The 53812-nt window shown below is 67.0% G+C and carries 55 protein-coding genes and 2 pseudogenes (2 of these 57 running past the window's edge); 27 read left to right on the plus strand and 30 right to left on the minus strand.

All coding sequences use genetic code 11. The features are described from left to right. The 4 genes in view from AC3WRR_RS09320 to AC3WRR_RS09335 are tightly spaced (at most 38 nt apart) and all read right to left on the minus strand, a layout consistent with a single transcriptional unit that may run on beyond the window. Positions 1-1217: the 5' portion of an ABC transporter permease subunit gene (locus AC3WRR_RS09320; RefSeq protein WP_011617497.1), read on the minus strand. It extends 553 nt beyond the left edge of the window; 1217 of the gene's 1770 nt are visible here — the first part of the coding sequence; the start codon lies at positions 1215-1217; its stop codon lies off the left edge, out of view. Continuing rightward, positions 1214-2305: an ABC transporter ATP-binding protein gene (locus AC3WRR_RS09325; RefSeq protein WP_011617496.1), complete on the minus strand. Its 1092-nt coding sequence runs from the start codon at positions 2303-2305 to the stop codon at positions 1214-1216. The genes AC3WRR_RS09320 and AC3WRR_RS09325 overlap by 4 nt, the downstream gene beginning before the upstream one ends. A 38-nt stretch (positions 2306-2343) precedes the next feature. Further along, complete coding sequence (locus AC3WRR_RS09330) at positions 2344-3429, minus strand: ABC transporter substrate-binding protein (protein ID WP_011617495.1); 1086 nt, start codon at positions 3427-3429, stop codon at positions 2344-2346. A 19-nt stretch (positions 3430-3448) separates the two neighbouring features. After that, positions 3449-4882, minus strand: coding sequence for an FAD-binding oxidoreductase (locus AC3WRR_RS09335; protein ID WP_011617494.1), 1434 nt, complete (start codon positions 4880-4882; stop codon positions 3449-3451). A 227-nt stretch (positions 4883-5109) separates the two neighbouring features. On the opposite strand from AC3WRR_RS09335, the gene AC3WRR_RS09340 reads away from it, so the two are divergent. Both AC3WRR_RS09340 and AC3WRR_RS09345 read left to right on the plus strand, forming a co-directional pair. Further along, positions 5110-6303: an acyl-CoA dehydrogenase family protein gene (locus AC3WRR_RS09340; protein ID WP_010810303.1), complete on the plus strand. Its 1194-nt coding sequence runs from the start codon at positions 5110-5112 to the stop codon at positions 6301-6303. Between the two features lie 41 nt (positions 6304-6344). Beyond that, on the plus strand, positions 6345-7163 hold the full coding sequence (locus AC3WRR_RS09345; protein ID WP_492296761.1) for an IclR family transcriptional regulator: 819 nt from the start codon (positions 6345-6347) through the stop codon (positions 7161-7163). 17 nt (positions 7164-7180) lie between these two features. On the opposite strand, the gene AC3WRR_RS09350 is transcribed toward AC3WRR_RS09345, so the two are convergent. From AC3WRR_RS09350 to AC3WRR_RS09360, 3 genes are read right to left on the minus strand one after another with little or no spacing between them, the layout of a single operon-like run. Next, a complete protein-coding gene (locus AC3WRR_RS09350) occupies positions 7181-7531 on the minus strand; it encodes an AtuA-related protein (RefSeq protein ID WP_010810301.1) in 351 nt (116 codons plus the stop codon). Between the two features lie 9 nt (positions 7532-7540). Next, positions 7541-8896, minus strand: a complete 1356-nt coding sequence (locus AC3WRR_RS09355) for an acyclic terpene utilization AtuA family protein (protein WP_010810300.1) — start codon at positions 8894-8896, stop codon at positions 7541-7543. Positions 8897-8934: 38 nt separating this feature from the next. Further along, entirely contained in the window at positions 8935-9930 is a 996-nt protein-coding gene (locus tag AC3WRR_RS09360; RefSeq protein WP_492296763.1) for a Bug family tripartite tricarboxylate transporter substrate binding protein, read from the minus strand. Positions 9931-10117: 187 nt separating this feature from the next. On the opposite strand from AC3WRR_RS09360, the gene AC3WRR_RS09365 reads away from it, so the two are divergent. The 3 genes and pseudogenes from AC3WRR_RS09365 to AC3WRR_RS09375 form a co-directional block, all read left to right on the plus strand. Then, positions 10118-10360: a hypothetical protein gene (locus tag AC3WRR_RS09365; protein ID WP_492296764.1), complete on the plus strand. Its 243-nt coding sequence runs from the start codon at positions 10118-10120 to the stop codon at positions 10358-10360. A 52-nt stretch (positions 10361-10412) separates the two neighbouring features. Then, complete coding sequence (locus AC3WRR_RS09370; protein WP_492296766.1) at positions 10413-11417, plus strand: tripartite tricarboxylate transporter substrate-binding protein; 1005 nt, start codon at positions 10413-10415, stop codon at positions 11415-11417. 456 nt (positions 11418-11873) lie between these two features. Beyond that, a pseudogene (locus AC3WRR_RS09375) lies at positions 11874-12383 on the plus strand (acyl-CoA dehydrogenase family protein); the annotation flags it as partial. 147 nt (positions 12384-12530) lie between these two features. Here AC3WRR_RS09375 and AC3WRR_RS09380 read toward each other — a convergent pair. The 4 genes from AC3WRR_RS09380 to AC3WRR_RS09395 all read right to left on the minus strand — a co-directional run bounded on the left by AC3WRR_RS09380 (position 12531) and on the right by AC3WRR_RS09395 (position 16537). Next, the gene (locus AC3WRR_RS09380) at positions 12531-13535 is read right to left on the minus strand and encodes a tripartite tricarboxylate transporter substrate binding protein (RefSeq protein WP_010810296.1); all 1005 of its coding nucleotides are present in this window, start codon (positions 13533-13535) and stop codon (positions 12531-12533) included. A gap of 70 nt (positions 13536-13605) precedes the next feature. Beyond that, positions 13606-14688: a hydroxyacid dehydrogenase gene (locus tag AC3WRR_RS09385; protein ID WP_492296768.1), complete on the minus strand. Its 1083-nt coding sequence runs from the start codon at positions 14686-14688 to the stop codon at positions 13606-13608. Beyond that, the gene (locus tag AC3WRR_RS09390; protein ID WP_058696494.1) at positions 14685-15365 is read right to left on the minus strand and encodes an RraA family protein; all 681 of its coding nucleotides are present in this window, start codon (positions 15363-15365) and stop codon (positions 14685-14687) included. The genes AC3WRR_RS09385 and AC3WRR_RS09390 overlap by 4 nt, the downstream gene beginning before the upstream one ends. Further along, on the minus strand, positions 15362-16537 hold the full coding sequence (locus AC3WRR_RS09395; RefSeq protein ID WP_143010637.1) for an alpha-hydroxy acid oxidase: 1176 nt from the start codon (positions 16535-16537) through the stop codon (positions 15362-15364). The genes AC3WRR_RS09390 and AC3WRR_RS09395 overlap by 4 nt, the downstream gene beginning before the upstream one ends. A gap of 257 nt (positions 16538-16794) precedes the next feature. Here AC3WRR_RS09395 and AC3WRR_RS09400 point away from each other — a divergent pair, with 257 nt between their 5' ends. Further along, the gene (locus AC3WRR_RS09400; protein ID WP_454749667.1) at positions 16795-17697 is read left to right on the plus strand and encodes a LysR family transcriptional regulator; all 903 of its coding nucleotides are present in this window, start codon (positions 16795-16797) and stop codon (positions 17695-17697) included. Positions 17698-17921: 224 nt separating this feature from the next. Beyond that, positions 17922-18422: a DUF6496 domain-containing protein gene (locus AC3WRR_RS09405; RefSeq protein ID WP_013953401.1), complete on the plus strand. Its 501-nt coding sequence runs from the start codon at positions 17922-17924 to the stop codon at positions 18420-18422. 163 nt (positions 18423-18585) lie between these two features. Here AC3WRR_RS09405 and AC3WRR_RS09410 read toward each other — a convergent pair. After that, positions 18586-18771: pseudogene (locus AC3WRR_RS09410) on the minus strand (biotin carboxylase N-terminal domain-containing protein); the annotation flags it as partial. Between the two features lie 77 nt (positions 18772-18848). Here AC3WRR_RS09410 and AC3WRR_RS09415 point away from each other — a divergent pair. Further along, on the plus strand, positions 18849-19811 hold the full coding sequence (locus AC3WRR_RS09415; RefSeq protein ID WP_011617487.1) for a Bug family tripartite tricarboxylate transporter substrate binding protein: 963 nt from the start codon (positions 18849-18851) through the stop codon (positions 19809-19811). 15 nt (positions 19812-19826) lie between these two features. On the opposite strand, the gene AC3WRR_RS09420 is transcribed toward AC3WRR_RS09415, so the two are convergent. From AC3WRR_RS09420 to AC3WRR_RS09460, 9 genes are all read right to left on the minus strand, one after another. Then, positions 19827-20816, minus strand: a complete 990-nt coding sequence (locus tag AC3WRR_RS09420; RefSeq protein WP_492296771.1) for a 2-hydroxyacid dehydrogenase — start codon at positions 20814-20816, stop codon at positions 19827-19829. Between the two features lie 20 nt (positions 20817-20836). Further along, positions 20837-21781, minus strand: coding sequence for a sugar kinase (locus tag AC3WRR_RS09425; protein ID WP_010810288.1), 945 nt, complete (start codon positions 21779-21781; stop codon positions 20837-20839). Continuing rightward, positions 21778-22566, minus strand: a complete 789-nt coding sequence (locus tag AC3WRR_RS09430) for a sugar phosphate isomerase/epimerase family protein (RefSeq protein ID WP_492296772.1) — start codon at positions 22564-22566, stop codon at positions 21778-21780. Before AC3WRR_RS09430 ends, AC3WRR_RS09425 begins: the two co-directional genes overlap by 4 nt. Further along, on the minus strand, positions 22563-23297 hold the full coding sequence (locus AC3WRR_RS09435; protein WP_010810286.1) for an amino acid ABC transporter ATP-binding protein: 735 nt from the start codon (positions 23295-23297) through the stop codon (positions 22563-22565). The genes AC3WRR_RS09430 and AC3WRR_RS09435 overlap by 4 nt, the downstream gene beginning before the upstream one ends. Next, positions 23284-23934: an amino acid ABC transporter permease gene (locus tag AC3WRR_RS09440; protein ID WP_010810285.1), complete on the minus strand. Its 651-nt coding sequence runs from the start codon at positions 23932-23934 to the stop codon at positions 23284-23286. Before AC3WRR_RS09440 ends, AC3WRR_RS09435 begins: the two co-directional genes overlap by 14 nt. Further along, the gene (locus AC3WRR_RS09445) at positions 23931-24689 is read right to left on the minus strand and encodes an amino acid ABC transporter permease (RefSeq protein ID WP_439671974.1); all 759 of its coding nucleotides are present in this window, start codon (positions 24687-24689) and stop codon (positions 23931-23933) included. Before AC3WRR_RS09445 ends, AC3WRR_RS09440 begins: the two co-directional genes overlap by 4 nt. Before the next feature lie 54 nt (positions 24690-24743). Then, positions 24744-25547: a transporter substrate-binding domain-containing protein gene (locus AC3WRR_RS09450; RefSeq protein ID WP_439670025.1), complete on the minus strand. Its 804-nt coding sequence runs from the start codon at positions 25545-25547 to the stop codon at positions 24744-24746. Between the two features lie 245 nt (positions 25548-25792). Next, positions 25793-26848 carry a LacI family DNA-binding transcriptional regulator gene (locus tag AC3WRR_RS09455; RefSeq protein ID WP_492296774.1) on the minus strand — a complete coding sequence of 352 codons (1056 nt, stop codon included), beginning with the start codon at positions 26846-26848 and terminating at the stop codon, positions 25793-25795. A gap of 129 nt (positions 26849-26977) precedes the next feature. Then, positions 26978-27721 (minus strand): SDR family oxidoreductase, encoded by a 744-nt coding sequence (locus tag AC3WRR_RS09460; RefSeq protein ID WP_010810281.1) that lies wholly within the window; start codon positions 27719-27721, stop codon positions 26978-26980. 98 nt (positions 27722-27819) lie between these two features. Here AC3WRR_RS09460 and AC3WRR_RS09465 point away from each other — a divergent pair, with 98 nt between their 5' ends. Together AC3WRR_RS09465 and AC3WRR_RS09470 are read left to right on the plus strand one after the other, a co-directional pair. Continuing rightward, the gene (locus AC3WRR_RS09465) at positions 27820-28716 is read left to right on the plus strand and encodes an AraC family transcriptional regulator (RefSeq protein ID WP_174549449.1); all 897 of its coding nucleotides are present in this window, start codon (positions 27820-27822) and stop codon (positions 28714-28716) included. A gap of 138 nt (positions 28717-28854) precedes the next feature. Next, positions 28855-29223, plus strand: a complete 369-nt coding sequence (locus tag AC3WRR_RS09470; RefSeq protein ID WP_255266277.1) for an AraC family transcriptional regulator — start codon at positions 28855-28857, stop codon at positions 29221-29223. A 78-nt stretch (positions 29224-29301) separates the two neighbouring features. On the opposite strand, the gene AC3WRR_RS09475 is transcribed toward AC3WRR_RS09470, so the two are convergent. From AC3WRR_RS09475 to AC3WRR_RS09485, 3 genes are read right to left on the minus strand one after another with little or no spacing between them, the layout of a single operon-like run. Further along, positions 29302-29817: a DUF1097 domain-containing protein gene (locus AC3WRR_RS09475; RefSeq protein WP_010810278.1), complete on the minus strand. Its 516-nt coding sequence runs from the start codon at positions 29815-29817 to the stop codon at positions 29302-29304. 59 nt (positions 29818-29876) lie between these two features. Next, positions 29877-30296: an organic hydroperoxide resistance protein gene (locus AC3WRR_RS09480; RefSeq protein WP_010810277.1), complete on the minus strand. Its 420-nt coding sequence runs from the start codon at positions 30294-30296 to the stop codon at positions 29877-29879. A gap of 33 nt (positions 30297-30329) precedes the next feature. Then, the gene (locus AC3WRR_RS09485) at positions 30330-30641 is read right to left on the minus strand and encodes a hypothetical protein (protein ID WP_010810276.1); all 312 of its coding nucleotides are present in this window, start codon (positions 30639-30641) and stop codon (positions 30330-30332) included. Positions 30642-31055: 414 nt separating this feature from the next. On the opposite strand from AC3WRR_RS09485, the gene AC3WRR_RS09490 reads away from it, so the two are divergent. The 8 genes from AC3WRR_RS09490 (at position 31056) to AC3WRR_RS09525 (ending at position 38464) form a co-directional block, all read left to right on the plus strand. Further along, on the plus strand, positions 31056-31991 hold the full coding sequence (locus AC3WRR_RS09490) for a dioxygenase family protein (RefSeq protein ID WP_010810275.1): 936 nt from the start codon (positions 31056-31058) through the stop codon (positions 31989-31991). Between the two features lie 42 nt (positions 31992-32033). Then, positions 32034-32783 carry an SDR family NAD(P)-dependent oxidoreductase gene (locus AC3WRR_RS09495; RefSeq protein ID WP_037023341.1) on the plus strand — a complete coding sequence of 250 codons (750 nt, stop codon included), beginning with the start codon at positions 32034-32036 and terminating at the stop codon, positions 32781-32783. A gap of 51 nt (positions 32784-32834) precedes the next feature. Next, a complete protein-coding gene (locus tag AC3WRR_RS09500; protein WP_010810273.1) occupies positions 32835-33719 on the plus strand; it encodes a beta-keto acid cleavage family enzyme in 885 nt (294 codons plus the stop codon). A gap of 41 nt (positions 33720-33760) precedes the next feature. Beyond that, the gene (locus AC3WRR_RS09505; RefSeq protein WP_492296777.1) at positions 33761-34738 is read left to right on the plus strand and encodes a quinone oxidoreductase family protein; all 978 of its coding nucleotides are present in this window, start codon (positions 33761-33763) and stop codon (positions 34736-34738) included. Further along, positions 34735-35076, plus strand: a complete 342-nt coding sequence (locus AC3WRR_RS09510; protein ID WP_010810271.1) for a cupin domain-containing protein — start codon at positions 34735-34737, stop codon at positions 35074-35076. The genes AC3WRR_RS09505 and AC3WRR_RS09510 overlap by 4 nt, the downstream gene beginning before the upstream one ends. An 86-nt stretch (positions 35077-35162) precedes the next feature. Next, the gene (locus tag AC3WRR_RS09515; RefSeq protein ID WP_010810270.1) at positions 35163-36266 is read left to right on the plus strand and encodes a porin; all 1104 of its coding nucleotides are present in this window, start codon (positions 35163-35165) and stop codon (positions 36264-36266) included. A gap of 87 nt (positions 36267-36353) precedes the next feature. Further along, positions 36354-37337 (plus strand): tripartite tricarboxylate transporter substrate binding protein, encoded by a 984-nt coding sequence (locus AC3WRR_RS09520; RefSeq protein WP_010810269.1) that lies wholly within the window; start codon positions 36354-36356, stop codon positions 37335-37337. A gap of 92 nt (positions 37338-37429) precedes the next feature. Then, positions 37430-38464, plus strand: coding sequence for a LacI family DNA-binding transcriptional regulator (locus AC3WRR_RS09525; protein ID WP_010810268.1), 1035 nt, complete (start codon positions 37430-37432; stop codon positions 38462-38464). Positions 38465-38485: 21 nt separating this feature from the next. Here the strand turns inward: AC3WRR_RS09525 and AC3WRR_RS09530 are convergent, their stop codons facing one another. Then, positions 38486-38797 carry a hydroxyquinol 1,2-dioxygenase gene (locus tag AC3WRR_RS09530; RefSeq protein WP_439671965.1) on the minus strand — a complete coding sequence of 104 codons (312 nt, stop codon included), beginning with the start codon at positions 38795-38797 and terminating at the stop codon, positions 38486-38488. Between the two features lie 303 nt (positions 38798-39100). After that, positions 39101-39904 carry an SDR family NAD(P)-dependent oxidoreductase gene (locus AC3WRR_RS09535; RefSeq protein WP_010810266.1) on the minus strand — a complete coding sequence of 268 codons (804 nt, stop codon included), beginning with the start codon at positions 39902-39904 and terminating at the stop codon, positions 39101-39103. 171 nt (positions 39905-40075) lie between these two features. Between AC3WRR_RS09535 and AC3WRR_RS09540 the strand changes: the two genes are divergently transcribed. Both AC3WRR_RS09540 and AC3WRR_RS09545 read left to right on the plus strand, forming a co-directional pair. Continuing rightward, the gene (locus AC3WRR_RS09540) at positions 40076-41026 is read left to right on the plus strand and encodes a GlxA family transcriptional regulator (protein WP_010810265.1); all 951 of its coding nucleotides are present in this window, start codon (positions 40076-40078) and stop codon (positions 41024-41026) included. 149 nt (positions 41027-41175) lie between these two features. Further along, entirely contained in the window at positions 41176-41640 is a 465-nt protein-coding gene (locus AC3WRR_RS09545; RefSeq protein WP_492296779.1) for a RidA family protein, read from the plus strand. A 15-nt stretch (positions 41641-41655) separates the two neighbouring features. Here the strand turns inward: AC3WRR_RS09545 and AC3WRR_RS09550 are convergent, their stop codons facing one another. Then, on the minus strand, positions 41656-42567 hold the full coding sequence (locus tag AC3WRR_RS09550; protein WP_010810263.1) for a LysR family transcriptional regulator: 912 nt from the start codon (positions 42565-42567) through the stop codon (positions 41656-41658). 289 nt (positions 42568-42856) lie between these two features. On the opposite strand from AC3WRR_RS09550, the gene AC3WRR_RS09555 reads away from it, so the two are divergent. From AC3WRR_RS09555 to AC3WRR_RS09565, 3 genes are all read left to right on the plus strand, one after another. Next, entirely contained in the window at positions 42857-43567 is a 711-nt protein-coding gene (locus AC3WRR_RS09555) for an SDR family NAD(P)-dependent oxidoreductase (RefSeq protein WP_492296781.1), read from the plus strand. Positions 43568-43714: 147 nt separating this feature from the next. After that, entirely contained in the window at positions 43715-44458 is a 744-nt protein-coding gene (locus AC3WRR_RS09560; RefSeq protein ID WP_011617473.1) for a response regulator, read from the plus strand. After that, entirely contained in the window at positions 44455-45759 is a 1305-nt protein-coding gene (locus AC3WRR_RS09565) for a sensor histidine kinase (protein ID WP_492296783.1), read from the plus strand. The genes AC3WRR_RS09560 and AC3WRR_RS09565 overlap by 4 nt, the downstream gene beginning before the upstream one ends. 16 nt (positions 45760-45775) lie before the next feature. Here AC3WRR_RS09565 and AC3WRR_RS09570 read toward each other — a convergent pair whose 3' ends face one another. After that, entirely contained in the window at positions 45776-47254 is a 1479-nt protein-coding gene (locus AC3WRR_RS09570) for an efflux transporter outer membrane subunit (RefSeq protein WP_492296785.1), read from the minus strand. A gap of 122 nt (positions 47255-47376) precedes the next feature. On the opposite strand from AC3WRR_RS09570, the gene AC3WRR_RS09575 reads away from it, so the two are divergent. From AC3WRR_RS09575 to AC3WRR_RS09590, 4 genes are all read left to right on the plus strand, one after another. After that, positions 47377-47865, plus strand: a complete 489-nt coding sequence (locus AC3WRR_RS09575; RefSeq protein ID WP_492292861.1) for a winged helix-turn-helix transcriptional regulator — start codon at positions 47377-47379, stop codon at positions 47863-47865. Positions 47866-47949: 84 nt separating this feature from the next. After that, complete coding sequence (locus AC3WRR_RS09580) at positions 47950-49056, plus strand: HlyD family secretion protein (protein ID WP_010810257.1); 1107 nt, start codon at positions 47950-47952, stop codon at positions 49054-49056. Next, positions 49056-50654, plus strand: a complete 1599-nt coding sequence (locus AC3WRR_RS09585) for a DHA2 family efflux MFS transporter permease subunit (protein ID WP_010810256.1) — start codon at positions 49056-49058, stop codon at positions 50652-50654. Before AC3WRR_RS09580 ends, AC3WRR_RS09585 begins: the two co-directional genes overlap by 1 nt. A gap of 363 nt (positions 50655-51017) precedes the next feature. Beyond that, positions 51018-52070, plus strand: coding sequence for an alpha/beta fold hydrolase (locus AC3WRR_RS09590; protein ID WP_492296787.1), 1053 nt, complete (start codon positions 51018-51020; stop codon positions 52068-52070). Between the two features lie 209 nt (positions 52071-52279). Here AC3WRR_RS09590 and AC3WRR_RS09595 read toward each other — a convergent pair whose 3' ends face one another. Together AC3WRR_RS09595 and AC3WRR_RS09600 are read right to left on the minus strand one after the other, a co-directional pair. Beyond that, positions 52280-53599 carry an epoxide hydrolase family protein gene (locus AC3WRR_RS09595; RefSeq protein WP_492296788.1) on the minus strand — a complete coding sequence of 440 codons (1320 nt, stop codon included), beginning with the start codon at positions 53597-53599 and terminating at the stop codon, positions 52280-52282. Between the two features lie 33 nt (positions 53600-53632). Then, positions 53633-53812 carry the final stretch of an alpha/beta fold hydrolase gene (locus AC3WRR_RS09600; RefSeq protein WP_011617467.1) on the minus strand. The gene runs 642 nt beyond the window's last position, so the window shows 180 of its 822 coding nt (coding positions 643-822); the start codon falls outside the window, past its right edge; its stop codon occupies positions 53633-53635.

A 53812-nucleotide genomic window follows, 5' to 3' on the forward strand; every position in this document is an offset into this window, starting at 1 on the left:
AGCGCCAGCACCGCGGCGCCAAGGCCGACCAGCAGCGAGCGCAGCCCGGCCTGCATCCACAGCGGCGAGGCGAGCATGTCCTGGTAGTGCTGCAGCGTGAAGCCGCGCGGCGGCCAGTTCAGCCCCGACTTGTCGGCGAACGACAGCGGGATCATCAGCAGCGCCGGCACGCTCAGGAACAGCAGCACCATCAGCACGATCGTGCGCAGCGGCAGCGAGTCGCCCGGCTGCGGCTCGCGCCGGCCGCGCGGCACCAGTGCCAGCAGCTTGTCGCTGACCGCTCCCAGTGCGCCCAGCACGCTGTCACCGAGCCGATGCAGCACGCCATCGTGCGCGGCCGCGGAGCGGGTGCGTTGCTCCGCTCCGCCTGCCATCGACGAGAGCCCGAGCACCTTGTCATACAGGGCGAACACCGCCAGCACGACCAGCAGCAGCAACACCGAGATCGAGCCGGCGAAACCCCAGTTCATGGTCTGCTGCACCTGGTCGATGATCAGCTGGGCGACCATGATCTCTTTGCGTCCGCCCAGCAGCGCGGGCACGATAAAGAAGCCGACGGCGGTGACGAACACCATGATGGCGCCGGCCGCCACGCCCGGCATCGAGAGCGGGAAGTAGACGCGCCAGAACGCCGTGCCAGGCCGTGCCCCAAGCGTAAGCGCCGCGCGCGGGAGGTTGCGGTCGATGTTCTCCATCACCGACAGCATGGTCAGCACCGCCAGCGGCATCAGCGCGTGCACCATCGCCACCAGCACGGCGCCGAGGCTGTACAGCAGGTTGGAAGGCGCATCCTGGATGCCGGCGGCGCTCAGCAACTGGTTGACCACGCCGTTGCGGCCCAGCATCACGATCCAGGCAAAGGCGCGCACCAGGAAGCTGGTCCAGAACGACAGCAGTACCCAGAACAGCCACTTTGCCTTCCTGTCCTTTGACAGCGAGGAGATCAGGTAGGCCACCGGATAACCGGCGACCACGGAGAGCAGCGTGGTCCAGAGCGAGATCTTCAGCGTGATCAGCATCACGTCGACGTAGACCGATGACGCAAACAGCTGGCGGTACTTGGCCAGCGTGAAGGCACCGTCGCTGTAGACGCTCAGCAGCAGCAGCTGGCCGACCGGGTAGACCAGCAGCACCACGAACAGGAGCACCAGCGGCGCGGCCAGCAAGGCGGGCCGCAGCCAGGGTAGGGGTCGGCGTTGCAGGGCGACGGCGGTCATAGCGAATCCGGGACGGCGACAGCGTCGCTGCGCTGCCAGGTAAGCGTGACTTGCTGCCCGACCGCATGCCGGGAAGCGCCCATCGAGGTGGGGTAGGACAGCACCACCGGGGCCTGGCCGGCGGCATCGGATTCCACGTACAGCTTGGTCAGGCTGCCGGTGATCATGCTGTCAAGCACTTTGCCGCTGACCGCATTGGCGGCGGTGACGCCGTTGGCCATGGCGATGTTCTGCGGCCGCACCATGACCCGCACCTTGCCCCCGGCGGCCACCGGCGCATTGGTGACCGCGTGGGCGACGGCGCCGCCCTGTGCCAGCGCCACCTCCACGTGGTCGCCGCGCACTTCCGTGACGGTGCCCTCGAACAGGTTCGATTCGCCCAGGAAGTCGGCCACGAACAGCGTGCGCGGGCGGAAGTACAGGTCCGACGGCGTGCCAAGCTGCTCGATCTTGCCGCCGTTCATCAGGCAGATGCGGTCAGACATCGTCATCGCCTCTTCCTGGTCGTGGGTGACATAGACGATGGTGGTGCCCAGCTCGCGGTGGATGCGCTTGATCTCCAGCTGCATGTGGTCGCGCAGCTTCTTGTCCAGGGCGCCCAGCGGTTCATCCATCAGGATGATCGATGGCTTGTAGACCAGGCAGCGGGCCAGCGCGATGCGCTGCTGCTGGCCGCCCGAGAGTTCCTTCGGGAAGCGCGCCGCGACGTGGGGCAGGCGGACCATTTCCAGTGCTTCCAGTGCCTGGCGCCTGGCCGTGGCCGCGTCGACCCGGCGCATCTTCAGCGGGAAGGCGATGTTCTCCGCGATCGTCATGTGCGGGAACAGCGCGTAGTTCTGGAACACCATGCCGATATCGCGCTCGTAGGGGGCGCCAAAGGTCACGTCCTTGCCATTGATCAGCAGCTGGCCGCCGTCCGGCACGGCCAGCCCGGCGATCAGGCTGAGCAGCGTGGTCTTGCCCGAGCCCGAAGGGCCCAGGAGGGTAAGGAATTCCCCCTCGGCCACTTCAAGGTCGGTCGGGGCCAGCGCGACGAAGTCGCCATAACGCTTGGTCAGCCCGGAAATCTTGAGTTTGGAATTCGGCATCGTGTCGTTGCTTGTGGTGTCTGGTGAAGAGGTTCAGATCACTTGAGGATCCAGCCGTTGAACTTCTCCATCACCGCGGCCTGGTTATCGAGCCAGTACTTGGCGTTGATCTGCACGCCCGACTTGATGTTGTCGGGGTGGGTCGGGCAGTTCTTCGCAACCTCGGGCTTGATGTACTTGAAGGCATCCGGCTGGGTCACGCCTGCCGGGAAGTACTCCACCAGCGAGGCCATGCGCTTGGGGTCGGACGCGAACTTGATGAATTCGCGGCAGGCTTGCGCATTCGGCGTGCCGGCCAGGATGGACCAGTTGTCCACGCCCCACAGGTTCTGGTTCCAGACGATGCCGACCTGGGCACCGGAGGCGGCCGCGCTCTGTGCGCGCGACACCCAGGTGGCCACCATGTCGACCTCGCCGGACTTGAGCATCTGCTCTACCTGGGCGCCGGAGTTCCACCACACGTCAACGTTGGCCTTGATCTTCTCCAGGTTGGCGATGGCCTGGTCGATATTGAGCGGATAGAGCGCGGAGGTCGCCGTGCCGGCGGCCATCAGCGACTCTTCCAGCGTGTCGAACGGGTGCTTGCGCAGGGCGCGGCGGCCGGGGAAGTCCTTGACGTTCCAGAAGTCGGCCCACGACGACGGTGCCTTGCGGCCCTTGAAGGCGTCGGTGCGATAGGCCAGGACCGTGCTGTAGACGTTGGTGCCCACGCCGTAGGGCGACATGAAATGCGCCGGAATGGTCTTGATGGTGGCGTCGCCCTCCAGGCCGTGCTTCTCCAGGTAGACCTTGCCGCCCTGCGTCAGCAGCAGGATGGCCGGCTGGCTGATCTTGGCCATGTCCCAGGTGTAGTTCCTGGTCTCGACCATGCTGCGGATCTGCGCCACCGGTTCGGCGTTGGCCTGCACGCCCACGACCTCGATGCCGGTCTTCTCGGTGAACGGCTTGTAGTACACCGCGCTGTAGGCCTTGGTGTAGATGCCGCCGTCGTCGCGCACCACGATGCGCTTGGACTGCGCGCGCGCATATTGCAGCACTGCGGGCGCGGCAAGCGTGCCAAGGCCGGCAGCGGCGACCTTGAGGGCACGCCGGCGAGAAGAGTTGATGGGGCTGTGGTCGTTCATGCGAGCTCCTTGATTGCCGTTATTGCTGGGAAGGTGGGGACGGCAGCAGCCGGCCGGGGTTGAACAGGTCGCGCGGGTCGAGCATGCGCTTGATGCCGTGCATCATGGCGATCTCGACCGCCGGCTTGAACTGCGCCATTTCCTCGGTCAGGACCTGGCCGATGCCATGTTCCGCGCTGAAGGTGCCGCCCAGTTCGTAGGCCACCTGGTCGATGGCGTGCTTGATGCGGGCGGCCACGGCATCGCGCTCTGGCAGCGCTTGCCACTGCGGGAAAGGCACCAGCGGGATGAAGTGGACGTTGCCATCGCCCAGGTGGGCCACGACGATGATCGGCAAGTCCGGCAGGACCGCATGCGCCGCCGCGGTGGCGCGCTCAATGAACTGCGGCACCGCCGAGACCGGCACGGCGCAATCGGTGTTCAGGCCCAGGCCCGCCTTCTTGTTGCCTTCGGAGACGCTATGCCGCACCTGCCACATGGCTTCGCGCTGCGCGCCGCTGGCGGCCACCACGGCATCGTCGACCAGGCCTTCGGCCACGCCTTGCTCCAGCACTTCCTGCAGCACCTGGTCGAGCAGCTCGCGCCGGCCGGTGTCGGCAAGTTCCACCAGCACGTGCCAGGGATGGCTGGCAGGCAACGGCGCACGGCGGCCGGGCACGTGATCGAGCACGATCTGCAACTGCACGTCATTGAGCATTTCAAACGCGGACAGGGTGGCGCCACAGCGCTGCTGGAAGCGTCCCAGCATCTCCAGCGCCGCCTGCGGCGTGCTCACCGCCAGCCACGCCATGGCGTGCGCGGTGGGCAGCGGGTGCAGCTTGAGCGTGGCGGCGGTGATCACGCCCAGCGTGCCTTCGGAGCCGATAAACAGGTGCTTGAGATCGAGGCCGGTGTTGTTCTTGCGCAAGCGGTACAGGCCGTTCCAGACCTGGCCGTCGGGCAGGACCACTTCAAGGCCGAGCACGTTGTCGCGGGTGTTGCCATAGCGCAGCACGCCGGTGCCGCCCGCATTGGTGGCGATATTGCCGCCGATCTGGCAGGAGCCTTCGGCGCCCAGGCTCACGGGATAGAGGCGCCCCTGTTCCGCCGCCGCCTGCTGGATCGCGGCCAGCACGCAGCCTGCCTCGACTTCCATCGAGTTGTTGGCCGCATCGATGGCGCGGATGCGCCGCATGCGTGCCAGGCTGATGACGATGGGCGGCGTGCCGTCCGGGGCCGGCACCGCGCCGCCGCACAGGCTGGTATTGCCGCCTTGCGGCAGCACGGGCACGCTGGCCTGGACCGCGGCCTGCACCACCGCGGCGACTTGCGCGGTGGAGGCCGGCAGCACCACGCACAGCGCCGGGCCCTTATAACGGCCGCGCCAGTCCTCGATGTAGGCGGCTACGTCCGCGGGTTCGGTGAGAACCGCATCGGGTCCCAACAGGTCTTTCAGCTTCAATACAAGTGACATCGCTTTGTGCCCTCGTGCTCGATTGAAGCCATACTAGTCGATTGTCATGAGCATAGGTATAGGTGAAATCCACATACTAGTAATCGAAATGCGATTACTTTGTCGCTGGACAGGCAATGGGCTGCAGACCAGATGTCGGGGGTTCCTTGTGCGAACGGCCTTCCGTGACAGCGGCCCGGCGGCGTGCCGCCCTACAATCTGATCCTGTCCTGACAACGAGGCTCACCATGTTCACCGCCTGTCCCACAGAAAGAAGCCGTGTCATTGCCGATCGCGTCGAGCGCTTTGTCCGCGACGTCGTGGTGCCCTATGAGCGCGACGTGCGCTGCGAAGCCCATGGCCCGACGGCCGGGCTGGTCGCCGAGCTTCGCGACCTGGCGCGCGCGGCCGGCGTCATGACGCCACATATCCTGCCCGACGGCTCTCACCTGACCCAGCTCGAAACCGCGGCCGTGCTCAAGCGCTCGGGCTTGTCGCCCCTCGGGCCGGTCGCGGTCAACACCATGGCCCCGGACGAGGGGAATATGTTCCTGCTGGGCAAGGTCGCCACGGAGGCACAGCAGCAGCGCTTCCTTGCACCGCTGGTCAGCGGCGAGGCCCGCTCCGCATTCTTCATGACCGAACCGGCGGAAGAAGGCGGGGCCGGTTCCGATCCGTCGATGCTCCAGACCACCGCGGTCAGGGACGGCGACGAATGGGTGATCCGCGGCCGCAAGAAGTTCATCACCGGAGCCGAAGGGGCCAGCGCCGGCATCCTGATGGCGCGCACCGGCGATGGTGAGCGCGCGCAGGCCACCATGTTCCTGGTCGACCTGCCCCATCCGGCGATCCGCATCGAACGCCTGCTTGACACCATCGACAGTTCCATGCCGGGCGGACATGCGCAGGTCCTGATCGACGGCCTGCGCGTGCCGCAGGACCAGGTGCTGGGCGAGGTGGACGAGGGCTTCCGTTATGCGCAGGTTCGCTTGTCGCCGGCGCGGCTGTCGCATTGCATGCGCTGGTTCGGGGGTGTGGCGCGTGCCGACGAGATCGCGCGCGCCTACGCCACCACGCGCAAGGCTTTCGGCAAGCTGCTGATCGACCACGAGGGCGTGGGCTTCATGCTCGCCGAGAACCTGATCGACCTGCAGCAGGCCGCACTGATGATCGACTGGTGCGCCGGGGTGCTCGACGGCGGTTCCCTGGGTACGGCCGAGAGTTCGATGGCCAAGGTGGCCGTGTCCGATGCCTTGTTCCGCGTGGCCGACCGCTGCGTGCAGATCCTCGGCGGCATGGGCGTGTCGCGCGACACCATTGTCGAACAGGTCTTCCGTGAAGTGCGTGCGTTTCGCATCTACGACGGCCCGACCGAAGTCCACAAGTGGTCGCTGGCAAAGAAGATCAAGCGCGATACCCTGGCAGCATCGCATCATGGCTGAGCGCCGCCCTGGCGCCGGGCCTGCCTGAGGGGGCCCGGCAGGTGCCATCGCGCCCATCCCCGATCCAGCGCGCCCTGGCCGTGCTGCGCGCGCTGTCCGATCCGGAAGTGCGCCGCATGAGCGACGTGGCGCGCGCCACCGGGCTCGATCCGGCCACGGCTTCGCGCATGCTCGACCTGCTGGTGCAGGAGGGGTTCGCCACGCGCGACCAGGCGCGCCGCTACGGCATCGGGCCCGAGATCTTCCAGCTGGCAGACGTGGCGCAGCGGCGCGTGGACTTGCGCAAGCTGGCGCGTCCGGCGCTGGAACGGCTGGTGGAGGCGTTCGAGGATACCGCCGTGCTGACCGAGGCCAGCCGTGGCGAGGTGGTGTGCACCGACCTGGAACCCGGCACGTATGCGATACGGGCGAACTACGTGACGGTCGGCACGCGCCGGCCGCTCGGCGTGGGCGCCGGCAGCCTGGCGGTGCTGGCATGGCTGCCCGCGCCCGAGCGCGCGCGCCGGCTGCAGCAGACCACGCGCAAGCTTGGCAAGCACCCGCGGCTCGATGCCGCGTGCATCGCCGCGGAAATCGAGGCAGCCCGGGCGCGCGGGCATGTGCTGTTTCTCGATTGGGTGGTCGACGGCATGGGCGGCATTGCGGTGCCGATTCTCGACTATGAGGGCCGGCCGATCGGTGCCTTGAGCGTGGCGGCGACGAGCGCGCGTATCCGCTCGCGCGAGGCCGCGCTGGCACGCAAGCTCAAGCAAGAGGCGCGACGCATCACCAGCGCCTGGACGCGCACCGTGATACCGCCGCGGGCCGACGCATGCACCGACGGCCGGCGTGCCAGGGGGCGCCAGTCCGGCGGTGGCTGACGCCTACCCCGGCGAGCCTATGACGCCGGCCCGCGCAGCAGGCCGGCCAGCGCGTCAGGTATCTCGACTTCGAAACGCAGCACGGCACTGGCCAGCGCCTTGCCGTAGTTGTCGATCGCGAGGCTGCGCGACACACCGCCGCCGAGCGCGCCCTCCGCGACGAAGTTGAGCACCTGCAGTCCATCCACTTCATGGCGCGTGACCGCGCCTGTGATCAGCGTGCCGTACAGCGCCTTGAACGCGGGTGCCGTCAGCTGTGCCTTGATATGCGGGTAGAACTCCGGCGCGTAGGCGATGACCGCCGTGTTCGAAGTATTGCCCTTGTCGCCGGAGCGGCTGTGTGCGAGACGTCGCAGTGGTACACGCATGGCGAATCCTCAGAGATAGTGGACCTGGGAGGTGATCAACGCGCGCGGCACCAGTGCCGACCAGACGCCGATGATCTCGCGCGTGCGCTCCTGGTGCGGCACGCGCTTGCCGGTGGAGGCCAGGCCGCAGACCGCCATGCCGTCGATCTCGCGGCCAACCTTGGCGGCTTCGTCGCGCGTGCGGGTGCGCGCGGCGACGCGGACCGCGATTTCGTTGGGCTCGCAGACAGGTTCGGGCGAGGCCGCGCCGTGCACGGCGTTGACGCCGAGGAAGTCGATGCGCACCTCATCCGCCTGCAACCTTGCCATGGCAAAGCGCGCTTCGAGGATGCGTTTGGCCAGCCTGGCCTTTTCCAGGCAACCCGGCCCCGCGTAGAAGAACATGTCTTCACCGATATGCCCTTCGGTGCAGCCCAGCGACACCTTGAGCGTATCGGTGCGCGGCTGCCCGCTCACACCGCTGATACGCACGCGGTCCGGCCCTACCTGTTCGAGCACCGCGGTCGAGAAGTCGACCACCACGTCCGGCGTGATGTAGCGGCGCGGGTCGTGGACCTCATAGAACATCTGCTCCTTGACGGTCTGCTGGTCGATGCGTCCGCCGCTGCCATCCACCTTGCCGATCACGGCGCTGCCGTCGGCCTCCACCTCGGCGATCGGGAAGGCCAGGTTCCATGGTTCCGGCACATCCTTGTAGCCGGGGTCGCCGAAATATCCCCCCGTCACCTGCGCGCCGCACTCGAGCAGATGGCCGATGGCGCTGCCGCGCGCAAGCCGAGTCACGTCGTCCGGCGACCAGCCGAAATGATGGATCATCGGCGCGAGGAACAGCGACGGGTCGGCCACGCGCCCGGTGATCACGATCTGCGCGCCCGCGCGCAATGCGGCGACGATCGGTTCGGCGCCTTCGTATGGTTCGGCGCTGATCAGGGTTTCACGCAGCGAGGAAACCGGTGCGCCGCTTTCCAGCAGGGTGAGATCCAGCTCGCAGATGCTTCCGGTCAGGTCCGTGGTGGTGACCGCGGCGATTCTGACGCCGGGCAGGCCCAGTTCCTCGCAGAGCTCGGCCACGCGCCGGGCCGCGCCGAGCGGATGAATCCAGCCCTGGTTGCTGATGATGCGCGTGCCATTGGCGATGCACGGGGGCAGCACTGCGCGCATGCGTTCGTCGAGATAGGTGTCGTAGCCGGCGAAGGCCGGGTCGCGCCGCTTGCGCACCTGCGCGGCGGATACCGTGGCCTCGGCCATGGTCTCGAAGCACAGGTAGTCGAGCTTGCCCAGGCGCGCCGAACGCTCGGCCGGCTCGACGCGGTCGCCCCACCAGCCCGATCCCGAGCCGATGCGAAGGGTGTTGGTCTTGGTCATGATTGTCCTGTGTCAGGGGTTGGCGCTGCCCAGCCGCGTCATTGCGGCTTGATGCCGGCGGTCTGGATCACGCGCGACCATTTTTCCGTATCGCTCCTGATCTGCGCCGCGAACGCAGCGGAGCCTTCGCCGCCCGGCTCGGCGCCAAGCTGTTCGATGCGCTTGCGCACGTCGGGCGTGGCCAGCACCTTGTCCACCGCCTGCTGGAGCCGGCGCACGCGCTCGGGCGGCGTGCCGGCCGGCGCGAGCAGCCCGAACCAGGAATTGACTTCATAGCCCGGCAGCCCCGACTCGCGCACGGTCGGCACGGAAGGCAGCACCGAGGCCCGCCTGGCACTGGTGACCGCCAGCGCCGTCACCTTGCCAGCCTGGATCTGTGCGAGCGCGGACGGCAGGTTGTCGAACATCAGGTTGACCTGGCCCGCGAGCAGGTCCGTCATGGCGGGGGCGGCCCCTTTGTACGGCACGTGCTGCATGCTGACGCCCGCCATCATGTTCAGCAACTCGCCTGACAGGTGGGGCGACCCGCCGGTGCTGGTCGAGGCATAGTTGATCTTGCCCGGCTCGCGCCTGGCCAGCGTCACCAGTTCGCCCACCGACCTTGCGTTCAGCGTGCTGTTGACAAGCAGCACGTTGGGGGAATTGGCGACCAGCGTCACGGGCACGAAGTCCCGGGTGCTGTCGTACGGCATGCGCGGGTAAATGAACTGGTTGGTCACCTGCGTGCCCAACGTGCCCATCAGCAGCGTATAGCCGTCAGCCGCACTGCGCGCCACGGCCTCAGCGCCGATGTTGCCGCCCGCGCCCGGACGGTTGTCGACCACGATCTGCTGGCCCAGCGCCTCGCCGGCCTTCTGCGCAACTAGGCGCGCCAGGATGTCAGTGGTGCCGCCGGGCGTGAAGGGCACCACCAGCCGGATCGGACGCGAAGGAAATGCCTCTGCCGCGCAGGCCGGTGCGGCAGAGGCGCACAAGGCAGGCAGGGTGGCGAGCGCCGCAACTATGGCACGCCGCGGGCGGGAATGACGCTGCATCGGGTTGTCTCCTGGGCGCGAGGCGGTGCGCGCGCATCTGGTTTCGTTGAGGGAAACTCTGTGCGGGAGATCTTAGGGAGGGGAGCGAACGAGCGTCAAACGAATGCCATATATTTTCATTGGTTGAAAATTTCAGGCGATTTCAAGCGGACCAGTGCCGTGGGCGCGTGGCGATGGAGAGCTGAACATGAAGCCTCGACCTGCGCCGGAAGATGCGCCATGGTGGCGGGCGGATGCCGCCATCTGCAAGAGTGACCAGCGCAGCAAGCTTGTGTCGTCCATCGCCATGCTGGTCCGGGAGACCTGCGACTTCGGGCAGAAGTTCCCGACCGGGTGGTCGGCTGGCGTGGGTTCGGCCTGGCCGTATGGCCCGTTCGATAAATCCGGATTGTCCTTCGGTGCCGCTATCCCGCACTCTAGCGCTGTTTGATAAACCGATCGGCGCGACACAGTCAGCGTGCCGGCGACATGGAGACGGTGATATGTGCGTTCAAGCGGGCAAGGCCACGCTGGCCGGTATGAAGTGGATCACGTGCGGAGCGCTTGGACTGGCGTTTTCCGCGGGGGCGCTGGCAGCGGATGCCTATCCGTCCAAGCCCATCACGCTGGTGGTGCCGTTCTCGGCCGGCGGCCCGACCGATGTGGTGTCGCGGGCCCTTGGCCAGGCCATGTCGAAGGATCTGGGGCAGAGCGTTGTCGTGGAAAACAAGCTCGGCGCCGGCGGCACGGTGGCGGCCGCATTCGTGGCGCGGGCGCAGCCCGACGGCTACACCATCCTGATCCACCACAATGGCATGGCGACGGCGCCGGCGCTGTACAAGAAGCTCTCCTACAGTCCGATGAAGGACTTCGAGTACATCGGGCAGGTGGCGGATGTGCCGATGACGCTGCTGGGCCGCAAGGACCTGCCGCCGGCCAACGCGGCGGAGCTGATCAAGTATGTCTCGCAGAACAAGGAGAAGGTCTCGCTGGCCAATGCCGGCCTTGGCGCGGTTTCGCAGCTATGCGGCCTGCTGTTCGAGGAGGCAGTCAAGGTCAAGATGACTTCCATTCCCTACCAGGGCACCGGCCCCGCGCTGACGGCCTTGCTGGGCGGGCAGGTGGACCTGCTGTGCGACCAGACCACCTCGACGCTGCCGCATATCAACGCCAACCGCGTCAAGCTGTATGGCGTGACGACGCCTAGCCGCATCAAGGCACTGCCCAATGCGCCGACGCTGCAGGAAGGCGGCCTGAAGGGCTTCTCGATGAAGGTGTGGCACGGGATCTATGCGCCCAAGGGCACGCCGCCCGAGGTCACTGCCAGGCTGACCAAGGCGCTGCAGCAGGCACTGAAGGATCCCGCCGTGGCCAAGCGGCTTGACGACCTGGGTGCGGAGGTTGTGCCGGTAGACAAGCAGACGCCGGAAGGGCTGCGCACCTGGCTCAAGGCGGAAAGCGACAAGTGGCAGCCGCTGCTGAAGACGATGAAGGTGGAGGCCGACTGACATCCTGCAGGCGGCAAGCGCGCCAGCGCTTGCGTTCCGTTGCACCCTGAATGTACGCCGCGCGACGATGGCTGCGCGGCGTACTTGCGCTTACGCGGCGCCCGCGGAGCAAGCTTCGGGTTAACACCGCAGTAGAAGCCCCAGGCATGCCGCCCCTTGATAGCAGCAGCGGAATTTTCTATTTCACCGTCGCCACGGTTGCTCGCTACCATCGCTTCAAAGGGTGTCGACGCGCAATGCGCCACCCAATCAAAACTATCTTCGTGGAAGAGACATGAAACGCTTGCTTGCTCAAGTAGGGATCGGTGCGCTCATTTCGTTCAGCGCGCACGCCTAGGCTGCTTATCCTGACCATCCCGTCCGCCTGGTCGTACGCTTCGCCGCCGGCGGCAGCACCGACGTGGTGGCGCGCATCGTGTCGAACAAGCTCGGCGCCTTGCTCGGGCAGCCAGTCGTAGCCTGGAGATTCCGGCGGAGAACCTGATCGGCGAGGAAGGCAAGGGCTTCAAGTACATCCTGGATGGCCTCAACGCCGAGCGCACCCTGATCGCCGCCGAGTGCATCGGCGACGGTTACTGGTTTATCGACAAGGTGACCAAGTACGTCAATGAGCGCATCGTCTTCGGCCGGACGATCGGCCAGAACCAGGGCGTGCAGTTCCCTATCGCCAGGGTCTTCGTCAACGTGGAAGCGGCCAACCTGATGCGGTTCAAGGCGGCCAAGCTGTTCGATGCGCACCAGCCCTGCGGCGCCGAAGCCAATATGGCGAAGCTGCTGGCCGCGGACGCATCGTGGGAAGCGACCAATGCCTGCCTGCAGTATCACGGCGGCTTTGGCTTCGCGGCGGAGTACGACGTCGAGCGCAAGTTCCGCGAGACCCGCCTCTACCAGGTGGCGCCGATCTCGACCAACCTGATTCTTTCCTACGTCGGCGAGCCCATCCTGGGGATGCCGCGGTCGTTCTGAGGCTTTGCTTCAGTGGTCTCTGCCCCTCGTGCCCCCCCACAGAGTCCGCGTTACCGATTGTGTGCTCGCTCTCCCGCTTGCGGGATAGGGTCGGGGTGAGGGCCAGGGAGGTCAACGAAGTCAACCCCCCAGCGTTTGCAGCAAAGCTCAGTTCTCCTGCCACGGCATCTCTTTCCACAGCTGACGGAAGCCCGTCTCCCCGCGCTCCAGCTCCGCGCTGTAGGCGGCCGGCGCCAGATAGTGCAACGGCGCATACATCGCTTCGGCCTGCTGGCGGAACTGCGGATCCGCGACCACGCGCGCCATCGCCTCCACCAGTTTCTTCCTGACCGGCTCAGGCAGGCCCTTGGGCGCCGCTAGGCCGCGCAGCGAAGCCAGCTCAATGTCGAAGCCCTGTTCGCGGAAGGTGGGCACGTTCGGGGCCAGCGTTGCCCGTGTTGCGCCCATTTGGCCAAGGAACTTGATCGGCGAGCCGCCTTTCTGGTACTGCAGCGCTTCGCCCACGTTAATGGCCCCGATGGTGAGCTGCTGCCCGACCAGCGCCGCACGCACGTCGCCTGCGCCCTTGTAGCCGACATGGGTGAGCTTGACGCCCGCGGCCCTCTCGAACAGCAGCATGGCGAGGTGGTCGTCCGAGCCGACGCCGGTGGTGCCGACTGACACCTCCCCCGGATGCGCCTTGGCATGGCGGATCAGCGCGGCCAGCGAGTCGATGCCGTTGCTGTTGTGCACCGTGAAGCCGCCCGGATCGTCGACCAGGTTGCCGATCAGGTCGAAGCTGCGCCAGGTGAAGGTGGTCTTGCGCTCGATGGGAATGGTCAGCAGGTTCGGCGTATTGATAAAGCCGATGGTGTAGCCGTCCGGCGCGGACCGTGCCAGTTCGGCGAAGCCGATGGCGCCGCCCGCGCCGGGCTTGTTCTGCACCACCACCGTGGCGCCGCCGAGTTGCTTCTCGAGGTGGCGGGCCAGCAACCGTGCCACCAGGTCCGTCCCGCCCCCGGGACCGTAGGCCACGATCATCTGGATAGGGCGGTTGGGATAGGGCGCCTCTGCCTGTGCGCCGGTCGCGGCGGCGAGGCCGCAGGCCAGCGCGAGCGCGCCGGCCAGGCGAAGGGGAAAGCGCCGGCGCCATTGGTCTTGGGTCGGGTGCATGGTTGGTGTCTCCTCGCCGGTCTGGTATGCCAGCGTGTTATGTGTAAAGAATAGTCTGCGGAATTGCGGGCTAAGGTGTGACCGATGACAGGGCGGCAGCCTGCATCACCGCCGCAATGCGCAGGCGCGCTCGCGGCCAGACTTCGGGATTGACCAGCCGCTCGGGCCGCTCGCCACTGGTCAGCAGCGTGACGATTTGAGTGGCGGCCAGTTCGGCGTTCCTGCGCCGTGCCTCGTGAGTAACGCCAGCGGTGTGGAAGGTGGCGACGACGTTGTCCAGCGCGAGCAAGGGGTGGGCGCGTGGTGGCGGCTCCTGGTCCCACACGTCCAGACCGGCGCCGGCAAGATGGCCGCTGGCCAGCGCCGCATGCAGCGCGCCCTCATCGTGGATGCCGCCGCGCGCGGTGCTGACGAAGATGCTGCCCGGCCGCATCGCGGCAAAGGCGGCGCCATCCATCATGCGCAGCGTGGTGGCATCGCGCGGGCAATGCAGCGAGACGATGTCGGCACTGCGCAGCAATTCCTCGAAGGACACGGCCTGTGCGCCGCGTGCGGACAGCTCCGCCGCATCCAGCGCCGGGTCGCACCCGATCACGCGCATGCCCAAGGCGCGGCCGAGTGCGGCGACGCGGCGGCCCGCGTGGCCCACGCCGACCAGGCCGAGCGTGCGGCCGCGCAGTTCGTTGCCCATCAGGTCCTCACGGCTCTCGCAGTTGTGCGCGCGCAGGCTGCGGTCGGATTCGGCGATGCGGCGCAGTACCGCGAGCATCAGGCCCAGCGTCATCTCCGCCACCGAGTCGGCGTTGCCGCCGGCCTGGTTGAGCACCGCGACGCCGGCCTCGGTGCAGGCATCGATGTCGATGGTGTCGCAGCCGGAGCCGCTGGACGACACCGCCAGCAGGTTCGGGCAGCGCGCCAGCAGCGCGGCGTCGGCGAACCAGCGGCGCGGGATCTCGTCCTTGGCGGCCGAGATCTGGTAGACATGGGCGCCGGACAGCCGGTCCCAGGCGGCCGCGTCGGCGCCTTCGCGGGCGCAGGTGTGCAGCGTCAGGCCTGGCGTGGCCGTAATGATGCGGTCAAAGGCTGCGTCCAGCCAGTGGTCGAAACGGACCACCGTGCCGGCGGCAGGCATCAGCAGGACGGGCGCGTTCATACGACCACCCCCTTTTCGCGCAGCGTGCGCTCGACCCAGCTCCGATCGGCGCGGCCTTGCGCGATCGACTCGAGCACCGCTGCTTCGGTGCGTTGTACGTTCTCCACGCGCGCGGCGATTTCCTCGGCATCCTCGGCCGCAACGACCAGCAGGCCGTCGCCATCGCCCAGCACCAGGTCGCCGGGGCGCACCACCATGCCGTCGATGCAGACGGGCACATGCAATTCGCCGGGACCGTCCTTGTAAGGACCGCGGTGCGAGACCCCGCGCGCATACACGGGCAACGTCTCCTTGCCGATCGTATCGCTGTCGCGGATCAGGCCGTCGATGACGAAGCCCGCTGCGCCGCGCGCGATCGCCAGCGCCAGCATGATCTCGCCGATGATGGCATTGGGACCGGCGCCGCCGGCATCGACGACGATCACATCGCCGGGTCCGCAGAGGTCGAGGGCCTTGTGCACCATCAGGTTGTCGCCCGGGCGCGTGCGCACGGTGAGGGCGCGGCCGGCCATGACGCCATCGCGCCGGTGATAGGGCCGCAGCCGCGTGGTGCCGACGGTGCGGCACATTGCGTCGCTGACATTGGCCACCGGGAAGCTGCGGTAGCGTTCCAGCAGCGCGTTGCTGACAGTCGGCGCCGGCTTGGGGTGGATGCGAAAGCCGTGAAGCGTGCTCATCGATAAGTCTCCGGGTGAGGGGGCATGTGGGGTAGTGAAGCGGCAGGCCGGATGCAGGCAGGGCCGATGTCTGCCAGCCGGGTCAGGCCGAGCATTGCCATATCGCGCGAGATCTCGGCCTGCAACAAGTCGATGGCGTGCGCCACGCCGGGGGTGGACCCGACCGTCGCCGCATAGGCGAACGGCCGGCCGACAAAGACGCAACGCGCGCCGAGCGCGAGCGCCTTGATTACGTCGGTGCCGCGGCATACGCCGCTGTCAAGCATCACCGGCAGGTCGGGCACGGCGTGCACGATCTCAGGCAGGACGCGCAGCGGCGCGATGGCGCCGTCGAGTTGCCGGCCGCCGTGGTTCGAAACGATGATCCCGTCCACACCGTGCCGACGCGCCAGCAAGGCGTCTTCCGCGGTCAGGATGCCCTTGACCACCAGCGTGCCTTGCCAGCGCCGGCGGATGGCTTCAAGGTGCGTCCAGGTGAAATGCGCGCGGTCGGAGAAGTCGCGCAGCACGCGCGATGACAGGATAGGCGCGCCGCGGTGCGCATAGGCGTTCTCGAAGTGCGGCATGCCGTGCCGCAGCAGCGTGCGCGCAAAAGTGCCGAGCAGCCAGCGCGGATGCGTGATGCCTTGCCATGCCAAGCGCAGGCTTGGCCGCAGCGGTGTCGAGAAGCCGGCGCGCACGTTGTTCTCGCGATTGCCCGCAACGGGCGTATCGACGGTGATCACCAGCGTCGATACGCCTGCCGCCTCGACGCGCGACAACAGCCCGTCGATCTGCGCCACGTCGCCGGGGAGGTAGGCCTGGAACCAGGTGCCGGGCGCGGCTGCCATCACTTCTTCCAGCCGGATCAGCGATGAACCGCTCATGATCGCCGGCACCGCGGCCTGCTGCGCGGCCTGCGCGAGCACGATATCGCCGCGGTAAGCGAACAACGCGGCGATGCCCATGGGCGCAACGCCGAAGGGGGCGGCATAGCGCCTGCCGAACAGCTCGAAGTCCAGTTCGCGCGTGGCCACGCCGGCAAGCACGCGTGGCCGCAACGCGATCTCGGTGAAGGCGCGGCGATTCTCCGCCAGCGAGACGCTGTCCTCCACCGCACCGCTGACGTAGGCGTACAGCGGCCGGGGCAGGCGGCGGCGGGCGAGCGGTTCAAGGTCGTTCAGCGAAAGCACTTGGCGGCGCAAGGTACCTGCGCCGCTTGCGCTTGCAGTCGTCACGCGCGGCGCGGAAGCGGTGCCGACGGCATCTGTGGCGCGGTCAGCGGCGTTTTCTGCAGCAGGGGCATGAAGAGCTGACATGATCGATAGGGGGCCAAGGCGACGACGAGGCTTCAATCTAGCCACCGCAAGGAATCGATAAAAGCGAAAAATAACGAAGCTATAATTTCGCTTTTAGGAAACTAATAATCGCCGCCCGCGGCGCGGATCCCATGACCCTCAAGCAACTGGAAGCCTTCTACTGGGCCGCGACCTGCCTCAACTTCTCGGTAGCCGCCGACCGCTGCCATCTGTCCGTGTCTTCGCTGTCCAAGCGGGTGGCCGAGCTTGAAACCTCCCTCGGCGTGCAGCTGTTCGACCGAAGCGGCCGCCGCGCCGAACTGACGGCGCAGGGCGAGCAGATGCTGCCGCGCATCCGCGAATTGCTGCGGGTCGCGGCCGAGTTGCAGCAGTCAGCGGGGCAGAGCCGTGGCCTGCAAGGCCGTTGCCGCGTGGGCCTGGGCGAACTGAGCGGCCTGACCTGGCTGCCCCGGCTGGTACGGCAGACGGCCATCCGGCACCCCGAGCTTCAGCTCGAGCCCTACGTCGATATCGGTCAGGTGCTGGAGCAGCGCCTGGAAGATGGCGAACTCGACCTCGCGGTGATCGCCGGGCCGTCATCGCGCAGCAGCCTCGCGTCGGAGCGGATCGCGCAGGTCGACTTTGTCTGGGTCGCGAGCGAGTCTTTTATCGACCAGACCGGCACCGACGATCCCCGGCGGCTGATGGCGGAGCAATTGCTGCTGTCCCTGCCGGTCGGCGCGGGCGGCACCCGGGTGCTCGACCAGTGGCTGGCCACCCGTGGCATGGCGGTCAACCGTCGCCTGGTGTGCAACAGCTGGGGCGCTGTGGTCGGCATGGTGGCGGAGGGGCTGGGTTTCGCCTTCATGCCAAGGCAGTGGGCCGAAGCGCTGGAAGCGCGCGGGGTGTTGCAGATCCTGACGAAGGGCGGCGCGCTGGAACCGCTGCACTATGTCGTGCAATGGCGTCGCGACGACGCGCGCCTGCTGATCACGGAGATGCGCGATGTCATCAAGGACGTGATCGAATTCCAGGCGCCGCGTTGCCTGGTGTAGACCGCGTCTCGCAGGGTAGATTTGGCCCAAGGTGTGCAGATTTCGCACGCGGCAGTACAACCGTCGCCTCTATGAGTGGCAGTGGCGCGCCAGTTGCACGCCTGGAACGACATTTGCGAGGGATTTTTTTAACCCGCCGGCAGATGGCGGGCCCTGAACAGCGCCGCGGACATTGCATCTGCCATGGCCCGTGCCGGATGACCGCGGCCGTCATGGAGACGACCATGCCAAGGGCATCGAGCATAGCCCAAGCCAGGGCAGACAAGAGAGCAGGCAAGTCGCCGACCACCCAGGCCGGCCATTTCGTTCACGACGAGATCGAAGCCGTGCGAAAGGGTAAGCACGGCGTGCGCTCGGCCAAGCAGGCCATAGCGATCGGTTTGTCGGAGGCACGCCGCGCTGGCGTCGATGTGCCGCCAAAGAAGGGCGCGACCAAGGCGGAAACCAAGGCTGCTGCCGCCAAGGCTGCACCGCGACGGGCGAGTTCAGAAAGCACGGCCAAGCGGTCCCAGGCCGCGCTCAAGGCACTCAAGCGCGAGAGCACCGCCGGTGCTTCTCCCAAGGCGCTGTCTGCCCAGGCCAAGAGCGCGGCAAGCAAGCGCACGGCGACCGATCGCTCGGCTGCCGCGAAGAAGGCCGCCAGCACCAAGGGAGCTGCCGGTCGCTCCGAAGCGGCCCGCAAGGCCGCTAGAACGCGTGCGGCAAGGAAGGAGTCAGCCCGTTAGCGAACCAGCGTACCGCTGTCGGCAAGCTGCGCGCCTGGCACGCCGCGTTCTCCGGCGTTCACCGCACTGAACCGACACGGAGGTAAGCCACCCACTCTCTCGCCGGCTTCGACTGTGCGGTCGAGCAGCGAGTAGGTCTCTTCGGCCAGGGGGCTGGCGTAGAATCTGTCGGTGCGCCCTCGGAGCCCGGAACGCCGGGGACACCGGCTTCGATCATGGCGCGTTTGGCGCTGACCTTGTCGCCCATGCGCCGGATCGAAGCCGCGGTAGGCCCGATGCCCAACCCGTCCCTTCCAACGGCTTCGGCAAAATCCGCGCTCTCGGACAAGAACCCATATCCGGGATGCGATGGTCTTTCACGTCGTGTGTCCGAGGCTTCCCCCAACGGAAGCAACTTCTCCGACCCCCCTGAATTGAGAGCCATAGATGCGATCGCCCCGCAAGCTGTTTCACATGGCCGCCCTGCTGGCCTCACTTGCCGTCGTCGGCCAGGCGCCCGCGGCGCCCTACCCGGATCATCCTGTCGAACTCGTGGTGCCAAGCACGGCGGGCGGTGGTACCGACACGGTTGCGCGGGCCTTCAGCGAAGCCATGCGAAAGTACCTGCCGCAGCCGCTGACCGTGGTGAACAAGCCAGGTGCCAGCGGCGCCATCGGCATGACGGAAGTGGCCCGCGCCAGGCCCGATGGCTACAAGCTCGGCATCATCATCGCGGAAGCCGTGATCGTCCCGCATCTCGGGCCGACCACCCTCGACGCCGCCGAGCTGGTGCCGATCGCGCGCCTGAATGCCGATCCGTCGGCGATCACGGTCAAGGCCGACTCGCGCTGGAACACCATCGAGGCGTTCCTGGCATTCGCCGCGGCGCACCCGGGGGAGGTGCAGGTCGGGAATTCCGGCCCGGGCTCGATCTGGCACCTGGCGGCGACGGCGCTGGAGGACAAGGCGCACGTCAAATTCAATCATGTGCCGTTCTCCGGTGCGGCGCCGGCCCTGGTGGCGTTGATGGGCGGGCATATCGACGCGGTGGCCGTCAGTCCGGCCGAAGTATCGGCCTATGTGGCCGCAGGCAAGGTGAAGACGCTCGCGGTGATGGCCGGGCAGCGTGTCAGGGGCTTCGAGAACGTTCCGACGCTGCGTGAGCGCGGTATCGACCTCTCGATCGGCACATGGCGCGGACTGGCCGCGCCCAGGGGCACGCCACCTGAAGTGCTCGAAACCCTCGCGGCCGCCAGCCGCAAGGCGGTGGCGGACCCTGTCTTCGTGGCGGCGCTGGGCCGGCAGAACCTTGGGATTGCCTATGCCGACGCGGCGACCTTCAAGGCGATGATCGCGGCAGACAACGCGGTGATGAAGGTACTGGTGGCCAGGACCAACCTGCGGAAGTGAGGCAGCGTGTCCGTATCAGGCGGCTGCCCGGGCGGCAAAGGCCGCGAGGTCGAAGCGCGCGGCGGGCTGCCGCCCGGCGAGCGCGTCCAGCAGGTTGCGCGTGGCGAGTTCGGCCATGGCGCGCCGGGTCTCATGCGTGGCCGAGCCGATATGGGGCAGGGCTGTCACCCTGGGATGGCTGCGCAGCGGTGAATCCTGCGGCAGGGGCTCGGTGGCGAAGACGTCCAGCCCGGCCGCGCGCAGGTGGCCGCTGTCGAGCGCCGCGAGCAGCGCGTCTTCCTGCACGATCTGGCCGCGGGCGCCGTTGACGAAGATGGCGCCCGGCTTCATCAGCGCGAACTCGCGCCGGCCCATCAGGCCACGCGTGCTGTCGGTCAGGGGCAGCGTGACGGCGACGATATCGGCTCGCTGCAAGGCATCGTCGAGATCCGTCCGGGTGGCGCGTCCCACCAGGTCAGGCGGTTCCGCCGCGGTCTCGTTGACGTAGAGCACCTCCATGCCGAAGCCGAGCGCCGCGCGTCGCGCCACGGCCTGGCCGATGCGTCCGAAGCCCAGGATCGCCAGGGTCTTGCCGTGCACGTCCCAGCCGAACAGGCCCTCGCCGATGTTGGCGGCCCAGCGGCCTTCGCGCACATGCGCCGCAAGCTCGACCAGGCGGCGGCTCGTGGCCATGATGAGCGCGAAGACGGTGTCGGCGGTGGTCTCGGTGAGTACGCCGGGCGTGTGGCACAGGGTGATGCCGCGCCGGTGCAGGCAGGGAAGGTCGTAGTTGTCGACTCCGACCGAAATACTCGAGATCACCTCCAACTGGCCCGCTTCGGCCAGTTCCGCTGCGCCCAGCTTCACGCTGGAGCCGATCAGGCCATGGGCGTTTGCCAGCGCGGCGCGGAAGGCAGGCAGTTGTGCCGGCTGGCGCGGGTCGGCCACGATCACATCGTGCTCCGATTCGATCCTGGCGAGCAGGTCATCAGGAATCGGGCGGAACACCAGGACATTCTTGCGCATCGGTAATCCTTGCAGTGGCTTCACAAACTGGCGGCCGCCAGCTGGGCATGGGTCGGCAGGCCTTCGGTATCGCCGCGCACCTGCACCGCGCGGGCGCCGATCCAGGCGCCGCGCCGGACGGCGTCGCGCACTGGCCGGCCCTCCAGCAGCGCGCTGATCACGCCGACGGCAAAGCCATCGCCGGCGCCAACGGTATCGACAACATGCTCGACGCTGAATGCCTCGACATGGCCGGTGCCGGCCTCGCCATCGAAGTAGGCGCCGTCGGCGCCCAGCTTCACCACCACCAGCCTGGCGCCGCGCGCACGATAGAAGGCGGCAATGCGTTCCGGCTCGGCGTGGCCGGTGAGGAAGCGGCCCTCTTCGATGCCGGGCAGCACCCAGTCGCACTGCTGCGCCAGGTCGTTCAGCGTCTCCCGCATCAACTCGGGAGACGCCCACAGCGTGGGCCGCAGGTTGGGATCGAACGAGATCGTGCGGCCGGCGGCCTGCATGGTGGCGATGGCCTGGCGCGTGGCGGCCTGCGTGCCTGCGGCCAGCGCGGGGAACACGCCGGTGACGTGCAGGTGCCGCGAGCGCCGCAGCCACCTGCCGTCCAGGTGCTCCGGGTTCATGCGGCTCGCCGCCGAGCCGCGGCGGTGGTATTCGACGGGCGGATCGCTGCCGTCGTCGACCCGGCCCTTGAACTGGAAACCGGTGCGCTCACCGGGCTCGCACACCACCTGGCTGCAATCCACGCCTTCGCGCTGCATTTCGCCGAGCAGGTAGCGGGCCATCGAGTCGTCGCCCAGCCGGCTGGCCCAGCCAACCTTCAGGCCCAGGCGCGACAGGCCGATGGCCACGTTGGTCTCGGCACCGGCGGTGCGCTTGTGGAACGTCTGCGCGCCTTCGAGCGGCCCGGCTTCGCCGGCGACCAGCATCAGCATCGCCTCGCCCAGCGTGACCACGTCAAGATCGGTGCTCATGCGGGGACCTCCACCGAACGCAGCAGTTCGACATGATGGCGCGTGACCTGCACCAGGTCTTCGCCTTGCAGCGGGAATTCGATCGCACGCGCAACGTGCGTGGGCAGGCGGCGCAAGACGCTGCGCCATGGTGCCGCTGACTGATCAAGCGGGACCGCGATCCATTTGGCAGGCGTGTGCTGCACGCCTTTGCAGTGCACGTAGCCGACGCCGGCGCCGAAGACCTGCGCGGCGTCGAGCGGGTCTTCGCCGGTCCAGTGCCAGTTGCCCATGTCGAAGGTCATCGGCACGTTCTCGCCGAGCGCCGTGATACGCGCGAAGAAGTCGCGCAGCGGCGGTACGGTGCCGGCCTGGGCGGTCTGGTCGTTTTCCACGAGGAGTTCGATGCCATCGTGCCGCAGCCAGGGAAGCAGTGCTTCCAGTGCCGTGCCTTCCCGATAGCCGCCAAGCGACATCTTGACCCGGGTCGCACCGAGCGCCAGCGCGGTCGTGAAGGCACGGTCGAGCGCGGCGGCATCGAGGCTGCCGGCTTCGCTCCAGAGGCCTTCCGGGCTGGACCAGACCACGCTCAGCCCATGCTGCCGGGCGACCTCGCGCTGTTCAATGACTTCATCCTTGTGCCCGCGCTGGAGTTCGCCGCGGAATTCCACGCCGTCCGCGCCGGCTGCCGCGGCAATCCGCGCGAGTGCGGCCTGTCCGTCGCGCAGGGCGAAGTCGGCGCCATAGGCTGTCAACGAGATCAGCACCGGCGGGCGCGAAGCACCATCTGCTTGCCAATGGCTCATTTCAGTGCTCCCGCGCCGAGGAATTGCTGCAGTTCCGGTGTCCGCGGCTGCGCGAACAGCGCCTTCGATGGCCCCGCCTCGTGGACCTTGCCCTGGTGCATGAAGATGGTGGTATGCGCCATGCGGCGCGCGAACTCCATTTCATGCGTGACCAGCACCATGGTCATGCCGGAGGCAGCGAGGTTCTCCATGACCCGAAGCACTTCCGCTGTCAGCTCGGGGTCGAGCGCGGAGGTGACCTCGTCGAACAGCATCACCTTGGGCTCCATCGCCAGCGAACGGGCGATGGCCACGCGCTGTTGCTGGCCACCCGAGAGCTGCTCGGGGTAGCAGTCCTTCTTGTCGAGCAGGCCGACCTGGGTCAGCACCTGGTCGACGATGCCGTCGATCTTGCTGGCTGCCATCTTCTTCACGATGGACGGCGCCAGCGCGATGTTCTCGCCCACGGTCAGGTGCGGAAACAGGTTGTAGCTCTGGAACACCATGCCCACGTCGCGGCGCAGGTCGAGCAAGCGCTTGCGGTCGTGATCCAGCTTGTGCCCGGCGACGGTGATGTCGCCGGCGTTGATCGTCTCCAGGCCATTCAGGCAACGCAGCATGGTGCTCTTGCCGGAGCCGCTGCGGCCGATGATGGCGACCACCTGGCCCGGCTCGATCGCAAACGAAACGCCCTTCAGGACTTCGACAGCGCCATATGACTTGTGCACGCCTTGTGCTTCAACGATTGACATGGAGCCTCCTTTCCATGCGCCGCGCCGCCGCCGACAGCGGGAAGCAGAGCGCGAAGTAGATAAGTGCGACGACGACGAAGACCGCGAAGGGCTGGAAGGTCGCGTTGTTGATCAACTGGCCGGCGCGGGTCAGTTCGATGACGCCGATGATGGAAGTGATCGAGGTGTTCTTGACCAGCTGGACCGAGAATCCCACCGTGGGCGGCAAGGCCAGCCGCACGGCCTGCGGCAGCACCACGTAGCGCAGCTGCTGCCAGCGGGTGAGGGCGAGCGCTTCGCTGGCTTCCCACTGTCCTTGCGGCACGGCCTCGATGCAGCCGCGCCAGATCTCGCCAAGATAGGCGCTGGCGTAGATCGACATCGCCAGCATGGCCGCGACCATCGGCGACAGCTTGAGCCCGAGCACGGAGAGTCCGTAGTAGCTCAGGAACAGCACGATCAGCACCGGCGTGCCTTGCACGACCTGGATATAGGCCGTGCTGGCGAGGCGCAGCATCGGGCTTCTGGAGGTACGTGCCAGCGCCACCAGGAAGCCGGCCAGCGTGCCGCCGACGAAGGCGAGCAAGGTCACCCACAGCGTCCAGCGCGCTGCCAGCAGCAGGATTTCAAGATGATTCCAGGAGAACTCGGTGATCATTGCGCGCTCCCTGCAGCCGCTGCCGTCAGTTCTGCCTGCGCCATTGGCGCGATGCGGGCTGTGCGGGCCAGCTTTCGTGCGCGCGCCACCACGCGGCGCCGCTTGAACACGAGGTTGCCGATCAGGCCGAATATGGCGCGCAGCATCAGTGCCAGGCCGATATAGACGAACATGACCAGGATGTAGCTCTCGAAGGTGCGGAAGGTCTGCGAATCGACCTGGCTGGCGACCGCTGTCAACTCTTCCACCGAGATCGTCGACACCACGCTCGACGTCAGCATCATCAGCGTGAACTGGCTGGTCAGGGCCGGATAGACCTTCTCGAAAGCCGGCACCAGCGCGACGTGGCGGATCAGCTGCCAGCGTGTCATGCCCAGCGCGGCGGCGGCCTCGAGTTGCGAGCGGTGAACTGCCTGCAGGCCGGCCCGGATGATTTCCGTCGAGTAGGCGCCGAGGTTGACGGTCATGGCAATCACCGCGGCGGTGACGGCATCGATCTGCAGGCCCACGGTTGGCAAGCCGAAGAAGATGATGAAGAGCTGGATCAGGAAGGGCGTGTTGCGGATGGCTTCGACATATGCCCTGGTGGCACGCTGCAGCCAGGGGCCGCCAAAAGCGGCGGCAATCGCGCCGGCGCTGCCGACCACGGTGCCAAGCAGGATCGAGCCGAAGCTGAGCGCCAGCGTCATCGCCGCGCCTTCCGCGAAGCGGTCCAGCTGCGACAGCACCGGGTTCCATTCGAATTGGTAGTTCATGCGGGTCTCCTGGCACGCCGGCTGGCGCCGGCGCGCAACTTCAGACGGCCTGGTTCAGAACGCTTGCAGCGCAGGCAGCGCCTTGCCGGTCCACTTCTGCGCGATGGCGTCGAGTTCGCCGTTCAGCTTGATGTAGGAGATGGTGGTGTTGAGCCACTGGCGCAGCTCGAAGGCGTCGCGGCGCACGGCCATTGAATTGGGCTGCACCGAGAACGCGAACTTGGCGTCGAACTTGCCGGCACCGCGCGCCTTCATGATCTCGTTGCCGGTGGTATTGGGCAGGGCAATGGCTTCGACCTGGTTGCTGATCAGCGCCTGCGCGCAGGTGGCATCGTCCTCGAAGCGGACGATGTTCATGCCGGGCACGGCCAGCCGGGTCAGCGCGGTGTCCTGCGTGGTGCCGCGCGTCACGCCCACCTTCTTCTTCCCGAGTTCCGTCAGCCTGGCGTACTTGGCAGCGACGGGCGCGAAGATGGTCAGCTCGAACGCGCTGTAGGGTGCACTGAACATGATGGCCCGCGCCCGCTCGGGCGTCGGCGCCAGCGTGGCGACCAGGAAATCGACCTTGCCGGCCTCCAGCGCCGGAATCCGGCTGGGCGAGGTGAGCGGAACGATATCGACCGGCACGCCCAGGTACTTGCCGAGCAGGTTGGCCACGTCGACGTCATAGCCGGCGGGCTTGCCGGTGGCGTCCGTGGTGCCGAAGGGCGGGGCGCCGGTCACCACGCCGATGGTGACCCTGCCCTTCTTGACGATCTCGGCGACGGTCTGCGCCTGGGCGGTGAAAGCGGCGCTGGTCAGGACCAGCAGAGTCAGCACGGGCGCGGCTGCGCGGCGCAACAAGCGTTGGACGTTCATCATGTCTCCTGCACGTTTATGGAATGTGTCGCTGGCGTCGCAGCGTTGGGCAAGCACCGTCTTGAAACCGGTTTCAGGATTATAGGAAACCGGTTTCAGAGATCCAGCAGTGGAAACCCTTACGGTCAAAAACTGCGTTTGGCGGATGTGGAAACAGGCACGTCAGGCACCCGCTGGACGTGCGCAGCGGGTGCAGGCGTGGATCAGGCGGGCACGGCGGGCGCCGGTGGGGAAGGGCTCTGCGATCAGGCGCGGCGGGTCGATCCGCGCGTGACCAGCGTGCCGGGCAACAGCACCCGGCGCGGCGGCAGCTGCGTGCCTTGCAGGCGCTCTATCAGGCAGTTGGTGGCAACGCGCCCGATATCGTCGGTGGGCTGGGAAATGGCGCTGAGGCCGGGACCGACCAGTGCAGCCCATTCCGGATCATCGAAGCCGATCAGGCCCAGGTCGGCGCCAAGCTGCCACCCTAGTCTGGCGGCCGATGCGGCCACGCGCAGCGAGATCACGGCGTTGGCCGCCAGCACGGCAACGGGTGCCTGTCCGGCGCCACGGCGCAGCGCGCGCAGCGCTTCATCCAGGGCATCGTCGTCACCCCGCTGGGCTTCAAAAACGGTCCCTCCAACCGTGTCCACGTGTTCGGCGACAAAGGCCTGGAACGCGCGCGCCCGCTCGTTGCGCGAGCTGATGGCCTTGATCGGCTCGCTGATGAACAGCAGGCGCCGGTAGCCGGCTTCGACCAGGTGGCCGGCGGCTTCCTGGACGGCGGTCTGGTTGTCCAGGGCCACCAGGTCGACTTCGGCATCGCCGACCTTGCGGTCGACCAGGACCACTGGCTTGCCCAACTGCGCCGCATCGGCCAGGGCGCCGGCATCGTGGCCCAGCGTGTGCAGGATAAAGCCCTCGACCCGGTAAGCCGACAGCGAGCGAATGGCTTCGCGCTCCAGTTGCTCGTCATTGCCGAGGTTGAACAGCATCACCATGTAGCCGGCGTCGCGACAGGCCTTCTCAACGCCGCGCAGCACGGCCACCGAGAACGAATTGGAGACATCCGCGACCACCAGGCCGATCAGGCGCGACTTGCCGCGCTTGAGCCCCTGCGCTATCGGGCTGGGGCTATAGCCGAGCGCGCGGATGGCCGCGGCGACGCGCGCCTCCACGTCCGCGGAAAGCTGCTCGCCGCCCCGGTTCAGGTAGCGCGATACGGTTGCCTTGGACACGCCCGCATAGTCGGCAACGTCCTGGATGGTGAGTTTCTCTGCAGGTTTCTGGTCGGACACAGGTCGGATAACAGGGCGCGGCATAGGGTTCGGGTCTCGGTGAAACCAGTTTCACGATTATGCCTCGGGCGTGTGGGGATGTGCCAGCCTCCGGGGCGATTGGGCTCCGATACCTGGTGCGGCAAACCGTCGAAGGGCCAGACCCTTCGACGGTTATCCCGAATGAGCCAGCGCTACCGCATCGGCACCTGCCGGAAACCGAAGCAGCCCGGACCTGTCGTTGGCGGCACGCCAAACCGCTTCGGCCACCTCGGCCTCGGTCGTCACCGCTGCCGGTTGCGAGAGGGAAGCAAAGATGCCCTGCGCGCAAGACGCGTATGCCTCGGGGATCAGGCCCTCCATGCGCGGTCCCCCGTTGCTGGTAAAGCGCGTGGTCGGTCCGTAGCCTGGCTCGACCAGCTTCACGCTCACGTTGAACGCTTCGAGCTCGAACGCGAGCGATGCGGTGAAGCCTTCGATGGCCATCTTGCTCGCGGTGTAGACGGCTACCATCGGCATCGGCGCCAGCGTCGTGCTCGAGGTCACGTTCACCACCACGCCCGACCTGCGCGCACGGAACTGGGGCAGCACCGCCTGGGTCATCGCCATCACGCCGAACGTGTTGGTCTCGAACACCTCGCGCGTCGTGGCCATCGGAGTGGCCTCGAAGGCGCCAAACAGGCCGATGCCCGCGTTGTTGACGAGCACGTCGATGGCTCCGCTCGCTGCAAGCGTGGCGGCGATGCTGTCGGGCTTCGTCACGTCGAGCGCCAGCACGCGGATCCGGTGGGATCGGGGCAAGAGTTCTTCGTTCGGCGTTCGCATGGTGGCGATGACGTTCCAGCCCTGCGCGTGGAAGTGGCGCGCGGTTTCAAGGCCATAGCCAGAGGAGCAGCCGGTAATCAGCACGGTTTTCATGAGGGTTTCGGTGGTGGTTTGGATGCCGGCAACGATAGCGGGGATGCGACGGACTGCCTACAATGAAAAGTCCAGATTTCATTTGCAATCGTCCGGCGATGAGCGATCCCCTGTCAGAAGTCATCTCGCTGCTTCAGCCGCGTGCCGTGTTCTCGAAGTCCATCAGCGGCGCCGGCCGCTGGGGTGTTCGCTACGCTGACTTCGGCCAGCCAAGCTTCTGCGCCGTGCTCGAGGGCAGTTGTCGTCTCGCCGTCGACGGCCAGCATGCCCTCACGCTTGAGACGGGCGACTTCGTGCTCCTGCCGGCAACGCCGGGCTTCACCTTGTCGGGCTTTGAGCCGGTGGCGCCCGAGCGCATCGACCCCAAAGTCACGCCCGCGCCGATGGGCGAAGTTCGTCACGGCAGGCGCGGTGGACGCCCCGATGTGCGACTGCTCGGCGGCTACTTCGTCTTCGACTCGTCCAATGCTGCGTTGCTGGTGTCGCTGCTGCCGGCGCTGGTGCATGTGCGCGGCGCCGAGCGGCTTTCGGCAATCGTGCGGCTCGTCAGCGAGGAATCGGGTGAACGGAGGTCGGGGCGCGAGCTCGTGCTCACGCGCCTGGTGGAGGTGCTGCTGATCGAAGCGCTGCGCTCAACTTCGGGGGAGGACGCGCCCCCGGGGCTGCTGCGTGGCCTGACCGATACGCGACTCGCGTCAGCGATGCGGCAGATGCACGCCGATCCCGCGCGCTCGTGGACGGTGGCCCAACTCGCCAGGAAGGCAGCGCTGTCGCGCTCGACCTTTTTTGAGCGCTTCACGCGCGCCGTGGGAATGCCACCGATGGAATACCTGATCGCCTGGCGCATGGCCGTGGCGAAGGACCTGCTCCGTCGCCATGACATCGGGATCGCCGAAGTGGCTGAACGGGTCGGCTACGGCTCGGCAACTACCTTCAGCACCGCGTTCAGCCGGCACGTCGGCCAACCACCGAGTCTCTACGCGCGCAAACGCTAGAACGTCGTGTTCCACGCAGGGGCGAAGAAACCCTGATAGACGCAGATCGACTCACCGTCGAGCGCATCGCCAGCCTGACGGGCTTCACCGACCCGAACGCATGCGGCGGGCATTCCTGCGAATCTTCGGCGAACCCACCTGCACGAAGACCTCTCGGTTGAAAGGCTCGCAGATTCCGTGCATATGAGCCCACGCCACTTCGGCCGCGAGTTCCGGCTGAACACCGGTCAATCACCCGCACGTGCAGTCGAGCAGCTGCGCGTTGAAACGGCGCGCATCCTGGCAGCCAGGAAGATAAAGATTGCACTGCCAGAGAACGTGGCCATCGACGCCGAAGTCGACCTCGGCATGGCGGGCGATGCGTATTGCCTGCAGGCGCGCCTCAACGTGCACGTCCCAGGCGTGGAGCGCGAGACCGCGGAGGCCCTGGCGCACGAGGCGCATCAGACCTGCCCGTATTCCAAGGCCACGCGGGGCAACATCGACGTCACGATCAACGTGGTCTGAGGGGCGCGCGCGTGAAAGCGATAGGCGATCCCGCGCCGGCTCGGCTGAGCGTTGCCTGCTCGGCGCAGACAAGCCGGCTCAAACTGCGCGCGCCAGTCGCGCCTGCAGCACGTTGCTGATACCGGCGCCGATCGCGCCGAGCACACCGGCAGCGGCCAGCGCCCCTAACAACATCAGCGACGGTGGCTGGCTCGCAGCAAAGAAACTGATCAGGCCAAGGAAATAGGCAAGCGGATTGTTGATCCGTGGCAGCGCGCGCAGGCTGAGCACGAGTACCACGTCGCCGAACACCGCGAGCGGTGTAGCCAGGTCACCGAAGCGCGGCGTCAGCCATCCAATCAGCAGTCCGGTCGCAGCACCGAAGACGATGCCGAGCAGGAATGCCGCAAGGTTCGCTGCGCCTTCGCGCGCCGTCTGCGAGCCTGTGTTGAATGCGACCCAGCCAAGGAACATGGCCCAGGCGGGTAGCGCTGCGGTGAGCGTCAGGAAAGTCGTAACGGCAGCCACCACGGCCCCGATCAGGGTAATGCCATGGAACGTGCCTGGCGGGATATTCAGTGCCGCAGCCTGTACCGAAATGCCAATCTTCGGCATGGGAGCCTCCTTCCGGAAGATGACCTGCCCGGTTGGCCTCAGGCAGGTCACGGTGTGTGTCAGACCAGGTTGGTCTCGACGTGGATGTTGCCGTGCAGGGCCTTCGAGTATGGGCAGGTCCGGTGCGCGGTATCCACCAGTGCCTGGGCCACTTCACGGTCGATGCCGGGGATGTGGACATTGAGCCGGGCCTGCAGCAAATAGGCCTCGCCAGCCATGCCCAGGTCAACCTCGGCGTCGACCGAAAGCTCGGCCGGCAGCTTCACTTTCATCTTGCCGGCGGCCAGCCCGATCGCGCCGATAAAGCATGCCGACCATCCCGTGGCGAGCAATTGCTCCGGGTTCGTGCCCGGTCCTTTGGTGCCCGGCGAGGACAGTTGAAGGTTCAGCCGGCCGTCATCGCTATGGGCTTCGCCGTCGCGTCCGCCTGCGGTGATGTGGACTTTGCCGGTGTACAGCACTTTTTCGATACGGGTCATGATGCGCTCCTTGTTTGTTCAGAAAGTCGGGGTTCAGGCGTAGGCGCCGTCAAGATAGGGGTCGACACTGCGCGCCGGGTCCGCTGAAACGCCGGTGCGGTCCAGGCCGGACAGGGTGCGTGCGCCGTCGTAGTACGGATCGACGTTGCGCGCACCGTCCGTGAACGGGTCGACGGCACGCGCGCCGTCGCTGTACGGGCTGCGTGCCTCTTGCACGGAGCGGGCACCGTCGGTGAAGGGGTCTCGCGCGCCCGGCTGGGACAGTGCGGCGGCCTGCGCACCGGCAGCGGCGGCAACCAGGGCGATGGCGAAGACAAAGCGCTTGGCGATGTTGTGGGTAGTCATGATCGTCTTCCTTAAAGGTTTGGGTTCGGTATTGCGCGGCAGGGACTGGCTTTGTTGAGGTTCGCCGCCGGGCCACGGAATGCATTTAAGGCGATCGATGTATCTGGCCCGTAGCGCGTGAGGGGTGTCTCTGTCGAAACACGTATCGTTGCAGCTGCGTGATACAGACGGGTACAAATTCATGCGCGAACGGGCTGGGGAGCCGCATCGGCAGGGGACTCGGACAGGCTTATGCGCCACATTCTGCGCCTCTGCATGCACCTAGGGTTTCTCCCGAAAATCCTCCGTACGCCCTTGTTTTGATTGTGATTCTGGTTGAACGGCAGCCGTTGCTAGTCGTGGCGGTGACCAACTTCGACCTTGACCATCCGTCGAAACCGCCGATAATGCAAACGTTTGCAAAGGAGGCAAAACATGGAAACTTCCAGCGAGCGGCAGGCGCCACAAGGCGAGCGTCTGGCGCTGATCGAGGACGAACACTCGGTGACAGGCGTGGTCCAGGCGGCCATGGCCAATACCGCCAATCCCCGCCTGCGCTTCATCATGGATTCCCTGGTGCGGCACCTTCACGGGTTCCTGTCCGAGGTGCGGCTGTCCGACGAGGAATTCGAGCTTGCCCTGGGGTATATCGCCAGCCTGGGCCATGCGACCAATGCCAAACACAACGAGGTTGTGCTGGCTGCCGACGTGCTGGGGCTGTCGACGCTGGTGACCGTCATGAATAACAGCACCAGGGACGGGCGCACGCCCGGCGCGCTGCTGGGCCCGTTCTATCGCGCCAACGCGCCGCGCTATGACTGCGGTGACTGCGTGGTGCAGGACGACGCGCCTGGCTTGCCGCTGCTGGTCAGCGGCACCGTGCGGGCGACCGATGGCACGCCGCTGCCAGGCGCCCTGGTCGAGATCTGGCAGGCGTCGCCGGTGGGACTGTATGACAACCAGGATCCGGCCCAGCCCGACCGCAACCTGCGCGGCTGCTTCCATACCGATGAAAGCGGCGGCTACCACTTTCGCACGGTACGGCCTGCCGGCTATCCCGTGCCGACCCACGGCCCGGTAGGCACGCTACTGGCCGAGCAGCAGCGCCATCCGTACCGGCCGGCGCATATCCATTTCATCGTCGCGGCGCCGGGTTACCGGACGCTCGTCACCCAGGTGTTTGCCGACGCGCCGGACAAGCTGGAATCCGATGTCACGTTCGGCGTGCATCGGCAGCTGGTTGGCGATCTCCGGCTGCACCACCAAGGCCCCAGCCCGTGGGGCGATGTGCCGGCGCCGTTCTACACACTGGCGTTCGATTTCACGCTCGAGCCCGGCGAGCAGACCTTCCCGAAGCCGCCGATCGACTGATCGCCGGATCGGCTTCCCCTGACCCATTCCCACATTGAAACCATGAGTGCTACTTTTCTTTCCGGCAAGGTGGCCGTGATCCTCGGCGGCACCGGCGCGATCGGCTTTGCCGCCGGTGAAACGCTGGCGCGCCTTGGCGCAAGCGTCGTGCTGACCGGGCGCGACGCCGACAAGGCGGCCAGTGCCGCGGCGGCCTTGCCGGCCGGCAACCATCTTGCCGCTGTGGCCGAGGTTGCCGACAGCGCCTCGCTGCGCGCGCTGGCCGACGAGGTCAGCCATCACTACGGCCGCGTCGATATCCTGGTGAACACCGCAGGCTTTACGCGGGCGATCCCGCACGCCGACCTGGACGCCCTGGACGATGCGCTGATCGATGAACTGTTTGCCATCAACTGGCGCGGGCAGTTTGCTGCGATCCGTGCGTTCGCGCCGCACCTGCGCGCCAATGGCGACGGGCTGGTGGTCAATGTCGGGTCCATCGCCGGCCGTACGGGGCAGGGCAGCAACGTTGCGTACTGCGCTGCCAAGGCCGGGCTCGATGTCATGGCGATGTCGCTCGGGCGCGCGCTGGCGCCGCATATCCGCGTGCTGAACGTATCACCGGGCGTGGTCGATACCGCCTTCGTGCCGGGACGCGACAGCGGCTTCAACGAGCGCGCCGCCAAGTCGACGCCGCTCAAGCGCGTCGGCCAGGCACAGGACGTGGCCGATGCCATCGCGGCCTGCGCGACGTCGCTGCGCTTTGCCACCGGCACCACCATCGTCGTGGACGGCGGCCGCCAGCTTGGATAGGCCGGGCCCCGCTTGTTTACCCAACCGAATTTCCATCACTGACCTTCGCTCATGCACGCACGCAAGACCATCATCACCTGCGCGGTGACCGGTAATATTGTCACCCCGGAGCAGCACCCCGGCTTGCCGGTCACGCCGGCCCAGATTGCCGACGCCGCGCTGGAAGCCGCCGAGGCCGGCGCAGCCGCCGCCCACATCCACGTGCGCGACCCCGAAACGGGGCGCCCGTCGATGTCGCTCGACTACTACGCCGATGTCATCGACCGCATCCGCAAACGCAACCGCTCGCTGATCATCAACCTCACCACCGGGCCCGGTGGCCGCTTCGTGCCGAGCGAGGACGAGCCGCGCGTGGCCGCGCCGGGCACCACGCTGCTGCATCCCGCCAAGCGCGTCGAACACATCGCGGCGCTGCGCCCGGACGTCTGCTCGCTCGACCTGAACACCATGAACTCCGGCGGCGACGTGGTCATCAACACGCCCACCAACGTGCGCAAGATGGCCGGCGTGATCCGCGCGGCCGGTGTCATGCCCGAGCTGGAGATCTTCGATTCCGGCGACCTCAATATGGCGCTCGACTTCATCCGTGAAGGCGTGCTGGACGGCCCCGGCCTGTGGACCCTGGTGCTGGGCGTGAAGTACGGCTTTGCGGCCACCCCGGAAACCATTTTCTACGCGCGCAACATGCTGCCCGCCGGCGCCCACTGGTCGGCCTTCGGCATCGGCCGCGCGGAGTTCCCGATCGTGGCCCAGGCATGGCTTGCAGGCGGACACGTGCGTGTCGGCATGGAAGACAATATCTATCTGGAGAAGGGCGTGCTGGCGCCAAGCAACGCGGCGCTGGTCGCCAAGGCGCGCGACATCGTCAGGTCGCTCGGCGGCGAGATTGCGTCGTCGGCCGAGGCCCGGCGCACGCTTGGCCTGCGCGAGGCCTGATCCCGGCCATACCGAACCAAACATTTCAGGAAGGAATCACCATGAACACGATTCGAGTCAGCGAGAAAGCCGCCAATATCGACGCCCTGCAGCTGGAGCTGCTCGGCGTGCCGCGCCCGGAAGCGGCGCAGGGTCAGGTCATCATCGAAGTGGCCAGTGCCGGGGTCAACCCGAGCGACGTGAAGGCAACGCTCGGCCTGATGCCGCATGCGGTCTGGCCGCGCACGCCGGGCCGCGACTACGCAGGCCTGGTGGTCGACGGTCCCTCCGAACTGCTGGGCCAGCAGGTCTGGGGCAGCGGCGGCGAGCTCGGCATCCGCCGCGACGGCACGCATGGCAAGTATCTGCGCATCCAGGCCAGCGCCGTGCGCGCCAAACCGGCGTCGGTGTCGCTGCTGGAAGCCGGCGCCGTGGGGGTGCCGTTCATTACCGCCTATGAAGGGCTGCGCCGCGCGGGCATGCCGCAGGCTGGCAGCACCGTGCTGGTGTGTGGCGGCAATGGCAAGGTGGGGCAGGCTACGATCCAGATCGCCACCGCGCTCGGCGCGCGTGTTTTTGCGGTGGAGCGCACCGCGGAAGCCTATCGCGGCCATGCCAGCGGCGACGTGCGCATGATCGATGCCAGCAGCGAATCCATTGCCGCGGTGATGCGCGAAGAGACCGACGGACACGGTGCGGACATCGTCTACAACACGGTGGGAAGCCCCTACTTCGAACAGGCCAACCAGGCCATGGCGATCGGCGCGGCGCAGATCTTCATCTCGACCATCGAGAAGCCGGTGCCGTTCGACATCTTCGCCTTCTATCGTGGCCAGCACGCCTATGTGGGCGTCGACACCCTTGCGCTGGACAGCAACGCCTGCGCGGGCATCCTTGACCAGCTCGCACCGATGTTCGCCTCGGGTGCGCTGCGGCCGTTCCCGGTCTTCTCCGACTACACCTATTCGCTCTCCGACGCCAAGGAGGCCTACCGGGCGGTCCTGCAAGGCGCGACCGAACGCGTGGTGCTGAAGCCGTGAACACGACCCGGTTCGCGCAGGCGCCGGCCTACTTTCCGGCCAATCATGAAGGCATGCACTGCCTGCGCCTGCAAGGGCATGAAGCGGGACCGTCCGAAGCCTTGTGGATGGGGGTCTCGGTGCTGTTGCCGGGCGGCCATACGTCGATGGATGCCGCGCCCGTGGAAAAGCACTACGTCGTGCTGGAAGGCGAAGTCTGCATCGCCACGCCCGACGAGCGCGTGACGCTGGCCCAGTTCGATTCCGTGCGCGTGGCGCCGGGTGAGGCGCGGCAGGTGTTCAACCCGGGCAATCGGCCGGCGATGCTGTTGCTGGCGATGCCGTATCCCAAGAGCTGATGTTTTTTGGGCCGGACTGCAAACGATTGCAAAAGAGCGGGGCAGACGGCCCGCCCACAACAACCACGACAAACCAGGGGAGACAAATGAAGTCCATCAGAAAGCCCAGCCATCTGCTCATGCTGGCCATGGCCGCAGCCTGTGGCGGCGAGGCCAGCGCGCAGTCGGCCGTGACGCTGTACGGGCGCATCAATACGGCACTGGAGTATTCCTATGCCAACACCGCGACCGACGGCACCCGCCTTGGCGGCGTGGGGCGCCTGACCAACAACCGCTCAGTCTTCGGCATGCGCGGCGAAGAAGGCCTGGGCGGCAGCCTGAAAGCCATCTGGCAGATCGAAAGCAATTTCTCGCTCGATACCGGCCAAGGCCAGGTGGCCGGGCGCAATACGCGGGTGGGGCTGCAGGGCGATGCCGGCACGCTGTTCCTGGGGCATTGGCAGACCCCATACACCGAATCGACAACGGCCTACGATCCGTACTATCCGACCACCGCCGGCTATATGGCGCTGATCGGCAACGGCTCCACGTCCAGCTCCGACAACGTCCAGGACACCAGCTCGTTCGACCGCCGGCAGAAGAACATCATCGTCTACAAGTCGCCGTCGTTCGCCGGCTTCAGCGGCGCTGCGGCGTGGGGCGTGAATGAGGAGAAGACCACCGTACCGCGCAATCCCGGGTTGTATTCGTTCTCGGCGGCCTACGACAACGGCCCGCTCAACGTGGTGCTGGCCTATGAAGTCCACCAGCACTACCAGACCGCCGGCCGCAACGATGATGCGATGAAGGCGGGCGTCTCGTACAAGTTCCCCACCACCACCGTGGCGCTGCTCTATGAACGGCTCCACTACCGCACCGCGACCGGCGACCTGACCCGCAACGGGTACTACGCGTCGCTGGTGCAGAAGCTCGGGCCGGGCAGCGTGCGCGTCGGTTTTGGCCTTGCCAGCAATGGCGCGGGCAATGCGACCGAGACCGTGGGCTTCTTCCGCAGTGGCGCGGAAACGGGTGCCACGCAGGTCACGGTCGGCTACGACTATCCGCTGTCCAAGCGCACCGCGCTGTATGCGTACTACAGCCGCATCAACAACAAGCGCAATGCGATCTACGACTTTGCCATCAATGAACTGGGCGTGAGCGCGGGTTCAGACCCGCAGACGGTCGCGCTCGGCATGCGGCACTTCTTCTGAAGCAGGGCGGCACGCCCGGCATGGGCATGCCGCATTCATCGGCGACGCGCGGTGTTCGCGCTCGCTTCTGGAGTGAGGAGACACAGAATGATTCGATCCATCCAAGGCACCGTGCTGGCGCTGGCGTCATCGCTCATGCTGGCGGCCGCACCCGCCGCCCACGCGCAACCGCAATATCCCAGCAAGCCGATCCGGCTGGTGGTGCCGTTCTCGGCCGGCAGCGCCACCGACATCCTGGCGCGCATCATCGGCAGCAAGATGGGCGAGGGCGGCACTTACCAGGTGATCGTGGACAACCGCCCCGGCGCCGGCGGCACCCTGGGTGCCACCGGCGTGGCCAAGGCGGCGCCGGATGGCTACACGCTGATCCTGGTTTCGGTCGGGCACGCCATCAACGCCACGCTGTATCCCAAGCTCTCGTATGACACGGTGAAGGACTTCGCGCCGGTCTCGCTGGTGGCCACGGTCCCCAATGTGCTGGTGGTCAATGCCGCCAGCAAGTACAAGTCGGTGCGGGACGTCGTCAACGCCGCCAAGGCGACGCCGGGCGGGCTGAATTTCGACTCGGCGGGTTCGGGCAGCTCCACCCACCTGAGCGGCGAGATGTTCAAGATGCAGGCCGGCATTGACATCGTCCATATCCCGTACAAGGGCACGGGCGAAGCGCTGACCGACGTCATGGCTGGCCGGGGCGACATGATGTTTGCGCCCAGCGTATCGGCCATGCCGTTCGTCAGGCAGGGCAAGCTGCGGGCGCTGGCGGTCACCACGGCCAGGCGCGCCAGCGCGCTGCCGGAGATTCCCACGGTGGCGGAGTCCGGCTTCCCCGGCTACGCGTTCGACTCCTGGTTCGGCGTGCTGGCGCCCGCCGGCACCCCGAAGGAAATCGTCGATGCGCTCAATGCCGAGATCGGCAAGGCCTTGGCCGCGCCGGATGTGCGCGAGCGCCTGGCCGCCCAGGGCGCGGAGCCAAAGCGCTCGTCGCCGCAGGAGTTCGCTGCCTATATCCAGGCGGAGATCGGCAAGCTGGCGCCGGTGGTCAGGCAATCCGGCGTGAAAGCGGGGCAGTAGCGGCACCCGGCAGGCGTGCGGCGACGGCGCGGGGCTGGCTTAGAATGGTGGTTTCCAACCCTCCCCGGGCTGCCGCCCCGCCAACTGCCGTCATGCCTGAGCGCAAGCGCCTCACCCTGAAAGACCTGGCTGCCGAGATCGACGTGCATTACTCGACCATCTCGCGAGTGATGAACCCGGCCACGCGGCACCTGGTGGCTGAGGACGTGGCGGCCCGCATCCTGGAGGTTGCCGAGGCGCGCGGCTTTCGCCCCAACCGCATCGCGGCGGGGCTGCGCACCCAGCGTTCCGGACTGGTGGGCGTGGTGCTGCCCGATATTTCCAACCCGGTGTTTCCGCCCATCCTGGCCGGGATCGAATCCGTGCTGGCGCAGCAGGGCTACGTGCCGATCGTGGTCAATGCCGGTACCGACAAGAGCCGGCAGCGCTTTGTCATCGACCAGATGATCGGCCGGCAAGTCGAAGGACTGGTGCTTGCCACCGCGGAACGGGACGATCCGATCCTCGCCTACTGCCTTAAGCAGCATATCCCCGTGGTCACGGTCAACCGGGGCGATGACACGGGCCGGGTGTCCTGCGTGGTGAGCGACAACCTGCTGGCCATGCGGCAGACGGTCGACCACCTGGTCGGCCTGGGCCACCGCCGCATCGGGCATATTGCCGGGCCAGCCACGCTGTCGACCGGCTTCCTGCGTCGCGAGGGCTTTCTTCAGGCGGTCAAGCGCCACCGCCTGCGCCGCGGGGAATGGCAAGTCATGGAGGCCGCCAGCTATTCGCGCGAGGCCGGCCGGCTCGCATGCGAGCAGCTCTTCGCGGCATTTCCGCAGGTGACCGCTATCGCCGCCGGCAATGACCTGGTGGCGATGGGCTGCTACGACTACCTGCGCGAGCACGGCATGCGTTGCCCCGAGGATGTCTCGGTGGTGGGCCACAACGACATGCCTTTCGCCGACGCCCTGACGCCGCCGCTGACCACCGTGCGCATTGCCGTCCACGAAATGGGCGAGGAGGCTGCCCGCCTCCTGCTCAGGAAGATCGACAAGCCAGCCTCCGATGCCGTCACCGTGCAACTGACGCCGCAGCTGATCGTGCGGGGTTCCACTGCTGCGCCGCGCGCAGCGGAATAGCCGAGGGTCAATGCCCTGCTATCAGGCGTGGGCGCCGTCCTGGTAGGGATCGAAGCTGCGCGCCGGATCAGCGGACGGACCCGTGCGGTCCCAGCCGGCCAGGATGCGTGCACCCTTGTCGTACGGGTCGACATTGCGCGCGCCCTCGGTGTACGGGTCGCGTGCGTCCTGCACGGCGCGGGCGCCGTCGGTGAATGCGTTGCGTGCGTCCTGCACGGAACGTGCGCCTTCGCTGAACGGATCGCGCGCACCGGGACCGGCGGCCTGGGCGCCGGCGGCGGCAGCTGCCAGGGCGAGGGCGAGAACAATGCGCTTGGTGAGATCGGTAATCATGGTCGGTTTCCTTGAGGTCTGGGTTGAACTGCGCGGCCGGGGGATCGTCTTGTCGACGCATGCCGTCGGTCCACGAGATGCATTAAAGGAAACCGGTGTATCTGCGCTATAGCGTGGAGACCCTGTTTCTGTCAGGGCACGTATCGTCCCCTGTGCTTGATACATAGCGGTACAAAAGGACCATGGGAGGCGCCTGCTGGCGTAGGTGGCAGGGAGGAGGCGCGCGGCGGCCGGAGCGCTTGCCGGATACCGCGCGCCCCGGGGAAGGTGGTGTAAAGGCCGCGCGCGTCCGCGAGCCGTCAGTTACCGGGCAACGCCGTACCGGGTAGCGGGCTGGTCACGCGAAAGATTGGGGCCGAGCGCGGCGCGTGCCGCCTCGAACGTGTTCCAGTCGGCCACGTCGGGCAACGACGGCACGGTAATCACCTCGCCCTGGTCCAGCCCTGCCAGGGCCGCGTCGACCAGGTCGTCGCCGCTCATGACTATCGATTGCGGCAGGTTCTCGACCGGCTGGCCGGCGGTGTCCCAGAACTCGGTGCGGGTGGCCCCCGGCAGGACCGCCTGGATGCGCACGCCCTTGCCCGCAAGCTCATGTTGCAGCGACTGGGTAAAGGCCAGCACAAACGCCTTGGTGGCGCCGTAGACACCGTTCAGGACCTCGGGCGCGACCGCCACGATCGAGGCGATATTGATGATGGTGCCCTCGCCGCGCGCAACGAACGCCGGGGCGGCGGCGTAGGTGAGCCGGGTCAGCGCCGTGACGTTGAGCTCGATCATTGCCTGCATGGTGTCGACATCCGATTGCAGCAGCGGTGCAGCGCCGCCGAAGCCGGCGTTGTTGACCAGCGTGGTGATGCTTGCATCCGTGCGCAGGATCTCTTCGATGCGTCGTACATCGGCTGCCTGGCCAAGGTCCGCGGTCACGATCTCGACCGAGCGGCCGGTATCGTCGGTAATCCGGCGGGCCAGTGCTTCCAGCCGCGCGCGGTTACGCGCCACCAGGATCAGGTCGTGGCCCCTGCGCGCCAGGCGCTCCGCATAGATGGCGCCGATGCCGGAAGAAGCACCGGTGATGAGGGCGGTGCCGGAATGGTTGTGCGTGGTCATGTCAAAGCTCCAGATTCAGTGAGGGCGGGGATGTTGGTGGCGGTCGGCGCTGGATCGGCCGGCTGCGTGAAGCCAAGATTAGGCGCACAATGGCGTTGGCACCAATGTCATAGATGCCACCTTTTCTGCCATCCGGGAAGGACACCTTCCTGCTGCCCTCGGGAGACCGACATGCATCACGTGGCCCTTGCCCTCTATCCCGGCTTCCAGGCGCTGAACCTCGCGGTCTCGACGGTGCTGGAGTTCGCCAACCGCTCGCTCGGAGAGCCGCTGTACAAGGTCCACCTGCTGTCCGAGCATGGCGGCCCCGTGTTGAGTTCCGGTGGCTTTTCCGTCGGCACCGAGCCGTTCGGCAAGCGTCGCTTCGACACCGTGCTGGTGGTGGGAGACAACGACGTGCTGCCCACGCCGCCCGCCCTGGTGAAGTTCCTGCAGCGTGCGGCGCGGACTTCGCGGCGCATCGGCGCCACCTGCACCGGTGCCTTCAACCTGGCCGAGGCCGGGGTGCTGGACGGCCGCCGCGCCACCACGCACTGGTACTACGCGGAGCAGTTGCGGCGGCGCTTTCCGAACGTCGGCGTGGAAGAGGACCGCATCTTCATCATCGATGGCCCGGTCTGGACCTCGGCCGGGATGTCGGCCTGCATCGACCTGGCGCTGGCGCTGGTGGAGAAGGACGCGGGCGCCGCGGTTGCGCGCGATGTGGCGAAGTTGCTGGTCGTGTATCACCGGCGCGCCGGCGGCCAGTCACAGTTCTCGGCACTGCTGGACCTGGAACCGCGCTCGGACCGCATTCGTGCCGCGCTGGATTTCGCGCGGCAGAACCTGCAACAGGAACTTTCGGTGGAACAACTGGCGGATGCGGCGCACCTGAGCCCGCGGCAGTTCGCGCGCGCATTTCGTGACGAGACCGGGCAGACCCCCGCCAAGGCCGTGGAGCACCTGCGCGTGGAGGCGGCCAGGCTGATGATGGAAGGCGGCCGCCATGCCATCGATGTGGTGGCGCGGGATACCGGCTTCGGCGACCGCGAGCGCATGCGGCGTGCGTTCCTGCGGGCATTCGGCCAACCGCCGCAGGCGATCCGGCGCATGGCGCGCGGCGACGAACTGCAGACCGCGTAGGGGCGGCCGTGCCGGTACAGGGGCATGCAAGGAAGTCGGGTATCCGACTTGTTACCCCAGGTACCAATTCCTGTTCCGCGCCATGCCTTTATCCCAGGCTGGCGCGCACATAGAGTTGGTCGCGTGACCCTCACCTGATTGGAGCCAGCATGTCTGTGCAAGAACGTCTCGCAGCGCGCGGCCTGGTGCTGCCGCAGCCACCGCAGCCCCTGGGCAGCTATAGCGCGGTCAGCCAGGCCGGCGACCTCCTGTTCATTTCCGGGCAGTTGCCCTTGCAGGATGGCAAGGTGGTCTGGCAAGGCCAGGTCGGCAAGGACCTGGATGTCGGGCAGGGCAAGCGTGCCGCCGAGCTGGCGGCGCTCAACGTGCTGGCGCAGATCCATGCCTACCTGGGTGGCTTCGAGCGCCTGGACCACATCGTCCGCGTCGACGGGCACATTTCCAGCGCGCCCGGCTGGTTCGGGCAGCCGGCGGTGCTCGACGGTGCCTCGGACCTGTTTGGCGAGGTGCTGGCAGAGAAGGCCGGCCACGCGCGCACCATTTCCTCGCACTTCCAGCAGCCGGCGAATGCGGCCGTGATCCTCGTGGTCATTGCCCAGATCCGGCCTGAATAAGCGCGGCGTGAGCCGCTACGCCGAGAACTTCTCGACCAGGAAGTCGACGAACGCCCGTACCCGGCGCGAGACGTGGCGCGCGGACGGGTACAGCAGCACAAAGGGGCGCGTACTGCCGCCGTAGTCCTTCAGCACCTCCACCAGCGTGCCGTCGCGCAGGTCCTGTTCCACCACGAAGCGGTAGGTCTGGAACAGGCCCGCGCCGGCGCGCACCAGAGTGGCCCCGCCCAGGATGTCTTCTGACGCCGCATACGAGCCGGCGGTCACGATATCCGTGTCCTCGCCGTTGACCCGGAACGTCCATGGGATCCGCCGGCCGCTGCTCGGGCGCTCGAACTGGATGCACTCATGCCTGAGCAGGTCCTCCAATGACTGCGGTGTGCCGGCACGCCGCAGATAGCCAGGCGTTGCCACCACCACCAGCTCCGCGTCTTCCAGCTTGCGCGCGATCAGGTTCGAGTCATCCGGCGCACGCCCGCGCACCGACAGGTCATAGGTGTCATCGGCGAAATCCACGTTGCGGTTGCTGATGTGCACGTCGATCTCGACTTCGGGGTAGCGCTCGCGGAATGCCGGCAGCACCGGCAGCACGCGATAGTGCGCGTAAGGGGTCGGCAGGCTGATCCGCAAGCGCCCCGCGGGGGCAGCCTGCTGGCCGCTGATCTGCCGCTCCGCGTCCACCAGCTGCGCCAGTGCGCCGCGGCTCTGCTCGAAATACACCCGGCCTTCGTCGGTCAGGCGGATCTGCCGCGTGGTCCGCACGAACAGCCGCACCCCCAGGCGCTCTTCAAGCCTTTGCACAGTGCGGCTGACTGCGGGCGGTGTCACGCCCGCGGCCACTGCCGCCGCGGTAAAACTGCCCAGCTCCGCGGCCAGGCAGAACAGCTCGATGCTGCCAAGCTGAAGGTCATCGAATTGCCGTTTCATTTCTTTGCTTGCGACCGCAGGCCGCACCGGATCAAGCGATGTATCCATCATATGTGCGCCACTGGCAGAAGTCGATGTCCGGGCCGTGGCCTGCGCCGAAGTGACCATGAGGCTGCGCACGCCAGGCGCGCCGGAGGATTCGTCCCGCTCCATTTGTGCTTGTGGCGCAAGACTGTTTGTGCCGCCAGGGTCTTCGAATACGGAAGCGAATTGCCTAGATTGGAACCCATCGGAGCCGCCGGCCCGATCGGCAAACAAGCCGATTCAATCTACATCGAGGTTCAAGAAAATGAGTGCAGCACAGAAAGTCGTAGTCGTCACGGGCGCATCGCAAGGCATTGGCGCCGAACTGGTCAAGGCGTTCCGGGAGCGCGGCCATCGCGTTGTCGCCACGGCGCGCACCATCAAGCCGTCGGACGACCAGGACATCCTGGCAGTCGCCGGCGATATCGCCGATCCGTCCACGGCGCGCCGCGTCGTCGCCGAGGCCGTGGCAAGGTTCGGCCGCATCGACACCCTGGTCAACAACGCCGGCATCTTCGTCGCCAAGCCGTTCACCAGCTATACCGACGAGGACTACGCGGCCGTCACCGGCATCAACCTGACGGGCTTCTTCCATATCACGCAGCTGGCCATCGCCGAAATGGAGAAGCACCGCGGCGGCCACGTGGTCAGCATCACGACCAGCCTGGTCGACCATGCGATCAGCGGGGTGCCGTCGGTGCTGGCCTCGCTGACCAAGGGTGGCCTGAACGCCGCGACCAAGTCGCTTGCCATCGAGTACGCCAGGACCGGCATCCGCGCCAACGCGGTCGCGCCCGGCATCATCAAGTCGCCGATGCATGCGCCGGAAACCCATGAGGCGCTGGGCGCCCTGCACCCGGTGGGTCATATGGGCGAGATGCGCGATATCGTCGATGCGGTCCTGTATCTCGACAACGCGCCGTTCGTCACGGGCGAGATCCTGCATGTAGACGGCGGCCAGAGCGCAGGGCATTGAGCGGACACCCCCGCGGCGCGCGCCGGCGCACCGCGGGTGTTACCCGACGGCGCGACGGGGGAATACCCGTCGCGCCGTATTGCGTTAATCTTTCGGTGCCCGGCGCCGCGCCTGGCGGTTTTCAATCAATCTGCCAAGGTGACGCCGATGGAAGCACACACCGACCACATCCTGATCGTGGATGACGACCGCGAAATCCGTGAACTGGTCTCAACCTACCTCACCAAGAACGGCTTGCGCGTTACCGTGGTGCCTGACGGGCGGCACATGCGATCGTTCCTGGACGTCAACAGCGTCGACCTGATCGTGCTGGATGTAATGATGCCGGGCGACGATGGCCTGGTGCTGTGCCGTGAACTGCGGGCGGGCAAGCACAAGGCCACCCCGGTGCTGATGCTGACCGCGCGCAGCGACGAGACCGACCGCATCATCGGCCTGGAAATGGGCGCCGACGACTATCTTGCCAAGCCTTTCGCCGCACGCGAGCTGCTGGCCCGCATCAAGGCGGTGCTGCGGCGGACCCGGATGCTTCCGCCCAACCTGCAGATCACCGAGGCCGGGCAGCTGCTTGCATTTGGCGACTGGCAGCTCGACACCACCGCGCGCCACCTGATTGACCAGGATGGCGTCATCGTCGCGCTGAGCGGCGCGGAATACCGGCTGCTGCGCGTCTTTGTCGACCATCCGCAGCGCGTGCTCAACCGCGACCAGCTGCTCAGCCTCACGCAGGGCCGCGAAGCGGAAATGTTCGAGCGCTCGATCGACCTGCTGGTCAGCCGCTTGCGCCAGCACCTCAGGGACGACGCGCGCGAGCCCCGCTACATCAAGACCGTGCGCAGCGAGGGCTATGTCTTCTCGACGCCCGTGGAGATCCGGGAGGCACGCCAGTGAATCTCCGTGCCTTGCCCTGGCCCCGTACGATGGGCGCGCGGCTGTTCCTGATCCTGCTGGCCGGCCTCATCGTCGCCCATGGCCTGTCGTTCGGCGTACTGTTTGCCGAGCGCTACATCACCGCGCGCAAGGTCATGCTCGGCACCCTGGAGACCGACGTCTCCACCTCGATCGCCATCCTCGACCGCCTGCCCGCGGCGGAGCGCCCGCAGTGGCTGCGCCACGTGAATCGCGGCGCCTACCAATACATCCTGGGGCCGGGGCTGCCAGGCGTGCCGGAGATGTCCGCGCAGGCCACGGAAGTCGCCGACCGGATCATGGAAGCGAGCGGCGGCCGCTTCCCGGTCAGGGTCGAGTCCATCCCCGGCCAGGGCAAGCGCATGCAGGCCCACCTGACCCTCAGCGATGGCAGCCCGCTGACCATCGACGTGCATCCGAAGCCGACGCCGGTGGCGCAATGGCTGCCTTATGTGCTGCTTATCCAGTTGCTGCTGCTGATCCTGTGCTGCTGGCTTGGCGTGCGCCTGGCGATCCGCCCGCTGGTGGCGCTGGCCAATGCCGCCGACGCGCTCGACCCGAATGCCAGCACCCAGCCGCTGGGCGAGACCGGGCCCACCGAACTGGTGCGCGCCGCGCGCGCATTCAATGCCATGCGCGAACGCATTGCCCGCTTTGTCGAGGAGCGCGTGCAGATTCTGGCCGCGATTTCCCACGACCTGCAGACGCCGATCACGCGGATGAAGCTGCGCGCAGAAATGACGGAAGACTCTGAGGAAAAGAGGAAGCTGGTGCAAGACATCACCGAGATCGAAACGCTGGTGAAGGAGGGGCTGGCCTACGCGCGCGCCATGCATGGCGATGGCGAGACGCCGTCGCGGATCGACATCGGCTCGTTCGTCGAGAGCCTGGTCTACGACTACCAGGACACCGGCAAGGCCGTCACCATCCTGCAGCGTGCCGGCGGCACCCTCGACACGCGCCCGCATGCCTTGCGCCGCATCCTGACCAACCTGACCGACAACGCCCTCAAGTTCGGCGGGGCGGCGGAGCTGAGCGTGCACCGCGAGGACGGCGGCGCGGTGACCATCAGCGTGCTCGACCGCGGGCCCGGCATCCCGGCTGAGCAGCTGGAGTCCGTGCTGCAGCCGTTTGTCCGGCTTGAGGCATCGCGCAACCGGGAGACCGGCGGCACCGGCCTGGGCCTGGCGATTGCGCACCAGCTTGCGCTGGCCATCGGCGGCTCACTGACGCTGCGCAATCGCGAGGGCGGTGGCCTGGAGGCGCGGCTCAGGGTGGGTTGAGCCGCCGCCCGCTACGTTACCAGCCACCCCCCAGCGCACGGAACGTTGCCACCGCCGCGCGGGCATTGTCGGCGCCCACACGTGCCTGCTGGTCGCGCGCGGCCAGCAGCAGGCGGTCTTCCTCCAGCACTTCGAACAGGCTGACCGCGCCGCCCTTGTAGGCGTCCTCGGCGGCGCCGCGCGAGCGCGCGTGGGCAGCCACTTCCACGGTCAGCTCCTTGCCCTGCAACTCCAGCTGGGTCAGCGTGATGATCGCGTTTTCCACGTCCTCGGTGGCGCGCAGCATGGCCTTGCGGTAGGTGGCCAGGGCTTCGGCGTTGGCGCCTTTGGCCTGCGCCACTTCGGCATCGACCCGGCCGAAGTCGAACAGCCGCCAGCGCAGTCCCGCGATCGCGGCGGGCTGGAAGGCGGACCCGGTGAACAGCTTGCCGGCGGAGAGGCTCTCGAAGCCGAGCAGCGCTGACAGCGACAGCTTCGGGTAGTACTCGGCAGTGGCCACGCCGATGCGGGCACTGGATGCCGCCAGCCGGCGCTCCGCGGCAATCACGTCCGGGCGGCGTTGCAGCAGGTTGGCCGGACCTTGCGCCACGGCGATCTGCGGCACGGCGGTGCGCTCGGTCGGCGTCAGGAGTTCAGCGGCATAGGTGCCCGGATGCGCGCCCATCAATACATCGAGCCGGTTCAGCTGTGTCTCCAGTTCGATCTGCAGCGGCGGGATGGTCACGCGGGTCTGTGCCAGCTGTGCTTCCGCCTGCGCGCGTTCCCGCTCGGCGCCGATGCCATCGGCCAGCCGCAGCTGCACCAGCTCGAGCAGCTTTGCATTGGTCCGCACCTGCTGTTGCGCGATGGCGATGCGCTGCTGCGCGCCGCGCACGCGGAAGTAGGCATCGGCCGCTTCGGCGGCTACCAGCACGCGCACGCCCATGTGCTCGGCTTCCGCGGCCTGGGCCTCCGCGCTGGCGGCCTCGGCGCCGCGCCGCAGGCCGCCGGCCACGTCGATCTCCCAGCTTGCTCCCACACCAGCGCTGTACACCGTCTTGTTGCGCTCAAAGCCCGGCGCGTTCTTGCCGAGGCTGCCCAAAGGCCCTTCCAGCGACTGGCGCTGCCTGGCCACGCTGCCGGACAACGATGCCTGCGGCAGCAGTTCGGCGCCGGCGTGGCTGGCCGCGGCGCGGGCCTGGTCGACCCGCGCAATCGCCGCCGCCAGGTCGAGGTTCTGCTCCAGCGCGCGCTGGATCACGCGCGTCAGCGCGGGATCGTCAAAGCCCAGCCACCAGCTGTCCAGTGACGGCGCGGGCTGCGTGGCCTCGCGGGCGTCCAGCGCCGCTGCGTGCGGGTAGGCCACGGGCATGTCCGAGGCCGGCATGTGGTAATCGGGGCCGGCCGCGCAGGCCACCAGGGCGGCCGCGGCGCTGGCCGCAAGCAGGGTGGGCAGGAGGCGGGCGATACCGGCGCGGGTGCGCCGGAGCGGGGGACGGAATGGACTTTGGGGCATGACGGACACCTTTCAACAGCGACGAATAAAGCACAAGCCAAAAACTAACTTGCATGATGATAGTTACTACTCTAGACTAACTTTCAAATTGATAGCAACCCCAATTTCGGAGGAAGCCACTCATGCAGAGAAAGCCGCTTGCTGAGACGCCTTGCCCCATCGCTCGCACGCTGGCCTGCGTTGCCGACAGCTGGAGCGTCCTGATCCTCCGCGAAGCCTTCTATGGCGTGACGCGCTTTGATGAGTTCCAGCAGAACCTGGGCATCGCCCCCAACATGCTGACCCGCCGCCTGAACTCGCTGGTCGAGGACGGCTTGCTGGAGCGCCGCCCGTACTGCGACCGCCCGCCCCGTTCCGAGTACATCCTGACCGAGCGCGGCCATGACTTCCGCCCGGTCCTGCTGGCCATGCTGGCCTGGGCCAACAAGCATCTCGCGCCCGAGGGCCAAAGCGTGCAGCTGGCCAACCGACTCACTGGCGAGCGTGTCGAGCCGGTACTGGTCGATGCCGCCAGCGGCCGCCCCGTCACCGACCCCGATTTCCACATCGTCCCCGGGCCGGCGGCTACCGACGGCCTGCGGCGCCGGCTGGACCGCTCGGCCGAAGCCTGACCCGAACTATCCCGAACCCTACCGAACCCTCCACCCATGCCGCCTCGCAGGCGGGATAAGTCCTGAAAGCAGAAAGGAAGTGCCATGAGCAGTAATACGCTGACTGAACGGGCGGGTACCGAACCCGTTCCCGCTTCGAAATCCAAGGCCAGCCCCAGGCGGCTGCTGGCGACCGGCGCGCTGGTTGTGGCCGGATTGGCCGCAATCGGATACGGCTACCACTGGTGGACATCGGCTCGCCACCTGCAGCGTACCGACGACGCCTACGTCGGCGGCGATGTCACGGTGATCGGCGCCAAGGTCGGGGGCTACATCGCGGAAGTCGCGGTGACGGACAACCAGACGGTCCACGCGGGCGATGTGCTGGTGCGTATCGACGACCGCGACTACCGCGCCGCACTGGCCAAGGCCGAAGGCGCCGTGGCGGCGCAACAGGCACTGCTGGCAAACCTGGATGCCACCGCGCGCCTGCAGGAGGCGGTCATCGCCCAGGCCAAGGCCGGCATCGCGGCCACCAATGCCGACACCGTACGGGCGCGCGACGACCAGGTGCGCTACGCCAGCCTGGTGGCGAAGGCGGCTGTCTCCATCCAGAGCTCGCAGAAGGCTGACTCGGACTACAAGCAGGCCCAGGCCAATGGCGAGAAGGCGCGTGCGGCGCTGCTGGCCGCGCAGCGCCAGCTGGACGTGATCGGCACGCAGAAGCAGCAGGCGCAGGCGTCGCTGGCGCAGGCGACCGCCGAGCGCGACATCGCGAAGCTGAACCTTGGCTATACGGAACTGCGCGCGCCCGTGGACGGCACCGTGGGCAACCGGCGCGCCCGCGTCGGCGCCTTTGCCGGTGCCGGCAGCCAGTTGCTGTCCATCGTGCCGGCCAGCGGGCTGTGGGTGGACGCCAACTTCAAGGAAGGGCAACTGGCGCACATGCGCCCCGGCATGCCGGTCGAAATTGAAGCCGATGTGCTGCCGGGGCGGGTCTTCCATGGCCACGTCGCCAGCCTGGCGCCGGCCACCGGTGCGCAGTTCAGCGTGTTGCCGCCGGAGAATGCCACCGGCAACTTCACCAAGATCGTCCAGCGCGTTCCGGTGCGGATCCGCCTGGACGAGCAGGATGCCCGGCTTGGGGTCCTGCGCCCGGGGCTGTCGGTGATCGCCCAGGTCAACACGCAGCCAGGCAAGCAGGTGCAGTGATGACCACGGCTACCCTGACCACCCCTGCGTCCGCCGTGGCGATGCCGGACGAGATGTCCACTGCCGCCAAGGTGTTCGCCTTCAGCACGATGTGCGTGGGCATGTTCATCGCCTTGCTCGATATCCAGATCGTCTCCGCCTCGTTGCGCGATATCGGCGGCGCGCTCTCGGCCGGCGCCGATGAAACCGTGTGGGTGCAGACCAGCTACCTGATCGCCGAGATCATCGTCATTCCCTTGTCCGGCTGGCTGTCGCGCGTGATGTCGACGCGCTGGCTGTTCGCCGCCTCCGCGGCGGGCTTCACGGTGGCCAGCCTGCTGTGCGGGGTGGCGTGGGACATCAACAGCATGATCGTGTTCCGGGCGCTGCAAGGTTTCCTGGGCGGCTCGATGATCCCGATGGTGTTCACCACGGCCTTTGCCTTCTTCGTCGGCCCCCAGCGTGTCATCGCCGCCGCCACGGTCGGCGGGCTGGCCTCGCTGGCGCCGACGCTGGGGCCCACCATCGGCGGCTGGATCACCGATCACTATTCCTGGCACTGGCTGTTCTTCATCAACCTGGTGCCGGGTATCTTCGTCACCATCGCCGTGCCGCTGCTGGTCAAGATCGACCGGCCCGACTGGTCGCTGGTGCGCGGTGCCGATTACCTGGGCATGGTGCTGATGGCGCTGTTCCTGGGGTGCCTCGAATACACGCTGGAGGAAGGGCCGCGCTGGGACTGGTTCGGCGACGACGTGATCCTGGCCACCGCCTGGATCTCCGGCCTGTCGGGCGTGGGCTTCATCTGGCGCACGCTGACCTATGCCAACCCCGTGGTGGACCTGCGCGCGCTCAAGGACCGGAACTTCGCGCTCGGCTGCTTCTTCTCCTTTGTCACCGGCATCGGCATCTTTGCCACCATCTACCTGACGCCGCTGTTCCTGGGGCGCGTGCGCGGCTTCAGCGCGCTCGATATCGGGCTGGCGGTGTTTTCCACGGGCGTGTTCCAGATGGCATCGATCCCGCTCTATGCCTTCCTGGCCAACCGGGTCGACCTGCGCTGGTTGATGATGATCGGCCTGGGGCTGTTCGCGGTGTCGATGTGGTACTTCGCGCCCATCACGCACGACTGGGGCGCGGCGCAACTGCTGCTGCCGCAGGCGCTGCGCGGCATGGCCCAGCAGTTCGCGGTGGCGCCCACGGTGACACTGACCCTGGGCAGCCTGCCGCCGGAGCGGCTCAAGCTTGCGTCCGGGCTGTTCAACCTGATGCGCAACCTGGGCGGGGCCATCGGCATCGCCGCCTGCGCGACCGCGCTCAACAACCGCGGCAACCTGCACTTCCTGCGCGAGGCAGAGCACCTGAACATCCGTAATGAAGCCATGGGCAACCTGTTGCAAGGGATCAGCGACCAGTTCGTCGCGGTCGGGCACGATGCCCTCGATGCGCAGACCGCCGCCCTCAGGCAATTGTGGGGACTGGCCTGGCGCGAGGCGCAGACCCAGACCTTTGGCGACATCTTCCTGCTGATCCTGGTCTGCTTCGCGATCGCCACCGCCATGGTGCCGCTGATGCGCAAGGTTGCAGCGCCGAAGGGTCCGTCGGCAGACGCGCATTGATTGTGGAACGACCATGAAAGTCAGTCTGTGCAATCGGCTCCTGCCTGTCGCGCTGATCGTGGCGAGCGCCACGGTGGCATATGCGGGGGAGCGCCCGCGCGAAAACGGTGTGGCGTGCGCTCGTGCAGCTAATGCCTATTGCAATCTTCCAGATCAGGGCAACAGGCCAATGCCGCAAGGCGTGCCGCAGGGAGAGTCCGCTTGACTGGCGTGCCAGTCCTTCAGCCGGGCTGCTTTGTATCCAAGTATGTCGCCATCGCGGATACATACACAGCGATACAAATCCCCTGAAATCCGACACATTCCGCTTGCCATGGCCTCCTAGACTCGTGCTCACATTGATCACGCAAACGGGAGAAGCAAATGTCGAAGACAGTCGATCTACCTCGTCGAGGCTTTCTGGGTGCAGCGGCAGTGACGCTGGCCACCGCGCCGTTCGGGCTGCCGCAGGCCGCCCGCGCGCAAACCGGTCTGTCGAAGGCGCCGGCGCTGCCCTTGACCACGCCGGGCACCCATGCCAGCTTCGCGCCGGTCAGGCAAGTCAACGCCGGCGTGCTCAATATCGGCTACGCCGAGGCCGGCCCTGCCACAGGGCCGGTCGCGCTGCTGCTGCACGGCTGGCCCTACGACATCCACAGCTTTGTCGACGTGGCGCCGCTGCTGGCGGCCCGCGGCTATCGCGTGATCATTCCCCACCTGCGTGGTTTTGGCTCGACGTCCTTCCTGTCTGCCGACACCATGCGCAACGGCCAGCCCGTAGCGATAGCCGCCGACATGATCGCGCTGATGGACGCGCTGAATATCCGCAATGCTGTAGTGGCCGGCTTTGACTGGGGCGCGCGCACCGCCGACATCATGGCGGCGATCTGGCCGGACCGCTGCAGGGGGCTGGTCGCGGTCAGCGGCTACCTGATCGGCAGCCAGGCAGCCGGCAAGCAGCCGCTACCGCCCGAGGCCGAGCTCCAGTGGTGGTACCAGTTCTATTTCTCCACCGACCGGGGCCGCGCCGGCTACCAGAAGTACACCCACCAGTTCGCCAGGCTGATCTGGAAACTGGCATCGCCGCAATGGAAGTTCGATGATGCGACCTTCAACCGCAGCGCCGCCGCCTTCGACAATCCCGACCACGTCGAAATCACCATTCACAACTACCGCTGGCGGCAGGGGTTGGCCAGCGGGGAAGCCAGGTTCGACGACCTCGAGAAGCGGCTCGCCACGGCCCCCACCATCGGCGTGCCCACCATCACCATCGAGGGCGATGCCAACGGCGCGCCGCACCCCGAGCCCAGCGCCTATGCCAGCAAGTTCACGGGCCGCTACGAGCACCGGGAACTGACAGGCGGGATCGGCCACAACCCGCCGCAGGAAGCGCCCACGGCGTTTGCGCAGGCGGTGCTCGATGTAGACAGGCGCTGACGCATGAGGGGCGCAATGCGCAGATTGCTGATACTGGCTGCCATGACGCTGTCAGCGCTGGCATCGGAGCTGGGCGGCGCTGGCCATCGGTGCGCATGGTCGGGCATGCCCCGGACCATGCGCCCGGATAAGCGGGCACGAAACAAGGGCGGCTCGGGCGCTGAAGGCATTGCCATGCTTCAGCGCCCGCCGCCGCCCGCCTGCCGCGCTCAGCGCAGCGACCTGAACGCTGCGCGCAACTCTTGAGCGAACAGCTGCGGCTCTTCCCATGCCGCGAAGTGTCCCCCCTTGTCGACCTTGTTGAAGTAGGTCAGCCGGGGGTAGGCGCGCTCGGCCCAGCTGCGCGGGGCTTGATAGAGCTCGCCGGGAAATACCGTCACGCCTACAGGCACCTTGATCTGTGCGGTCATCTGCTCGGCGGCGTTGAAGTTGTTGGTGTTGTTTTCCCAATATAGCTGTGCTGACGACGTGGCGCTGTTGGTGAGCCAGTAGAGCGTGATGTCGTCGAGCATCTCGTCCCTGGTCAGCGAGCGCTCGGGGTTGCCACCGCTGAAGGTCCAGGCGGCAAACTTGTCATAGATCCATGCCGCCTGCCCTGCGGGGGAATCCGCCAGGCCATAGCCCACGGTCTGCGGGCGGGTCACCATCATCGCGGCATAGCCGCCGCCCAGCGTATACAACTTGTTCATCGACTCGAAGGCTGACTTTTCAGCGGCGGACAGGCCGGCCGGCGCTGCTTCGCCGTTCTTCAGCGCCCGGGCGATGTCCGCTGGCACGGTGGCGGGCATATTGACGTGAATGCCGAGCAAGCCCTGTGGTGCCTGGCGGCCCTGCGCATGCGCCACGACCGAGCCCCAGTCGCCGCCCTGTGACACATAACGTGTGTAGCCCAGCCGCTTCATCAACACATCCCACGCACCTGCAATGCGGTCGGGACCCCAGCCGGTCCCGACGGGTTTGCCGGAGAAGCCGTAGCCGGGCATCGACGGAATCACCACATCGAAGGCGTCCTCGGCACGGCCGCCGTAGGCGGTGGGATCGGTGAGCGGGCCAATCACCTTCAGCAGTTCAAAGACCGAGCCCGGCCAGCCGTGGGTGATGACGAGCGGCAGCGCATTGGGATGGCGCGATCGCACATGCAGGAAGTGGATGTCGAGCCCGTCGATCCTGGTGACGAACTGGGGGTAGGCGTTCAGCTTTTGCTCTGCCTTGAACCAGTCGTAGTCGTTGCCCCAATAGCGCACCAGCTCCTGGATCTTCGCCAGCTGCACGCCCTGCGATTGATCGGATACCGTCTCGCGGTCTGGCCAGCGCGTGGCGGCGATGCGCTGGCGCAGGTCGGCCAGTGCCGCTTGCGGGAAGCTGGCGTGGAAGGGGCGAATGGATGCGTCCTCGGTCGCCGCGCGTTGCGGGATTGCGCCGCCTTCGGCGGCCGGCGATGCCTGGGCGTGGCTTGGCAAGGCCAATTGAGCCAGGCATAAAGCGATCGTGGCGATGGCAGGTGCCGTGCGTGTTGCGTGGAGTTTCATGTCGATACCAGGTAGAGGGAAAGTGGAATCCGGTCAGCGGCGTGTCGTTGGCGGGTGCACGTCGGGTTTCGGTTGATACACCGCGGCGGCGTAGATGGCATCCGCAACCTGCTTCGGCCTTGACAGCTGCGGTACGTGGCTCGTCGGCAGTGTCACGATGCGGGCGGAGATCTTCTGTGCCATCGCTTTCTGCAAGGCGGGCTGGATCATGTG

The organism is Cupriavidus sp. FW305-3-2-15-C-LB2 (assembly GCF_058787575.1).

What these genes read in the sequence shown, in the direction of transcription:
- AC3WRR_RS09545 (WP_492296779.1), top strand. Translation starts at nt 41,176, where the DNA reads ATGTCTGTGCAAGAACGTCTCGCAGCGCGCGGCCTGGTGCTGCCGCAG.
- AC3WRR_RS09380 (WP_010810296.1), bottom strand. Translation starts at nt 13,535, where the DNA reads ATGCACCCGACCCAAGACCAATGGCGCCGGCGCTTTCCCCTTCGCCTG.
- AC3WRR_RS09575 (WP_492292861.1), top strand. Translation starts at nt 47,377, where the DNA reads ATGCAGAGAAAGCCGCTTGCTGAGACGCCTTGCCCCATCGCTCGCACG.
- AC3WRR_RS09370 (WP_492296766.1), top strand. Translation starts at nt 10,413, where the DNA reads ATGTGCGTTCAAGCGGGCAAGGCCACGCTGGCCGGTATGAAGTGGATC.
- AC3WRR_RS09450 (WP_439670025.1), bottom strand. Translation starts at nt 25,547, where the DNA reads ATGAACGTCCAACGCTTGTTGCGCCGCGCAGCCGCGCCCGTGCTGACT.
- AC3WRR_RS09590 (WP_492296787.1), top strand. Translation starts at nt 51,018, where the DNA reads ATGTCGAAGACAGTCGATCTACCTCGTCGAGGCTTTCTGGGTGCAGCG.
- AC3WRR_RS09335 (WP_011617494.1), bottom strand. Translation starts at nt 4,882, where the DNA reads ATGTCACTTGTATTGAAGCTGAAAGACCTGTTGGGACCCGATGCGGTT.
- AC3WRR_RS09505 (WP_492296777.1), top strand. Translation starts at nt 33,761, where the DNA reads ATGAACACGATTCGAGTCAGCGAGAAAGCCGCCAATATCGACGCCCTG.
- AC3WRR_RS09595 (WP_492296788.1), bottom strand. Translation starts at nt 53,599, where the DNA reads ATGAAACTCCACGCAACACGCACGGCACCTGCCATCGCCACGATCGCT.
- AC3WRR_RS09525 (WP_010810268.1), top strand. Translation starts at nt 37,430, where the DNA reads ATGCCTGAGCGCAAGCGCCTCACCCTGAAAGACCTGGCTGCCGAGATC.
- AC3WRR_RS09560 (WP_011617473.1), top strand. Translation starts at nt 43,715, where the DNA reads ATGGAAGCACACACCGACCACATCCTGATCGTGGATGACGACCGCGAA.
- AC3WRR_RS09515 (WP_010810270.1), top strand. Translation starts at nt 35,163, where the DNA reads ATGAAGTCCATCAGAAAGCCCAGCCATCTGCTCATGCTGGCCATGGCC.
- AC3WRR_RS09520 (WP_010810269.1), top strand. Translation starts at nt 36,354, where the DNA reads ATGATTCGATCCATCCAAGGCACCGTGCTGGCGCTGGCGTCATCGCTC.
- AC3WRR_RS09500 (WP_010810273.1), top strand. Translation starts at nt 32,835, where the DNA reads ATGCACGCACGCAAGACCATCATCACCTGCGCGGTGACCGGTAATATT.
- AC3WRR_RS09330 (WP_011617495.1), bottom strand. Translation starts at nt 3,429, where the DNA reads ATGAACGACCACAGCCCCATCAACTCTTCTCGCCGGCGTGCCCTCAAG.
- AC3WRR_RS09540 (WP_010810265.1), top strand. Translation starts at nt 40,076, where the DNA reads ATGCATCACGTGGCCCTTGCCCTCTATCCCGGCTTCCAGGCGCTGAAC.
- AC3WRR_RS09555 (WP_492296781.1), top strand. Translation starts at nt 42,857, where the DNA reads ATGAGTGCAGCACAGAAAGTCGTAGTCGTCACGGGCGCATCGCAAGGC.
- AC3WRR_RS09415 (WP_011617487.1), top strand. Translation starts at nt 18,849, where the DNA reads ATGCGATCGCCCCGCAAGCTGTTTCACATGGCCGCCCTGCTGGCCTCA.
- AC3WRR_RS09490 (WP_010810275.1), top strand. Translation starts at nt 31,056, where the DNA reads ATGGAAACTTCCAGCGAGCGGCAGGCGCCACAAGGCGAGCGTCTGGCG.
- AC3WRR_RS09365 (WP_492296764.1), top strand. Translation starts at nt 10,118, where the DNA reads ATGAAGCCTCGACCTGCGCCGGAAGATGCGCCATGGTGGCGGGCGGAT.
- AC3WRR_RS09420 (WP_492296771.1), bottom strand. Translation starts at nt 20,816, where the DNA reads ATGCGCAAGAATGTCCTGGTGTTCCGCCCGATTCCTGATGACCTGCTC.
- AC3WRR_RS09390 (WP_058696494.1), bottom strand. Translation starts at nt 15,365, where the DNA reads ATGAGCACGCTTCACGGCTTTCGCATCCACCCCAAGCCGGCGCCGACT.
- AC3WRR_RS09455 (WP_492296774.1), bottom strand. Translation starts at nt 26,848, where the DNA reads ATGCCGCGCCCTGTTATCCGACCTGTGTCCGACCAGAAACCTGCAGAG.
- AC3WRR_RS09485 (WP_010810276.1), bottom strand. Translation starts at nt 30,641, where the DNA reads ATGACTACCCACAACATCGCCAAGCGCTTTGTCTTCGCCATCGCCCTG.
- AC3WRR_RS09325 (WP_011617496.1), bottom strand. Translation starts at nt 2,305, where the DNA reads ATGCCGAATTCCAAACTCAAGATTTCCGGGCTGACCAAGCGTTATGGC.
- AC3WRR_RS09430 (WP_492296772.1), bottom strand. Translation starts at nt 22,566, where the DNA reads ATGAGCCATTGGCAAGCAGATGGTGCTTCGCGCCCGCCGGTGCTGATC.
- AC3WRR_RS09445 (WP_439671974.1), bottom strand. Translation starts at nt 24,689, where the DNA reads ATGAACTACCAATTCGAATGGAACCCGGTGCTGTCGCAGCTGGACCGC.
- AC3WRR_RS09435 (WP_010810286.1), bottom strand. Translation starts at nt 23,297, where the DNA reads ATGTCAATCGTTGAAGCACAAGGCGTGCACAAGTCATATGGCGCTGTC.
- AC3WRR_RS09530 (WP_439671965.1), bottom strand. Translation starts at nt 38,797, where the DNA reads ATGATTACCGATCTCACCAAGCGCATTGTTCTCGCCCTCGCCCTGGCA.
- AC3WRR_RS09440 (WP_010810285.1), bottom strand. Translation starts at nt 23,934, where the DNA reads ATGATCACCGAGTTCTCCTGGAATCATCTTGAAATCCTGCTGCTGGCA.
- AC3WRR_RS09405 (WP_013953401.1), top strand. Translation starts at nt 17,922, where the DNA reads ATGCCAAGGGCATCGAGCATAGCCCAAGCCAGGGCAGACAAGAGAGCA.
- AC3WRR_RS09385 (WP_492296768.1), bottom strand. Translation starts at nt 14,688, where the DNA reads ATGAACGCGCCCGTCCTGCTGATGCCTGCCGCCGGCACGGTGGTCCGT.
- AC3WRR_RS09465 (WP_174549449.1), top strand. Translation starts at nt 27,820, where the DNA reads ATGAGCGATCCCCTGTCAGAAGTCATCTCGCTGCTTCAGCCGCGTGCC.
- AC3WRR_RS09355 (WP_010810300.1), bottom strand. Translation starts at nt 8,896, where the DNA reads ATGACCAAGACCAACACCCTTCGCATCGGCTCGGGATCGGGCTGGTGG.
- AC3WRR_RS09585 (WP_010810256.1), top strand. Translation starts at nt 49,056, where the DNA reads ATGACCACGGCTACCCTGACCACCCCTGCGTCCGCCGTGGCGATGCCG.
- AC3WRR_RS09400 (WP_454749667.1), top strand. Translation starts at nt 16,795, where the DNA reads ATGACCCTCAAGCAACTGGAAGCCTTCTACTGGGCCGCGACCTGCCTC.
- AC3WRR_RS09360 (WP_492296763.1), bottom strand. Translation starts at nt 9,930, where the DNA reads ATGCAGCGTCATTCCCGCCCGCGGCGTGCCATAGTTGCGGCGCTCGCC.
- AC3WRR_RS09460 (WP_010810281.1), bottom strand. Translation starts at nt 27,721, where the DNA reads ATGAAAACCGTGCTGATTACCGGCTGCTCCTCTGGCTATGGCCTTGAA.
- AC3WRR_RS09350 (WP_010810301.1), bottom strand. Translation starts at nt 7,531, where the DNA reads ATGCGTGTACCACTGCGACGTCTCGCACACAGCCGCTCCGGCGACAAG.
- AC3WRR_RS09480 (WP_010810277.1), bottom strand. Translation starts at nt 30,296, where the DNA reads ATGACCCGTATCGAAAAAGTGCTGTACACCGGCAAAGTCCACATCACC.
- AC3WRR_RS09340 (WP_010810303.1), top strand. Translation starts at nt 5,110, where the DNA reads ATGTTCACCGCCTGTCCCACAGAAAGAAGCCGTGTCATTGCCGATCGC.
- AC3WRR_RS09570 (WP_492296785.1), bottom strand. Translation starts at nt 47,254, where the DNA reads ATGCCCCAAAGTCCATTCCGTCCCCCGCTCCGGCGCACCCGCGCCGGT.
- AC3WRR_RS09475 (WP_010810278.1), bottom strand. Translation starts at nt 29,817, where the DNA reads ATGCCGAAGATTGGCATTTCGGTACAGGCTGCGGCACTGAATATCCCG.
- AC3WRR_RS09425 (WP_010810288.1), bottom strand. Translation starts at nt 21,781, where the DNA reads ATGAGCACCGATCTTGACGTGGTCACGCTGGGCGAGGCGATGCTGATG.
- AC3WRR_RS09495 (WP_037023341.1), top strand. Translation starts at nt 32,034, where the DNA reads ATGAGTGCTACTTTTCTTTCCGGCAAGGTGGCCGTGATCCTCGGCGGC.
- AC3WRR_RS09550 (WP_010810263.1), bottom strand. Translation starts at nt 42,567, where the DNA reads ATGAAACGGCAATTCGATGACCTTCAGCTTGGCAGCATCGAGCTGTTC.
- AC3WRR_RS09535 (WP_010810266.1), bottom strand. Translation starts at nt 39,904, where the DNA reads ATGACCACGCACAACCATTCCGGCACCGCCCTCATCACCGGTGCTTCT.
- AC3WRR_RS09580 (WP_010810257.1), top strand. Translation starts at nt 47,950, where the DNA reads ATGAGCAGTAATACGCTGACTGAACGGGCGGGTACCGAACCCGTTCCC.